Source organism: Gordonia sp. CPCC 205515 (assembly GCF_048537925.1).
GTDB lineage: Bacteria > Actinomycetota > Actinomycetes > Mycobacteriales > Mycobacteriaceae > Gordonia.
Genome location: NZ_JBCLVJ010000017.1, coordinates 1 through 57,671, shown reverse-complemented (window position 1 = coordinate 57,671; position 57,671 = coordinate 1). Strand labels below are relative to the sequence as shown.

54 protein-coding genes, 1 tRNA gene and 1 pseudogene (1 of these 56 running past the window's edge) are annotated in these 57,671 nt (G+C 66.6%); 24 read left to right on the top strand and 32 right to left on the bottom strand.

Annotation, left to right across the window (positions count from 1 at the left end):
- From AAFP30_RS23705 to AAFP30_RS23695, 3 genes and pseudogenes are all read right to left on the bottom strand, one after another.
- Nucleotides 1-324: the beginning of a Tex family protein gene (locus tag AAFP30_RS23705; RefSeq protein ID WP_419232492.1), read on the bottom strand. The gene continues 2,034 nt to the left of window position 1, outside the view; only the first 324 of its 2,358 coding nucleotides appear in the window; it begins with the start codon at nucleotides 322-324; its stop codon lies beyond the left edge, outside the window.
- 81 nt (nucleotides 325-405) lie between these two features.
- Complete coding sequence (locus AAFP30_RS23700) at nucleotides 406-1,230, bottom strand: aldo/keto reductase (RefSeq protein ID WP_419232491.1); 825 nt, start codon at nucleotides 1,228-1,230, stop codon at nucleotides 406-408.
- A 32-nt stretch (nucleotides 1,231-1,262) separates the two neighbouring features.
- Nucleotides 1,263-2,030: pseudogene (locus AAFP30_RS23695) on the bottom strand (LLM class flavin-dependent oxidoreductase); the annotation flags it as partial.
- Here AAFP30_RS23695 and AAFP30_RS23690 point away from each other — a divergent pair.
- The 7 genes from AAFP30_RS23690 (at nucleotide 1,932) to AAFP30_RS23660 (ending at nucleotide 9,990) form a co-directional block, all read left to right on the top strand.
- Nucleotides 1,932-2,189, top strand: coding sequence for a hypothetical protein (locus AAFP30_RS23690; protein ID WP_419232490.1), 258 nt, complete (start codon nucleotides 1,932-1,934; stop codon nucleotides 2,187-2,189). The pseudogene AAFP30_RS23695 and the gene AAFP30_RS23690 sit on opposite strands and share 99 nt — an antisense overlap.
- 70 nt (nucleotides 2,190-2,259) lie before the next feature.
- Complete coding sequence (locus AAFP30_RS23685) at nucleotides 2,260-4,233, top strand: MFS transporter (protein ID WP_419232489.1); 1,974 nt, start codon at nucleotides 2,260-2,262, stop codon at nucleotides 4,231-4,233.
- Between the two features lie 65 nt (nucleotides 4,234-4,298).
- Nucleotides 4,299-5,309: a LysR family transcriptional regulator gene (locus AAFP30_RS23680; RefSeq protein WP_419232488.1), complete on the top strand. Its 1,011-nt coding sequence runs from the start codon at nucleotides 4,299-4,301 to the stop codon at nucleotides 5,307-5,309.
- Nucleotides 5,310-5,440: 131 nt separating this feature from the next.
- Nucleotides 5,441-6,235, top strand: a complete 795-nt coding sequence (locus AAFP30_RS23675) for an enoyl-CoA hydratase/isomerase family protein (RefSeq protein ID WP_419232487.1) — start codon at nucleotides 5,441-5,443, stop codon at nucleotides 6,233-6,235.
- A gap of 36 nt (nucleotides 6,236-6,271) precedes the next feature.
- Entirely contained in the window at nucleotides 6,272-7,594 is a 1,323-nt protein-coding gene (locus AAFP30_RS23670; RefSeq protein ID WP_419232486.1) for an MFS transporter, read from the top strand.
- Nucleotides 7,591-8,796, top strand: a complete 1,206-nt coding sequence (locus AAFP30_RS23665; RefSeq protein WP_419232485.1) for a CaiB/BaiF CoA transferase family protein — start codon at nucleotides 7,591-7,593, stop codon at nucleotides 8,794-8,796. Before AAFP30_RS23670 ends, AAFP30_RS23665 begins: the two co-directional genes overlap by 4 nt.
- Before the next feature lie 39 nt (nucleotides 8,797-8,835).
- The gene (locus AAFP30_RS23660; protein ID WP_419232484.1) at nucleotides 8,836-9,990 is read left to right on the top strand and encodes an acyl-CoA dehydrogenase family protein; all 1,155 of its coding nucleotides are present in this window, start codon (nucleotides 8,836-8,838) and stop codon (nucleotides 9,988-9,990) included.
- Here the strand turns inward: AAFP30_RS23660 and AAFP30_RS23655 are convergent.
- Nucleotides 9,987-10,760, bottom strand: a complete 774-nt coding sequence (locus tag AAFP30_RS23655) for a class I SAM-dependent methyltransferase (protein ID WP_419232483.1) — start codon at nucleotides 10,758-10,760, stop codon at nucleotides 9,987-9,989. The genes AAFP30_RS23660 and AAFP30_RS23655 overlap by 4 nt on opposite strands.
- Before the next feature lie 245 nt (nucleotides 10,761-11,005).
- Here AAFP30_RS23655 and AAFP30_RS23650 point away from each other — a divergent pair, with 245 nt between their 5' ends.
- Nucleotides 11,006-12,388, top strand: a complete 1,383-nt coding sequence (locus AAFP30_RS23650; RefSeq protein ID WP_419232482.1) for a DUF4185 domain-containing protein — start codon at nucleotides 11,006-11,008, stop codon at nucleotides 12,386-12,388.
- A 3-nt stretch (nucleotides 12,389-12,391) separates the two neighbouring features.
- On the opposite strand, the gene AAFP30_RS23645 is transcribed toward AAFP30_RS23650, so the two are convergent.
- A complete protein-coding gene (locus AAFP30_RS23645; protein WP_419232481.1) occupies nucleotides 12,392-13,003 on the bottom strand; it encodes an MspA family porin in 612 nt (203 codons plus the stop codon).
- Between the two features lie 199 nt (nucleotides 13,004-13,202).
- Here AAFP30_RS23645 and AAFP30_RS23640 point away from each other — a divergent pair, with 199 nt between their 5' ends.
- The 5 genes from AAFP30_RS23640 (at nucleotide 13,203) to AAFP30_RS23620 (ending at nucleotide 16,839) form a co-directional block, all read left to right on the top strand.
- Complete coding sequence (locus tag AAFP30_RS23640; protein WP_419232480.1) at nucleotides 13,203-14,618, top strand: M14 family zinc carboxypeptidase; 1,416 nt, start codon at nucleotides 13,203-13,205, stop codon at nucleotides 14,616-14,618.
- 207 nt (nucleotides 14,619-14,825) lie between these two features.
- Nucleotides 14,826-15,401, top strand: a complete 576-nt coding sequence (locus AAFP30_RS23635; RefSeq protein WP_419232511.1) for a recombinase family protein — start codon at nucleotides 14,826-14,828, stop codon at nucleotides 15,399-15,401.
- Nucleotides 15,398-15,700 (top strand): hypothetical protein, encoded by a 303-nt coding sequence (locus AAFP30_RS23630; protein WP_419232479.1) that lies wholly within the window; start codon nucleotides 15,398-15,400, stop codon nucleotides 15,698-15,700. The genes AAFP30_RS23635 and AAFP30_RS23630 overlap by 4 nt, the downstream gene beginning before the upstream one ends.
- Before the next feature lie 44 nt (nucleotides 15,701-15,744).
- Entirely contained in the window at nucleotides 15,745-16,107 is a 363-nt protein-coding gene (locus AAFP30_RS23625; protein WP_419232478.1) for a hypothetical protein, read from the top strand.
- A gap of 114 nt (nucleotides 16,108-16,221) precedes the next feature.
- Nucleotides 16,222-16,839 (top strand): hypothetical protein, encoded by a 618-nt coding sequence (locus tag AAFP30_RS23620; protein ID WP_419232477.1) that lies wholly within the window; start codon nucleotides 16,222-16,224, stop codon nucleotides 16,837-16,839.
- On the opposite strand, the gene AAFP30_RS23615 is transcribed toward AAFP30_RS23620, so the two are convergent.
- The 7 genes from AAFP30_RS23615 to AAFP30_RS23585 form a co-directional block, all read right to left on the bottom strand.
- Nucleotides 16,757-18,418: an ABC-F family ATP-binding cassette domain-containing protein gene (locus AAFP30_RS23615; protein WP_419232476.1), complete on the bottom strand. Its 1,662-nt coding sequence runs from the start codon at nucleotides 18,416-18,418 to the stop codon at nucleotides 16,757-16,759. The two genes, AAFP30_RS23620 and AAFP30_RS23615, sit on opposite strands and share 83 nt — an antisense overlap.
- Before the next feature lie 28 nt (nucleotides 18,419-18,446).
- On the bottom strand, nucleotides 18,447-19,346 hold the full coding sequence (locus tag AAFP30_RS23610; RefSeq protein ID WP_419232475.1) for an exodeoxyribonuclease III: 900 nt from the start codon (nucleotides 19,344-19,346) through the stop codon (nucleotides 18,447-18,449).
- A gap of 146 nt (nucleotides 19,347-19,492) precedes the next feature.
- A complete protein-coding gene (locus AAFP30_RS23605) occupies nucleotides 19,493-20,293 on the bottom strand; it encodes an enoyl-CoA hydratase-related protein (protein WP_419232474.1) in 801 nt (266 codons plus the stop codon).
- An 11-nt stretch (nucleotides 20,294-20,304) separates the two neighbouring features.
- On the bottom strand, nucleotides 20,305-21,480 hold the full coding sequence (locus tag AAFP30_RS23600; protein ID WP_419232473.1) for a thiolase family protein: 1,176 nt from the start codon (nucleotides 21,478-21,480) through the stop codon (nucleotides 20,305-20,307).
- Entirely contained in the window at nucleotides 21,477-22,334 is an 858-nt protein-coding gene (locus tag AAFP30_RS23595; protein WP_419232472.1) for a CoA transferase, read from the bottom strand. The genes AAFP30_RS23600 and AAFP30_RS23595 overlap by 4 nt, the downstream gene beginning before the upstream one ends.
- Before the next feature lie 72 nt (nucleotides 22,335-22,406).
- Nucleotides 22,407-23,171, bottom strand: coding sequence for an SDR family oxidoreductase (locus AAFP30_RS23590; RefSeq protein ID WP_419232471.1), 765 nt, complete (start codon nucleotides 23,169-23,171; stop codon nucleotides 22,407-22,409).
- A 120-nt stretch (nucleotides 23,172-23,291) separates the two neighbouring features.
- Nucleotides 23,292-24,821, bottom strand: a complete 1,530-nt coding sequence (locus AAFP30_RS23585; protein WP_419232470.1) for a class I adenylate-forming enzyme family protein — start codon at nucleotides 24,819-24,821, stop codon at nucleotides 23,292-23,294.
- Nucleotides 24,822-25,238: 417 nt separating this feature from the next.
- Here AAFP30_RS23585 and AAFP30_RS23580 point away from each other — a divergent pair, with 417 nt between their 5' ends.
- The 10 genes from AAFP30_RS23580 (at nucleotide 25,239) to AAFP30_RS23535 (ending at nucleotide 37,034) form a co-directional block, all read left to right on the top strand.
- The gene (locus tag AAFP30_RS23580) at nucleotides 25,239-26,417 is read left to right on the top strand and encodes a TetR/AcrR family transcriptional regulator (protein ID WP_419232469.1); all 1,179 of its coding nucleotides are present in this window, start codon (nucleotides 25,239-25,241) and stop codon (nucleotides 26,415-26,417) included.
- A gap of 164 nt (nucleotides 26,418-26,581) precedes the next feature.
- Nucleotides 26,582-27,487, top strand: coding sequence for an alpha/beta fold hydrolase (locus AAFP30_RS23575; protein ID WP_419232468.1), 906 nt, complete (start codon nucleotides 26,582-26,584; stop codon nucleotides 27,485-27,487).
- Complete coding sequence (locus AAFP30_RS23570) at nucleotides 27,487-30,417, top strand: alpha/beta fold hydrolase (protein ID WP_419232467.1); 2,931 nt, start codon at nucleotides 27,487-27,489, stop codon at nucleotides 30,415-30,417. The genes AAFP30_RS23575 and AAFP30_RS23570 overlap by 1 nt, the downstream gene beginning before the upstream one ends.
- Complete coding sequence (locus tag AAFP30_RS23565) at nucleotides 30,414-31,571, top strand: acyl-CoA dehydrogenase family protein (RefSeq protein WP_419232466.1); 1,158 nt, start codon at nucleotides 30,414-30,416, stop codon at nucleotides 31,569-31,571. Before AAFP30_RS23570 ends, AAFP30_RS23565 begins: the two co-directional genes overlap by 4 nt.
- A gap of 49 nt (nucleotides 31,572-31,620) precedes the next feature.
- Nucleotides 31,621-32,394: an SDR family NAD(P)-dependent oxidoreductase gene (locus AAFP30_RS23560; RefSeq protein WP_419232465.1), complete on the top strand. Its 774-nt coding sequence runs from the start codon at nucleotides 31,621-31,623 to the stop codon at nucleotides 32,392-32,394.
- Nucleotides 32,395-32,419: 25 nt separating this feature from the next.
- Entirely contained in the window at nucleotides 32,420-32,677 is a 258-nt protein-coding gene (locus tag AAFP30_RS23555) for a hypothetical protein (RefSeq protein WP_419232464.1), read from the top strand.
- Between the two features lie 57 nt (nucleotides 32,678-32,734).
- Complete coding sequence (locus tag AAFP30_RS23550) at nucleotides 32,735-33,613, top strand: PucR family transcriptional regulator (RefSeq protein WP_419232463.1); 879 nt, start codon at nucleotides 32,735-32,737, stop codon at nucleotides 33,611-33,613.
- Nucleotides 33,613-34,812, top strand: coding sequence for a PucR family transcriptional regulator (locus AAFP30_RS23545; RefSeq protein WP_419232462.1), 1,200 nt, complete (start codon nucleotides 33,613-33,615; stop codon nucleotides 34,810-34,812). The genes AAFP30_RS23550 and AAFP30_RS23545 overlap by 1 nt, the downstream gene beginning before the upstream one ends.
- 172 nt (nucleotides 34,813-34,984) lie before the next feature.
- Complete coding sequence (locus AAFP30_RS23540) at nucleotides 34,985-35,959, top strand: esterase/lipase family protein (protein WP_419232461.1); 975 nt, start codon at nucleotides 34,985-34,987, stop codon at nucleotides 35,957-35,959.
- 115 nt (nucleotides 35,960-36,074) lie between these two features.
- Nucleotides 36,075-37,034, top strand: a complete 960-nt coding sequence (locus AAFP30_RS23535) for an esterase/lipase family protein (protein WP_419232460.1) — start codon at nucleotides 36,075-36,077, stop codon at nucleotides 37,032-37,034.
- A 242-nt stretch (nucleotides 37,035-37,276) separates the two neighbouring features.
- Here the strand turns inward: AAFP30_RS23535 and AAFP30_RS23530 are convergent, their stop codons facing one another.
- From AAFP30_RS23530 to AAFP30_RS23520, 3 genes are all read right to left on the bottom strand, one after another.
- Nucleotides 37,277-37,423: a hypothetical protein gene (locus AAFP30_RS23530; RefSeq protein ID WP_419232459.1), complete on the bottom strand. Its 147-nt coding sequence runs from the start codon at nucleotides 37,421-37,423 to the stop codon at nucleotides 37,277-37,279.
- A gap of 200 nt (nucleotides 37,424-37,623) precedes the next feature.
- Nucleotides 37,624-37,697, bottom strand: a tRNA-Pro gene (locus AAFP30_RS23525).
- Nucleotides 37,698-37,808: 111 nt separating this feature from the next.
- Nucleotides 37,809-38,072 carry a GlsB/YeaQ/YmgE family stress response membrane protein gene (locus AAFP30_RS23520; RefSeq protein WP_419232458.1) on the bottom strand — a complete coding sequence of 88 codons (264 nt, stop codon included), beginning with the start codon at nucleotides 38,070-38,072 and terminating at the stop codon, nucleotides 37,809-37,811.
- A gap of 163 nt (nucleotides 38,073-38,235) precedes the next feature.
- On the opposite strand from AAFP30_RS23520, the gene AAFP30_RS23515 reads away from it, so the two are divergent.
- A complete protein-coding gene (locus tag AAFP30_RS23515) occupies nucleotides 38,236-38,373 on the top strand; it encodes a hypothetical protein (RefSeq protein ID WP_419232457.1) in 138 nt (45 codons plus the stop codon).
- 162 nt (nucleotides 38,374-38,535) lie between these two features.
- Here AAFP30_RS23515 and der read toward each other — a convergent pair whose 3' ends face one another.
- From der to AAFP30_RS23430, 17 genes are all read right to left on the bottom strand, one after another.
- On the bottom strand, nucleotides 38,536-39,984 hold the full coding sequence (der, locus tag AAFP30_RS23510) for a ribosome biogenesis GTPase Der (RefSeq protein WP_419232456.1): 1,449 nt from the start codon (nucleotides 39,982-39,984) through the stop codon (nucleotides 38,536-38,538).
- The gene (cmk, locus tag AAFP30_RS23505) at nucleotides 39,981-40,715 is read right to left on the bottom strand and encodes a (d)CMP kinase (protein ID WP_419232455.1); all 735 of its coding nucleotides are present in this window, start codon (nucleotides 40,713-40,715) and stop codon (nucleotides 39,981-39,983) included. The genes der and cmk overlap by 4 nt, the downstream gene beginning before the upstream one ends.
- Entirely contained in the window at nucleotides 40,712-41,740 is a 1,029-nt protein-coding gene (locus tag AAFP30_RS23500; protein ID WP_419232454.1) for a pseudouridine synthase, read from the bottom strand. Before AAFP30_RS23500 ends, cmk begins: the two co-directional genes overlap by 4 nt.
- A gap of 9 nt (nucleotides 41,741-41,749) precedes the next feature.
- Nucleotides 41,750-42,475 carry an SMC-Scp complex subunit ScpB gene (gene scpB / locus AAFP30_RS23495; RefSeq protein ID WP_419232453.1) on the bottom strand — a complete coding sequence of 242 codons (726 nt, stop codon included), beginning with the start codon at nucleotides 42,473-42,475 and terminating at the stop codon, nucleotides 41,750-41,752.
- Complete coding sequence (locus tag AAFP30_RS23490; protein ID WP_419232452.1) at nucleotides 42,472-43,296, bottom strand: segregation and condensation protein A; 825 nt, start codon at nucleotides 43,294-43,296, stop codon at nucleotides 42,472-42,474. The genes scpB and AAFP30_RS23490 overlap by 4 nt, the downstream gene beginning before the upstream one ends.
- Complete coding sequence (locus AAFP30_RS23485; RefSeq protein ID WP_419232510.1) at nucleotides 43,293-44,378, bottom strand: ParA family protein; 1,086 nt, start codon at nucleotides 44,376-44,378, stop codon at nucleotides 43,293-43,295. The genes AAFP30_RS23490 and AAFP30_RS23485 overlap by 4 nt, the downstream gene beginning before the upstream one ends.
- A gap of 252 nt (nucleotides 44,379-44,630) precedes the next feature.
- Entirely contained in the window at nucleotides 44,631-45,584 is a 954-nt protein-coding gene (xerD, locus tag AAFP30_RS23480; RefSeq protein ID WP_419232451.1) for a site-specific tyrosine recombinase XerD, read from the bottom strand.
- Entirely contained in the window at nucleotides 45,581-46,249 is a 669-nt protein-coding gene (locus AAFP30_RS23475) for an NUDIX domain-containing protein (RefSeq protein ID WP_419232450.1), read from the bottom strand. The genes xerD and AAFP30_RS23475 overlap by 4 nt, the downstream gene beginning before the upstream one ends.
- Nucleotides 46,246-47,985, bottom strand: a complete 1,740-nt coding sequence (locus AAFP30_RS23470; RefSeq protein ID WP_419232449.1) for a CTP synthase — start codon at nucleotides 47,983-47,985, stop codon at nucleotides 46,246-46,248. Before AAFP30_RS23470 ends, AAFP30_RS23475 begins: the two co-directional genes overlap by 4 nt.
- 136 nt (nucleotides 47,986-48,121) lie before the next feature.
- Nucleotides 48,122-49,063, bottom strand: coding sequence for a copper transporter (locus AAFP30_RS23465; protein WP_419232448.1), 942 nt, complete (start codon nucleotides 49,061-49,063; stop codon nucleotides 48,122-48,124).
- Nucleotides 49,064-49,066: 3 nt separating this feature from the next.
- The gene (gene steA / locus AAFP30_RS23460) at nucleotides 49,067-50,254 is read right to left on the bottom strand and encodes a putative cytokinetic ring protein SteA (protein WP_419232447.1); all 1,188 of its coding nucleotides are present in this window, start codon (nucleotides 50,252-50,254) and stop codon (nucleotides 49,067-49,069) included.
- Between the two features lie 122 nt (nucleotides 50,255-50,376).
- Nucleotides 50,377-51,129, bottom strand: a complete 753-nt coding sequence (locus tag AAFP30_RS23455; RefSeq protein ID WP_419232446.1) for a YsnF/AvaK domain-containing protein — start codon at nucleotides 51,127-51,129, stop codon at nucleotides 50,377-50,379.
- 196 nt (nucleotides 51,130-51,325) lie between these two features.
- Nucleotides 51,326-53,143 (bottom strand): DNA repair protein RecN, encoded by a 1,818-nt coding sequence (gene recN, locus AAFP30_RS23450; RefSeq protein WP_419232445.1) that lies wholly within the window; start codon nucleotides 53,141-53,143, stop codon nucleotides 51,326-51,328.
- 2 nt (nucleotides 53,144-53,145) lie between these two features.
- Nucleotides 53,146-54,159 (bottom strand): NAD kinase, encoded by a 1,014-nt coding sequence (locus AAFP30_RS23445; RefSeq protein WP_419232444.1) that lies wholly within the window; start codon nucleotides 54,157-54,159, stop codon nucleotides 53,146-53,148.
- A gap of 17 nt (nucleotides 54,160-54,176) precedes the next feature.
- A complete protein-coding gene (locus AAFP30_RS23440) occupies nucleotides 54,177-55,067 on the bottom strand; it encodes a TlyA family RNA methyltransferase (protein ID WP_419232443.1) in 891 nt (296 codons plus the stop codon).
- An 11-nt stretch (nucleotides 55,068-55,078) separates the two neighbouring features.
- Complete coding sequence (locus AAFP30_RS23435; RefSeq protein ID WP_419232442.1) at nucleotides 55,079-55,369, bottom strand: hypothetical protein; 291 nt, start codon at nucleotides 55,367-55,369, stop codon at nucleotides 55,079-55,081.
- Nucleotides 55,370-55,382: 13 nt separating this feature from the next.
- On the bottom strand, nucleotides 55,383-57,434 hold the full coding sequence (locus AAFP30_RS23430; protein WP_419232441.1) for an HAD-IIA family hydrolase: 2,052 nt from the start codon (nucleotides 57,432-57,434) through the stop codon (nucleotides 55,383-55,385).
- Between the last annotated feature and the right edge of the window lie 237 nt (nucleotides 57,435-57,671).

Genomic DNA, 57,671 nt, shown 5'->3' with positions numbered 1-57,671 from the left:
CTTCGGCTTGTACGGCAGGTAGATGTCCTCGACGCGGGCCTTGGTGTCGGCAGCGAGCAGCGACGCCCGCAATTCGTCGGTGAGTTTGCCCTGCTCCTCGATGGAGGCCAGCACCGCGTCGCGACGCTCGTCGAGTTCGCGCAGATACCGCAGCCGCTCGTCGAGAGTGCGCAGCTGCGCGTCGTCGAGGCTGCCGGTGACCTCCTTGCGGTACCGGGCGATGAACGGGACGGTCGACCCCTCGTCGAGGAGTTTGACCGCGGCCGCCACCTGCGATTCGCCGACGGCGAGTTCCTCGGCGATGCGGGCGTTCACTGACTTCACAGCAGAGCTCGAATTCACTCGCAGCACCCTACCGAAGCCGTCGGACACCGCGGTCAGGTCGGGCGGTGCGTGTCGCGGACCTCAGAACTCCTCCCACGTCTGCGGGTCCTGCCCCTTGTTGCGGCCGTCGGGCCGACCGAGGGAGGTGATGCGGGCGATCTCGTCGTCGGAGAGGGTGAGGTCGACGGCGGCGAGGTTGTCGGTCTGCCGGTTCGGTGAGGCCGCCTTGGGCAGTGGGATCGCGCCGCGCGCGGCCGCCCACGCCAGCACCGTCTGCCCCGGGGTGTACCCGCGACCCTCCGCGACATCCCTGATCAGCGGGTCGTCGAGCAGGTCGTTGCCCTGGCCGATCGGGCTCCACGCCTCGGTGAGGATGCCGTGCTCGGCGTCATAGGCGAGCAGCTCGGCCTGCGGGAAACGCGGGTGCAGTTCGATCTGGTTGACCACCGGCAGCACCCCGGTTTCGCGGTCGAGACGCTCGAGGTGTTCGGGCTCGAAGTTGCAGACACCGATCGCGCGGACCAGCCCGCGCTCGCGGGCATCGATCAGCGCGCGCCACGCCTCGACGTATTTGTCGACGCGCGGATTGGGCCAATGGATCAAGTAGAGGTCGAGATAATCGAGGCCGGTCCGGTACAGGCTCTCCTCGATGGTGACGACCGCTTCGTCGTAGGCGTGATGACGGCCGGGCAGCTTGGAGGTGACGATCACCTGGTCCCGCGGCACCGAGGATGCCCGGACCGCACGCCCGACGGTCCCTTCGTTCTCGTAGTTGAAGGCGGAGTCGATGAGCCGGTAGCCGGTATCCAGGGCCCGGGAGATCACGTCGACGCCGTCGGCGCCGTTGCATTTGTAGGTGCCGAAACCGATCGCGGGCAGCGTGAAACCGTCGTGGGCGGTGGGCATGGAAGATCTCCTGACGTGATGCGGACAGAGCGTCACCCAGGGTGCCACCCCAGCGCCGGGCCGAGACGTAGGGCCAGGTCGGAGATGATCTGCGCGTAGTCCGGGGCGTCGAACGAGAACGGCAGGGCGAACGCGACCTCGTCGGCGCGCTGGAATCCTGCGTGCGCGTAGAGGCGTGCGGCGAGTTCGTCGGACGGTCCGACGTAGTCCGGCGAGAACAGCATGCCCCGCGGACCCTGCGGGGTGAGCGTGCGCTCGAGGCGGGCATCGGCGTATGCGCGGTACTTGCGGCTCTGGTCGGGGGTCGCGGTGTCGGTGGGGATCACCACGAGTCCCTGCGAGACGCGTGCCGTGTCCGGGTCCGGATGGTGCGCGCGGTAGGCGTCGATGTGCTCGGCCTGAATGGTGGCGAAGTCCCGCGACGACGTGCCCTCGGTGGTGACGACCGACGACGTCAGATAGTTGAGCCGGTTCTGCGCCGCCCAGATCGACGACGACAGTCCCCCGCCGTACCAGACGCGCCCGGCCAGGCCCGGTGAGTGTGGTTGCACGCGACGGGAGAACACCTCGATCCCGATGGTGCCCTTGAAGTCGCTCATCGATTCCCCGCGCAGGCAGTCGAGGAGTCGGGTGACGCGGTTCTTGGAGAAATCCTCGAGATCGTGGGTCGCGGGGTACAGCGCCGCCTTGTAGTTGTCGTTATGCATCGGGGTCCCCACGGACACAACGGGATTCAACCGTCCATCCGACAAGAGGTCGACGGTGGCGAGGTCCTCGGCCAGCCGCAGCGGATTCTCCAGCAGCAGACCTCGTCGACGTCAGCCCTCAAACGCGCGGTGATTTCGGCGGCGAACTCTCGCGACGGCAACAAGAAACGAACCTCGGTGGTGCCGGGCACATCGCGTCGGTATCAATGGAACGGAACCGAGTGCATGTCCATGGTCGAGGCCGCACAATGATCTTCATGGTGCACCGGTTAGCTACGAGAAGGACATGCTCGGCCACACCGTCGTCTGAACCCCGGGTCTCATGACCTCGGCCGCAGCCGGACCCACCCAGATCGACAAGGGCAAGCTCTGGCCGATCTTCGGCGGTCTGATGCTCGCGATGCTGCTGGCCGCGCTGGATCAGACCATCGTGTCGACCGCGTTGCCAACGATCGTCAGCGATCTCGGTGGCGCCGAACACCTCAGCTGGGTCGTCACCGCGTACATGCTGGCCACCACCGCCACCACGCCGCTGTGGGGGAAACTCGGCGACCTCTACGGCCGCAAGTATCTGTTCATCGGATGTGTGGTCATCTTCCTCATCGGCTCGGCACTGTGCGGGACGTCGACGACGATGGTGCAGCTCATCGCCTACCGGGCGATACAAGGCGTGGGCGCCGGCGGCCTGATGGTGTTGTCTCAGGCCATCATCGGCGACGTCGTCCCGCCGCGCGAGCGCGGTCGGTATCAGGGTGTCTTCGGCGCGGTCTTCGGCCTCGCAAGTGTCGCCGGTCCGCTGCTCGGCGGGTTCTTCGTCGACAACCTGAGCTGGCGGTGGGTGTTCTACATCAACCTGCCGATCGGCGTCGTCGCCCTCATCGCGATCGTCATCGTACTGCCGAAGACCAGTACGACCACCAAACCGTACATCGACTATTTCGGCATCATCCTGCTCGCTGCGGCCTCCACCTGCATCGTGCTGGTCACGAGCTTCGGATCCATCTGGGGATGGGGATCGACGCGCATCCTCCTGCTGATCGCGCTCGGTGTCATCGCGGTGATCGCCTTCGTGATGGTCGAACTGCGCGTTCCCGAACCGGTGATGCCGATACGACTGCTCACCAACCGGGTGTTCGCGACTGCCTCGATCATCGGTTTCGTCGTCGGCTTCGCGATGTTCGGCGCCATCACGTTCCTGCCGATGTTCTTGCAGGCGGTCCAGGGCGCCAGTGCGACGTCGTCGGGTCTGCGGATGATCCCGATGATGTTGGGCCTGCTCATCACGTCGATCGCCAGTGGTCAGATCATCAGCCGCACCGGTCGCTACAAGATCTATCCGATCGTCGGCACAGCCATCTTCACGGTGGCGTTGTTCCTGCTCTCCACCATGGACCGCTCGACGTCCAACGGGCTGACGAGCCTGTACCTGTTCATCCTGGGCGTCGGCCTCGGCATGGTGATGCAGGTGTTGGTGCTGGCGGTGCAGAACGCCGTCGAGTACCGCGACCTCGGTACCGGCACCAGTGGCGCCACCTTCTTCCGGTCCATCGGCTCCGCGGTCGGCGTAGCGGTCTTCGGCGCAGTGTTCAACAGCCAACTCGAATCGCATCTGTCCCAGTCACCACCGGCCAGTGCGATCGGTCCGTGCTCGGCCGAGGTCCTCGAGGCGTCGCGGGTGTCGCTGCCGTCGTGCCCACGAGAGGTCCAATTCTGGTTCCTCGACGGCTTCACCGACGCGTTCCACGTCGTCTTTCTGGTGGCGGTGCCGATCGGCTTACTCGCGTTCGCCTTGTCGTGGTTCCTGCCCGAAGTCGAACTGCGCACGGCCACCAGCACTCCCGACCCCGGCGAGTCGTTCGGCATGCCGTCGGAACGGTCGTCGCTCGAGGAGTTGCGGCTGCAGATCTGGCGCACCCTCGACCGCGAGGACCGGCTGCGGATCTGGGAGATCGTGGTGGCCACCGCCGGCAGCGATCTGTCGCGCGGCGAGGCCTGGATGGTGAGCCGGGTCGCCGAGGAACGCACCCGCACCATGGCGCAGATGGCCGAGCATTCCCACACCCCGCTGCCCACTGTCGAGGAGACCGCCCGATCGCTCGCCGACCGCGGCATGGTCACCATCCGCGGCGACCAGGTGAGCGTCACACCGGCGGGCGACGCCGAGGCCGATCAACTGCTCGAGGCCCAGCGCATCCGCTTGCGTGAGTTCGTCTCCGACTACCCGGGCAGCGAACGCGACGACGTCGAGAAGATGCTCGACGAGATCGCGCGGTCCCTGCACGAGGCGCCGGTCTGATCGGTCGGGTGAGCGCTCGCCCTCGCGTCGTCGCCTGACCCGAGAACCAGGTCTACGGTTCGCCTATGGACATGCGCCAGCTCGAGTACTTTCTCGCCGTCGTCGAACACGGTGGGGTCAATCGTGCGGCCGCGGCACTGCGGGTGGCGCAGCCGTCACTGTCGCAGGCCATCCGCAAGCTGGAGAAGGATCTCGGTACCGAACTGTTCCACCGGGTGGGCCGCGGCCTGGTGCTCGCCCCGGCCGGCGAGGCGTTGGTCGGTCCGTCCCGGCTGATCCTGCGGGAGGCCGAGGCCGCGGAGAACACCGTGCGCAGTGTCGGGCAGGGCCGTCGCGGACGGATCGACATCGCGACGATCTCCGACATCTCCACCGATCCACTCTCAGTGTGGGTGGCCAGGTTTCGGTCCGAGGTGCCCGACGTCCGATTTCACATCGAAGAACGCGACGACACCGCCGACGTCGTCGATCTGGTGCGGTCCGGCGCGTGCGAGGTCGGATTCGCCGCGCTGCCGTTCACCGGCACCGAATTGAGCACCGAAGAACTGGTCGAACAGCATTTCGTCCTGGTGTGTCCACCGGGCACCGACGCCTACTGGCCGGATCCCACGCCCATCGAGGCATTGTCCGGTGTTCCGTTCGTGATGGGTGAACGAGGAACCACCACAAGGGATTACATCGAATCCGCGTTGGGCGCACACGGCGTGGAGCCACGGGTGGTGATCGAGGTCCCACAGCGCGGAGCACTACTCCCGATGGTGATGGCCGGCGGTGGCGCCGCAATCGCCTCACTGCGCACCGCGATCGACACCCGCCACCGCGGCGGCGTGATCCGCGAACTCTCGCCCGGCCTGTCCCGACGATTGGGCATGGTGCATCGCCCGGGACGACTCACCGCCACCACCGCCGAGTTCCTGTCGTTCGCCCGAGGATCGATCAACTTGTGGACCGACGGGATCGCGACAAACAAACAACTCGGCCACTCCCTGGTGGCTGCGGCCGAACTCAACGCGCAGGCCGCCGACGAACGACTCTGTGCGCGATATGAGACCGGGACCGACATACGCCCGCAGTAGACCCCGTTACGACAATTGATAGGCAATTACAGTCAAATCGGGCCGAAACTAGTCTTTGACCCAATCTATTGCGACTCGTTGAATAAGTGTGTGCCGGTTCACAGGCACGCCACACCGCGACGAGGAGCAGTATGGACGCGCACATCCACTATCGAGTCGACGACCGCGTAGCGACGGTGACGATTGACAATCGAGGACGACGGAATGCCGTGTCCTTCAGCATCTTCGAACAGCTCAAGGACTCCGTCGCCGAGCTCGAGCAGCGACCCGACGTCGGCGTCGTCATCCTCACCGGGCGCGGCGCGGACTTCAGCGTAGGAGCCGACCTGGCCGCGCCCGCAGACAGTCGCACCTTGCGCGGCACCTCGGTGGCCGCCGATACCGAGCGGTTGACCCGGGTCAGCAGAATGGTCCGGGCCTTCCACCGGTTGCCGCAGGTGACCATTGCGGCCATCGACGGCGCGTGCGCCGGCGCCGGATTGTCGCTCGCCGTCGCCGCCGATTTCCGGATCGCCACCGAGCGGGCGAAGTTCTCCACCGCTTTTGTCCGCGCCGGATTGTCCGGAGATCTCGGCGGCGCCTGGTTCATCACCCGACTCGTCGGCGTCGCGCGGGCCCGGGAACTGCTCCTCGATCCCCGCACGATCTCGGCAACCGAGGCACTCAGACTCGGTCTGGTCACCTCAGTGACCACCTCCGACACCCTGATGGACACCGCAGCGGCGTTCGCCCAGCGCCTCGCCGAATCCGCACCAATGGCCATGCACGCCATGAAGCAGAACGTGCTCGACGCCGAAATCGCCCCGCTCCCTGACTATCTGACGACCGAAGTGCACCGCATGGTGCAGTGCTTCCACTCCGACGACGCCCGCGAGGCGGCGGCCGCGTTTCTGGAGAAGCGTCGGCCGGCATTCGTCGGTCGCTGACCATCCCACTCACCCCCTTCCCTTCGGAGACCTTTCATGACCGAAACCCTGGTCGCGCCAACGACTCACACGAGAGTCGTCACCCCCAAGCGGGCCTGGCTGATCACCTCCCTGTTGTTCGCCTTCCTCCTGCTCAACTTCGCCGACAAAGCGGTGCTGGGCTTCGCCGGCGTACACATCCAGCAGGACCTCGACATCACACCCGCACAGTTCGGCCTGCTGCAGAGCGCCTTCTTCTGGCTGTTCGCGGCCGGTGCCATCGTGCTCGGTGCACTGTCCTCGCGCATCGGCATGCGCTGGCTACTGGCCGCGATGATGCTGGTGTGGATCGTGACCATGGTTCCGCTGCTCGGCCCGGTCAGTTTCGGCGTCTTGCTGGCGTGCCGCATCGCGCTGGGCTTCGCCGAGGGCCCCGCCTACGCCTTGGCGACCCACACCGTCCACTCCTGGTTCCCTGCCGAAAAACGTGCGTTGCCAAGCGGAATCGTCACTGCCGGGGCGTCGGTCGGACCGCTGCTGGCCGCACCGATCCTCACGTGGGTGATCGTGACCTGGTCGTGGCACGCCGCGTTCGGGGTGCTCATCGTTGCCGGCGGCCTCTGGATGGCCGCGTGGCTGGCCTTCGGCAAGAACGCTCCGGAATCCACGGATGTCGCACAGACAGTCGCCACCCCGCAGGTCGCGGATCGGTCGCTGCGCCGAATCCTGTTGACCGGAACCGTCATCGGCATCGGATTACTCACCTTCTTCTCCTACTGGGCAACGACGCTGAAGGTCGCATGGCTCCCGGTCTACCTGACCGACGGCCTGGGCTACGACACCACCACGGCCGGACGACTGATCATTCTGCCCTATGCGGTCGCCGCGGCCACCGCCATCGGCGCCGGATGGTTGTCCAATCATCTGACCGCGCGGGGTGTTTCACGAAAGGCATCGCGGGGCTACCTGGCCGGCGGACTGGTCGTCACGTCCGGGGTATCCATGGTCGCCTTCACCCTGCTCGCAGCCGGATTACCGCAGATGCTGTTCATCACGTTGGCGTTCTCGCTCAACTCGGCAGCCTTCGCGGTGGCGTTCACCGCGATCGGCGATGTCGTCCACCCACGTCGACGTGGCACCGTCATGGGCTGCCTGGTGGCCTTCTACAGCATGGCCGGCATCCTCGCGCCGCTGGTACTGGGCTACTTCGTCGGCTCGGCATCCGACCGGATCACCGGCTACGGACACGGATTCGCGCTCACCGGCATCCTCATGGCGGTCGGCGGCGCGGCCGCGACACTGCTGGTCAACCCCGAACGTGACATGAACCCGACCAGAGAAAGCACAGCTACCATCACCACCACGGAGGTGATCCGATGACCGCCCCACTCACCGGTGTCCGGGTCGTCGATTTCGGACAGTTCATCGCCGCACCGGCCGCCACCCAGATCCTGGTCGACCTCGGCGCGGACGTGATCAAAGTCGAACCGGTACACGGCGAATCCGCCCGGCAGATCGGTCTGTACGGCGAGGCCATCATTCGCAACTACAACCGCAACAAACGAGCCATCGCGATCGACCTGAAAGACCAGCGCGGACGGTCGGTCGCGTGGGACCTCATCGCCGGCGCCGACATCGTCGTACAGAACCTCCGTCCCGGCGTCCTCGACTCGTTCGGCCTCGGCCCCGACACGGTCCGCGCGGCATACCCGGGCATCGTGTACGCCACCGTCACCGGTTTCGGCTCGCACGGACCGTCGAAAAGCCGTGCCGGACTGGATATCGCGGCGCAAGCCGAAAGCGGCATCATGTCGGTGACCGGCGAAGCCGACGGTGAACCGCAGCGGGTCGGTTTCCCGGTGGTCGACGCCGCTGCGGCACATGTCTTCGCCCAGGCCATCCTCGGCGCCTACGTGCGTCGGTTGCGTACCGGAGAGGGCGACACGGTCGAGACCTCGCTGCTCGAGGTGGCCGTGCACCTGCAGGGCCCCAACTGGGGCGAGTACTTCCTCACCGGGAACGAGCCCACCCGCAAGGGCAACGGCCAGCCCACAGTGGCGCCGGCCGCCGATGTCATGCCGACGAGCGACGGCTCCATCGTCGTATCCGCCTATTCGGCAGTGCATTTCACTCGCCTATGCCGTCTGATCGGACGGCCTGAGCTGGCCACGGATCCCCGTTTCACCGACAATGTTCTGCGCGTGCGTCATCGCCCAGAACTCCTGGCCGAGCTCCGTGCGACCTTCGCCACGTTCACCACCGACGACGCGATGGCGCTGCTCACCGGTAACGGTGTCGTCGCCGGCCGGATCAGCTCCTACCGGGAGGTCCGTACGAACCCCGACGTCGAGGCCGCCGGCATCTTCATCGACGCGACCGATGCGCACGGCATCGAATACCCGACGCTCGCGTCGCCGTGGCATCTCGGCAGCATCGACCGTCCGTCGACGACCGGCGCACCGGAACTCGGTGCGCACACCGAAGAACTGCTGGTCGAGCTCGGGTACTCCGAGGCCCAGATCGACGAACTCGTCGACGGAGAAGTCGTCCGGGCACTTCGGTGTCCCGCACTGATTCCCTGAACGCACAACACTTTTCACCACCGACAGGACACTCTGATCATGATTGCCCACGCCACCCGCATATTGGACTTCCCCGACTATCTCGCCACGATTCGCCGATTCACCGACGACGAGCTCATTCCCGCCGAACCCGAGATGGTGCGCACCGGTTGCGTTCCCGAGCGCCTGGTCGCGCGGATGGCCGAACTCGGCCTGTTCGGCATGACACTCGAGCCCGAGCACGGCGGCATGGGCTGGACCGTCGAGCAACAGGTACTTCTGACCCTCGAGTTCACCCGCGCGTCGGTCGTCTACCGGTCACGGTTCTCCACCACCATCGGCCTTGTGTCGCAGGCGATCGCCGCCTTCGGTACCGACGAGCAGCGAGCCCGCTATCTTGCCCCGATGGCCAACGGGGACTGCGTCGCCGCGTTCGCCCTGACCGAGACGGAGGCGGGCACCGACGCCACGTCGGTGCGGACCACCGCTCGGGCCACCGCCGACGGCTATGTGCTCAACGGTGCGAAACGCTTCATCACCAATGGGCATTGGGCCGACGTCCTGCTCGTCTTCGCGCGCACCGACCCCGAATCCCGGGAACTGTCGGCGTTTCTCGTCGATCGGACAGCTCCCGGTGTCAGCACGTCGTTGCCAGAACAGATGAACGGGCACGCGGAGGGTCCGATCGCCGAGATCGTCCTACAGGATGTCCATGTCGGGCACGAGGCGCTGCTCGGCGGTACTGAGGGGAACGGTCTCCGGCAGGCGATGCGCGGAATCAACCATGCGCGCACCCACGTGGCGGCCACCGCGGTCGGACAGGCCACCCGGCTCCTCGAAGAGGCCGGTCGACATGCCGGGATACGTCGGCAATTCGACCAACCGCTCGCCGATTTCGGCGCCGTGGCCGCGATGCTCGGGCGCAGCTACGCCGAGGTGGAGGCCGGTCGCGCGCTGATCCTTGACTGCGCCCGCGAGTTCGATCGATCCGGCCCGCCCCGCGACCGGATCTCGGCGGCCAAGCTGTATTGCACCGAGATGGCCTCCGAGGTCGCCGATCGTGCGGTCCAGATCCTCGGCGGCGAGGGAATCGCCGGCGCGGGTCCGGTTCCGCGGATGTGGCGGGACGTCCGGGCACTCCGCATCTACGAGGGCGCGTCGCAACTCCACGAACGCAATCTCGCCCGCGCCGTCGTCGCGGCGAGCACGCCTTAACAGGTCCCACGGACGGCCCATGCACGGGCGGGGAGGGTGAACGGTCGGTCCGGACCATCGCCGATCAACCGTTGGTGCAGTCGCGATCTCAGGTCCGCGCGCTGGTCGTCGGACAGCGCGCGGGCCATCGCGCCGGCCGGTCCCTGGCCGAAGCCGAACGGCTGCCAGTAGTCGTCGAACGAGTCGAAGGCGGTGCTGATCGACAGGGATTTCTCCTCGACCTCTCGCAGGCCGGCCGTCCGCCACAGGTCGGTCAACTCGCCACTGCGGGAGAGCGGCATATGGCGTTCGTCGCGCGTGCCGGCTTGGGGAGCGATGTCGCGTGCGGCGTCCCAGAATGTCCGCAGCATGCCCATGCCGTCGCCGTAGTCCCAGACCGCACTCGCGACCACACCACCCGGCCGAGTGACCCGGACCATCTCCGCCAGCGCCCGGACGGGGTCATCGACGAAGTTGAGGACCAGCATCGAGATCGTCCGGTCGAAACTGTCCGTGGGGAACGGCAATTCTTCCGCACCGCCGGACACGAAACGCATCGTGTCCGCGCCGTCACCTGCGCGGGCGACCCGGAGGAACTCGTCCGACGGATCGATTCCGGTCACGTGGACGTCCGGGATTCTTGCTGCCGCATGCGCCAACGCCCCGGTGCCGCACCCGACGTCGAGCACTGCCTGACCCACGCCGATCCCGGCGTAGTCGAGAAGCAAGGGCGCCAACAGACGACTCCAGCGCCCCATGAAGCGTTGGTATCCGTCGCTGTCGGAGAACATGATCCACCGTGCCGTCGTTTCCGGTTCCAGGGTAGGACGCTCGCCCGAGTTCGGACAGCCCGCTCAGCCGATAACGCATCGGTGAATACCAAGCCGGATCAGCGCGGATGTGGACGACGAAACAGATCGCTGTGTCCACCGAGTCCAGATCGTGACCCGAGGATGCCACAGATTCGCCCGCGCATTCGTCACAATAACCTCAGTTGTCACTCTGGTAACACGCTGTCGAACGACTGGGAGGTCCCGTGCCGCGCTTGAACCGGTCAATTCGTCTGTCGTTGGCGGCCGTGGTCGCCACGTCCGCGTGCGCCGTTGCTCTCGGTCACGGTGCCGGACCGGCCGACGCGGCGCCGTGCGGCAACTCCGGATTCGGCTCGAGCGGTATCGACTTCGGGTCGCTCGGATCCAGTGGTTCGGCCGGATCGAGTGGATCGTCGGGGTCCAGCGGGTCCAGTGGGTCCAGCGGGTCGTCGGGCAGCTCCGACATCCCGAACCTCGGGCCGCAGGGACCGCTGCCGCTGTACGCCGGTCTGCGGTCGCGCACCGTGGCGTGGGTGACCGGACCACTCAGCATCAACCGAACCTTCAGTCGGTTCGCGATCTCCGGGACCGACGTCGGGGTCAGTTGGGACAACGGCTCCGGCCAAACCCTCATGGCGTTCGGCGACACCTTCGGCAACTGCAACGCGCTGGGCCAGCAGTGGCGACACAACGTGTTGTTGCGTACCAACGACGACCGTCTCGTCGACGGCATCACCGTGCCGAACGGCATTGCCGACGACCCGAATTCGGGCAGCGTTATTTTCCCGGGCCAGCCGAACTTTGCCCAGCAACTCATTGCGTCATTGGGCATCAGCGGCGTCGAGGTCACCACCATCCCGACCGCGGCGATCGCCTTGCCCAGACCCGGTGGCGGTTTCCGGCAGTTCATCAACTACATGTCCGTCCGGTCGTGGGGGTCGGCGGGCAATTGGGTGACCAACTTCTCCGCGATCGCCTTCTCCGACGACAACGGACAGCACTGGGAGACCGACCGGAGCACGATCCGTCTCAATTCGCCGGTCTCGGTGAATCTTCCGGAGGCCCTGCCAACCCTCGAGTACAACAACGGCAAGTTCCAGCAGGGCGCCTACACCCCCGGCCGTCCCAACTCTGAGGAAAGCGCATACGTCTACCAATTCGGCACGCCCAACGGCAGATTCGGTGCCGCCTTCCTCGCCCGATTCAAGCCGGCGGACATCCTGAACTTCGACGGCTACGAGTACTGGGCCGGCAGCGCGCTCGGCTGGGTCCGTGACATCGCACAGGTACCCGACAACGGCTCGGCCATCGTCGTTCCTGCACCCGTCACCGAACTGTCGGTCGCGTGGAGCCCCTACCTCGGCAAGTACGTGATGCTCGACGGCGACAACGGCATCAAGCTGCGCACTGCGGATCATCCGCAAGGCCCCTGGAGCAGTCCCACCTACATCGTGCCGCCGGGCGTCATCGTTCTCTACGCACCGATGATGCTGCCCAATTCACCCGCATTGCAGGGCAACTCCCCTGACCTGTATTTCAACGCGTCGCGGTGGAGTGACTACAACGTCATGCTGCTGCAGACAAATCTGCGGTTTGCCCGTGGCTAGTGGCTAGTGGCTCCAGATCTTTCCGTAAGCGGTCACCGAGTCGCCGTGAGTCGAGGTCACCCGGAAGTAGGGACGCACGCTGGTCCGACCGATCACACCGGTGACCGAGACGTGCCAACCCCATACCTTGAACCGTCCCGACGGGCCCGTGACGTCGACGGTGCCGACCTTGGCATCGGTGATACCCGGGCCCAGGCCGACTCCGAACGTCGCTGTTCCGCTTGGGATGTCGGTACGAGTACCAAGCTCCGGATTGCTGTAGCTGAGGCTGATGGTGCCGGTGCTGAACGGAAATCCGACCTGGTAGCCCATCGTCACCTTGCCGGTGAACTTGTCGGCTCCCGGACCCTTCACCCGGTAGGCCAGCACGCCGTGCTGAAACCATTCACGCGTCGACGGGTTTCCGTCGAGTGGTCGCACGAACGACAGACGGGTGTCGGAGAGCTCGGCCTCGATCATCAGGCCGTCTGGCGTGACGATCCGGGTGATGTTGTCGACGGCCGCGTTCGCGGGACCCGTTGCAGCAACCGTCGATCCGAGCACCGCGAGCGTCGCCGCGAAGACGCTGACCAGCGTCAGAAGTGGAGTTCTGCGGAGCCTGATGCGATTGGCCATGACCCGACACCTGTTCTCGATGTTCCGCTGATGTGGCCGCAGGTGGAAGCTGCACAGCCGGGCCGATGCGGCTACCGACCCGAGGTAAGCCTAGCCTCCATCGGGTGGGCTTTCGGCAAAATGCGATAAGTCCTGCGAAGCGCGACTGAGGTAGCGCACTACGCTGTCGCCCGGCGCAGCGGTGCGCGATGCTGGTCAGATGACCGAGCCCAACGCCCCCGACCCCCGACTGTCCGTGCGTATCACCGCACCCGACCGCGCGACCGCATTCGACATCGTGCGCCGGTATCCGTTCGACTACGGCTGCCGACCGACTGCCCTGCCCACCGACGACGGCGTCGCGGTGCCCGCACTCCTCTCCCCCGCTGAGATCGAGACGTTGCGCAATAACGGAATTGACGTCGACGTGCGATTCGACATCCGCGACCGGGATGAGGGGACCGCGCCGATCGGTGACGGCGACCGATTCGACGGCGGACGACGTCCTCCGCAGGGTGTCGGTACCGCCCCCGATGGCAGCACCGATCCCGGACCGATCCTCAACGTCGACGAAATCGGTTCGGCCATCGACGGTCTCGTCAACGAGTACGGCATCCCCACCTTCACGCTGCCGAACGGCACCGCCGAGGGGCGGCCCAGCACCGGCGGGCAGGTCGGCGACGTCGACCCCAGTCGGTACCACGTCTATTTCACCGCCGGGGTGCATGCCCGCGAACGCGGCGGTCCCGACGCGCTGCTCTATTTCATCGCCGACCTGTTGCACGCCAACAAGTTCGGTACCGGCATCACGTACGGTGCCCGCACCTTCACCAACGCCGACGTACACAAGGCACTCAACACCGGCATCGTGTTCTTCCCGTTGGTCAATCCCGACGGTGTCGCCTGGGACCAGCGCACCGGCAGCCTGTGGCGCAAGAACCGCAACCCGGCCGGCGCGATACCGGGCGATGAGGGCTCGATCGGGGTCGACATCAACCGCAACTACGATTTCCTCTGGGACTACCGCACCCACTTCGACCCGTCGGTCACCGGTAATTCGGCCCTCGCCTCCGACGATCCACGCGCGGAGACCTTCCACGGCGCCGCCCCCCTGTCGGAACCGGAAACCCGAAACGCCACCTGGGTGTTCGACCAGTTCCCGAAACTGAACTGGTACATGGATATTCACTCCGCAGTCGGCGACATCCTGTACAACTGGGGCGATGACGACGACCAGGTCGGCGACGAGGCAATGCGGTTCTTCGATCCGCGCTGGGATGGCGCACGCGGAGTCCTGACAGCCGACGACTATCGGGAGTGGCTGCCCGAGGCGGACCTCGGCCGGATCCGGCTCGTCGCGCGGCGGACGGCAGCGGCGATGGCCGCAGTCGGTGGCCGCACGTTTCGCCCTATCCCCGCCGCCGACCTCTATGCCACCTCCGGTGCGAGCGACGACTACGCCTACAGCCGCACGTGGATCGATCCGCAACTGAGCAAGGTCCACGGTTTCACGATGGAGTTCGGCTATCCCACGAACTTCTACCCGACGTTGACCGAGTACCACCAGAACCTTGCCGATGTGGGTGCCGGGTTGATGGAGTTCTGTCTGTGCGCAGCCGACAACCCGGTCACGTGACAGCCGATCCTGGATCTCGTATTAAAACTACGGCCTTGTCCAGAAATGAGACTCCTCGGATTTCGAGACTCGCAGAGTTTGGCGCACACATAGCGAGTTACATCGACAAGCTGTCGCAATATCTATTGGACACGTCTCGCAGAGTTCGGTGAGTTTTGAGATAGGGTGAGCTGCGTGACCCCACAAGCACCAAGTGCGCACGCCGGCATGCTGCTCGGCTACGCCCGCGCGGGATCCCGAAATCATGCGCTCGAGTCGCAGATCGAAGCCCTCATCGACACGGGGATCAGTCCCGAACGCATCTACACCGACACCGTTGACCGGATTTCGACCCTGCAGCGTCGCCCTGGATTCACCGCACTGTTGGACTACGCCCGACCCGGCGACATCGCCGTCGTCGTGGGGATCGACCGGCTCGGGCGCTCGACCACCGAGGTCATGGCCACCACCCGCGATCTCGGCCACCGACAGATCGGTTTGCGATCCCTGCGCGAGGGAATCGACACCGACGACCCGGCAGGCGCGATGATCGTCGGTGTCCTCGCCTCCCTGGCCGAACTCGCCGAAGGCGACAGCCGGAAACGGCGACACGGGAGCCATCGGTCGTCGACGGAAAGCAGCACCTCCCCCGTCGGCCGCCCGCGAGTCCTCGACGACGACCAGGTGGCTTTCGCGCTGCGCCGACGCGCCGAGGGCCGGCCGGTACCGACCATCGCCGAAGAACTCGGCGTCAGCCGCGCCACCCTTTACCGCACCCTCGCCGAAAGACGTTCAGTCCGTTGACATCCAACAACACCGACTTGCCGGACATCGACATCGTGACGGCCCACGGCGTCGTCACCCGGCTGCCCACGTCGTTCCCGATCATCGATCCCGAACTTGACGCATGCCTCGACCCGGATCTGTTCCAGAAAGGTTTCGCCGACGCGGTCGCCGTCCTCGATGCCCTCCCGAAGCCGTGGGCCCGACACCATGCCGCCTCGACGATGGCCACCGCCCCGGATACCGACGATGACGAACCGAGCTACACCCGCGGTTACCGCGCAGCCCTGTATGGCCACCTGCGGCACGCGAGGGACTGACCCGGCTTTGACTAGTTAGGTAAGGCTAAGGAAAGATCGTCGTCATGATCTCAACAAAGAAGCTGATCGTCACCGCAGTCATCGGAGCCGGCACCGTCGCCGGCGTCGCCGCAGGCGCGGGCAATGCCTCCGCGAAGGTCGCCGAAGGCACCTACAACTTCTGTGTGCAGACCCAGTACGGCAGCTCGGCCGACGAACGCTGCAACGTCTACCGCGTCGTCGGCAACCAGTTGATCGGACCCGCCAACACGCCGCTCACCCTGACCGACACCGCCACCGGCGCATACACCGACATCGAGCCAGTGAGCCGACTGACGCTCATCAAGACCGCCAACGGCTACAAGGCCATCAATTCGGTCCTCGGCATCCCGGTCGCCACCTCAACGTTCATCCCCGTCGCCGGCTGACGCTGTCGTTTCAGCACTGCGCAGACTCGTCGGGTCTCCGCTCGGCGAGCCTGCACTGTGTTGCCAGCGGTTTCGTCGTCCACAGGCTGTGGATAACCGCGTAGCGTGCGGGAGGTGAGCGATCAGCGACACGGCACTGCTCGGCATCCGTCGCCCGCACGGCGGTCGATCCGGCCGCGGCGCCTGACCACCGTCGAAGTCGCGCTTGCGCAGACGGTGTTCGGCGACGACGTCGACTGGCTCGACGCCGTGCGCGTGGTCGGCGTCATCGGGGTCAACGGCCGCGCCTTCACACTGCCCGGCCTCGGCGGCCGCGTGTATCTCGGCCTCGGTCAACATGCATCGGCCCCCGCAGCAGCGAGCACTCGCGGTTACCCATCACCGGGTCAACTCCTGATCCACGAACTCGTCCACGCGTGGCAGGTGCGCGAGATGGGCGCGGTGCGCTATCTCCGCGCAGGGGTGGCCGCGCAGTACCGACACGCGCGGGGCGCCGACGTGTACTCCGTTCACGACGCGAGCATGCCGTGGACGGCGATGACCATCGAACAACAGGCAACCGTCGTCGACCGGTGGTTTGGCGGGCAATCGTCACCGGCCGTTCGGCCGCGCGACCCGCGCAGTCCCTTTCGCCACCACCTCGAGACGTTCAGAGTTCGGTCACCTGTCCGTCCTCGACCTGCCACCGACGATCGATCCGCACGGTGTCGAGCATCCGACGATCATGCGTGACCAACAACAGCGCGCCGTCAAACGAATCCAGTGCTGACTCAAGCTGTTCGATGGCCGGCAGGTCGAGATGGTTGGTGGGCTCGTCGAGCACCAGGACGTTGACGCCACGGGCTTGTAGCAGCGCCAGCGCCGCGCGGGTGCGCTCCCCCGGAGACAGATCCTCGACCGGCCGGTCGACGTGATCGGCGCGGAGGCCGAACTTCGCGAGCAGGGTGCGCACCTCGGCCGTCGAGTAGTCCGGTACCAGTTCTTCGAAGCGGTCCGCGAGCCGTTGCGGTCCTGCGAACTGTCCACGCGTCTGGTCGATTTCGCCGATCGCCACGTTGGTACCCAGCTGCGCGGTGCCGTCGTCGGGTGCGATCGTGCCCAGCAGTAGACGTAGCAGCGTGGACTTGCCTGCCCCGTTCGGTCCGGTAACACCGATCCGCTCACCGGCGTTCACCTGCAGCGAGACCGGACCGAGCACGAAATCACCCTGTCGCACAACCGCATTGTTCAGCGTCGCGACCACCGAACTCGATCGTGGCGCCGACCCGATGGTGAACTCGAGAACCCATTCCTTCCGCGGTTCCTCGACCTCATCGAGTCGCGCGATCCGACTCTCCATCTGACGCACCTTCTGCGCCTGCTTCTCGCTCGATTCGCTGGCCGCCTTGCGTCGGATCTTGTCGTTGTCCGGGGCTTTGCGCATCGCGTTGCGGACACCCTGACTCGACCATTCGCGTTGCGTTCGCGCCCGCGCCACCAGGTCGGCCTTCTTCTCGGCGAACTCCTCGTATTCCTCGCGCTTGTGGCGGCGCGCGACCTCGCGCTCCTCCAGATAGCTCTCATAGCCGCCGCCGAACACGGTATTGGTGTGCTGCGCCAGATCGAGCTCCAGGACCCGAGTCACGCTGCGCGCGAGAAACTCTCGGTCATGGCTTACCAACACCACGCCGGCGCGCATGCTACCCACCACCTCTTCGAGTCGGGCGAGCCCGTCGAGGTCGAGATCGTTGGTGGGCTCGTCGAGCAGGACGACGTCGAATCGAGAACACAGTAGGGCCGCCAGCCCTACGCGCGCCGCCTGCCCACCGGAGAGCGAGGTCATCAGCGCCGTTTCCGCGGCCACGTCGTCGGTGCGCAAACCCAGGTCCGAGAGCACGGCCGGGAGTCGATCGTCGAGGTCGGCGGCACCGGTCGCGAGCCAGTGGTCGAGGGCAGCGGCGTAGACATCGGCCGGATCAGCTGCTCCTGCGGCAGCGCCGTCACCGAGTGCGGCGGCCGCGGCGTCCATCGCCTGGGTGGCTGCGGCACAACCGGTTCGACGCGCGACGTACTGTGCGACCGTCTCCCCTGGCACCCGATCGTGTTCCTGGGGCAACCATCCGACGAAGGCGTCGGCGGGTGCGCGCGTGATGCTTCCCTCCAGCGGTGCGAGGTCGCCGGCCAGGATCCGCAGCAGGGTCGACTTGCCTGCGCCATTCGCACCGACCACACCGACCACGTCCCCGGGCGCGACCGTCAGATCGAGGTGGTCGAAGAGGACACGATGGGCGTACCCACCGGCGATGTCCTTGGCGACGAGGGATGCGGTCATGGGATACATGGTCGCACCCGGCCGCCCGCTATCGAACGTGGCCGTCGACGTGCGGACCGTAGGTCACCACGAGTGGAGCGTGATCGGACAGGCGCTCCTCGGGCACGGGTTCCTTGTCGACGTCGACGTCGGTTGCACGGCGAGCGAGACCGGGTGTGGCGAGTTGGTGATCCACCCGCCAGCCCACATCTTTGGCGAACGACTGCCCCGCCCAACTCCACCAGGTGAGCGGACCAGGCTGTTCGCCGTGCACTTGACGCACGACGTCGACGAGGCGGCGAGTGCCGAGAATCGAGCTGAACCACTCGCGGTCTTCGGGCAGGAAGCCGTCCATCGATCGGGCGGCGCGCCAGTTGGTCACGTCGTGCTGCGTGTGCGCGATGTTGATGTCGCCGACGAGGAGGAACTCGCGTCCCGCGCGCAGCGCCGCACGACGGTTGCGGTCGACCTCACGGGCGAACGCCGCAAGAAACCGCTGCTTGCGCTCGTACTTGGCACCGCCGTCGGGCTGCTCGCGCATGGAGCCGGGGCGCTGGCGGTGTGCCGGCAGTCCACCTTTCGGGAGGTAGAGACATGCCACCGTCACCGGCCGGTCGGCCAGGTCGACCTCGATATAGCGGCCGTGAGTGGCAAACTCGGCGAGTCCGCGGGCTTTCGGTGGATGGCTCACCCACGTTCGTACCGCGGCGGCCGGCTCCCTGGTCAGTACGGCGACACCGTTGCGGCCGGCCACGGAACCGACGTCCACCGCCGCCGAATATCCCGGGAATGTGCCCACCTCGGATGCGGGACAGCGCAGTTCCTGCAGCGCGACCACGTCCGCCGCTCGGGTGCCCAGCCAGTTGTCGAAGCCGCGACGACGAGCCGCCCGGATCCCGTTGACGTTGAACGTCGCTACTGCGAACGAATCAGTGGCAGCGGGACCCATGCCGACCACTGTGCCCCACCGCGCCGACCGGCTCTGCCGTGGGTCAACCGCTGGTGCACAACTCGACTTCTCCGGCACGCACGACGACAGCCGAGTTCTTCTGGCTCAAGGACGTTCCGCCAGCGGTATTCAGCGAGATCCGGCGTCTACTTCCCGGTGAACTCGGGTACGCGCTTGGCCAAGAAGGCGGCTTGCCCCTCGTGACAGTCAGCGGAATGCACCGCCACGGTGAAATTGCGCTTCTCATGCTGAAGTCCCTGTGCCAGCGAAGTTTCGAGGGCGTGCAACGCGGCGTCCTTGGCCAGCGCCACCGCCAGCGGCCCGTTCGCAGCGATCCGCTGGGCCATGGCGATCGCCTCTGCCACGGCGTCCCCGTCGGCGACGACCCGGGCGATCAGCCCGGCACGTTCGGCGTCGGCAGCCGACCACGGATCGCCGGTGAGCAGCAACGCCATGGCTTTGGCCTTGCCGACAGAGCGGATCAGCCGCTGGGTGCCGCCCGCGCCAGGGATGACGCCGAGCTTGACCTCGGGCAACCCGAATCGCGCCGACTCCCCCGCGATGACCGTGTCACATGCCAACGCCAGTTCGCATCCCCCGCCCAGCGCCAGGCCCTCCACGGCGGCGATCAGCGGTTTCGCGAATGCCGCCAACTCACGCCAGACTTCGCGGTCGGCATCGGAGCCGACCAGCGGCGCGGCGCGCAGCCGGTCGAATTCGGAGATGTCGGCGCCGGCGCAGAACGCCTGCCGGTCGCCGGTGATAACGACAGCACGCACCGTCGTGTCTCGGGCCAGGTCGGTCATCGCGGCGCGCAACTCGGCCAGCAGGGTCGCGTTGAGCGCGTTGCGGGCCTTCGGGCGGTTCAGCTGCACGATCGCCACGCGGTCCTCGCGGGTGACGGACAGTACCTCGGACACTGCCGTCGAGATGTCGGTATCAGTCATGATCGCCTCCATCAGATGCGTTCGATGATCGTCGCGTTGGCAGTGCCATTTGCCTCGCAGATCGTCTGCAGCCCAAGCGTTTTACCGGTGCGCTCGAGCTCGCAGAGGAGATCGGTCAGCATGCGGGCGCCGGTCGACCCCAGCGGGTGACCGATCGCGACCGAACCACCATTGACGTTGAGTTTGTCCGCCGGAATACCGAACTCGCGCTCGAACATGATGGGCACCCCGGCGAAGGCTTCGTTGACCTCGAACAGGTCGATCTCGTCGACCGACACATCGGCGGCGTCGAGCGCCTTCCGGGTCGCAGCGAGAATGGCACTGAACTGGATCACGGGGTCGTCGGCGGCCACCGACAGGGCGCGGAATCGGGCGCGGGGCCGCAGACCGTGTGCCTCCGCGAAATCGCGACTTGCGATGAGGAGCGCCGCAGCACCATCACTGAGCTGTGACGAGTTGGCCGCCGTTGTGGTGCCGTCGGCGGCGAACACGGTTGGCAGCGAGGCCATCTTCGCGGGATCGATGTGCTCCCGGATCCCCTCGTCGCGGTCGAGGACGGTAGCCGCGGCGTCGTCCGGATCGACAGTGAGCCGCACCAACTGGTCGCGGAACTTGCCCGCCCGAGTTGCGGCAAGCGCCCGCTCGTGGCTGCGGGTACTGAACGAATCGAGATCGGCGCGGCTGATCGCGAACTTCGAGTTCATCAGCTCCGACGACGCGCCCTGCGCCATCAATCCCCCGTCGTAGCGGGCAAGTTCGCGTGGACTGTAGTGCGGGCCGAGCGGCGCTCCGGGAACCATTGCCGCCGGAAGCGGTACCTGCGACATCGATTCCACGCCCGCCGCGATCACCAGATCACAGCTGCCGGCGGCGATCGCCTGCGCGGCGAAGCTGACGGCCTGCTGACCGGATCCGCACTGACGATCGACCGTGACCGCGGGTACCGATTCGGGGAATCCGGCGGCGAGTACGGCATGGCGGCCGAGATTGCCGCTCTGCTGGGTGTTCTGCATGACACACCCGACGATCACGTCATTCACCAGTGCCGGGTCGATGGCGCACTGTTCGACCAGTTGGCCCAACGTTTCGGCGAGCAGATCCACCGGATGCCATGCGGCGAGTGCGCCGCCGCGCTTACCGACCGGAGTGCGTAGCGCACCGACGATCACCGGGTCCGAACTTCTCATTCTTGTGTTTCTCCTCGTGTGGGGACGGCGACGCGAGCCAGGGGAATGTCCACCCGCTGCGCCAGCTCCTCCCAGAATTTCGTGGGCTGGGTGGCGAAGATCGCCTCGTATTCCTCGCGACTGTCTGTGGTCGCGCCGAGCGCGTCGCGGGTCCGGTCCCGGAAATGCGGCTCGAGCGCGGCCAGCGCGATCCATCCGTCGGCCGTGGCGTAGAGGCCATAGGCCGCGTCGGCGCCACCGAGGGGTGCACCGGGCCCCATCAGACCGTGTCGCACGGCAGCACCGGCGAACACCGCCGCATCCTCAAGTACCACCATATTGTGCTGTCCAACACCAGTTTTCGTGCGCTCATGCAACGCGAGCACAGTGGCGCTCACGGCTCGTTCGGCGCCGATCATGTCGGCGACGGGCACAGTTGGCATCGTCGGCGGACTCACGGTCGCATACGCGGCCTGGTAGGTGAGATCGTGTCCCGGAATCTCGGCTGCTTCGCCTGCGTGTCCCACGATCTCGACATGCGAGAGCCTCGGGTGCCGCTTGCAGACATCGGTCAACCCCAGCCGCCGCAACGCCGACGGCCGGTAGGACGTCAACAACACGTCGGACTCGGCCAGTTCGCCGTCCAGCTTCTCGCGGTCCGCGTGGTCCTTCAGGTCCAGTCGCATCACCGTCTGCCCGACAATTAACTCGGCGTACCACAGCGGCATCTGATGGTCGAGCGGGTCGCCCGCGGGCGGTTCCACCTTCACCACGTCGGCACCGAACTCCGCCAGGCGGGCCGCCGCCAGCGGCCCGGGCAGATTCACCGCCAGCGACACCACGCGCACACCCTGCAATGGGAGTGTTCCTGTCATCGTGTACCTCTCTTGGTTGAGACGACCCATGCGACGGCGACCAGCACCGCACCGCGTGGCCATCGACTCTGCTCAGATCGCCAGGCCGCCGTCGACCGGCAGCACGGCTCCCGTGATGTAGCCGGCCTCGCGGCTCGCGAGAAAAGCTACCGCGGCGGCGATTTCACTTGGCTCGGCGACTCGGCCCAGCGGAATCTGCGCGGTGAGCGCCGCGCGCTTGTCCGCCGGGATGGAGGCAACCATCCGGGTCTCGGCGTTGGGCGAGATGGCATTTACGGTCACTCCGAAGCGCGCGAGCTCCTTGGCCGCGGTCTTCGTGAAGCCGATGATTCCGGCCTTGGCCATCGCGTAGTTGGACTGCCCGACGTTGCCGCGCAATCCGGTGAAGGACGTGACATTGACGACGCGGCCGTATCCCTGAGCACGGAAATGTGGTGTGCACGCGCGGGTGAAACGGAACGTACCGCCGGCGTGGACGGCCATGACGGCCTCGTAGTCGTCGTCGGACAGTTTCCACATCACCCCGTCCCGCAAGATGCCCGCGTTGTTGATCAGCACATCGATCCGACCGGTTTCGGCGACGACGGCGTCCACGACCCGCTGGACCGAGGCGCTGTCGGCGACGTCGGCAACCTCGCCGCGACAGCCGAGTTCGGCGGTCGCGGCCGCGAGCGCGTCGGCGTCGAAATCCACCAGGACGGTGGTTGCGCCGGCGGCGCCGAGGAAGCGGCCGAGTTCCAGTCCGATTCCGCGAGCGGCGCCCGTGATGATCACCGTTCGACCGGTGAAGTCGTAGGACAGATTCGAGTCCAAAACTGCGGCAATGGTTTCGGTCATGTGTTCAACCTTTCGATGGGTCGCCGCGGCACGTGACAACGTCACGAGCCGAGATCGCGACCGATGAGTTCCGTCATGATTTCGTGCGAGCCGGCCCAGATCTCGGGGACGGCGAGGTGTTCACTGCACTGATTCGAGCGCGTACAGGTCGCGCACCTGGCGTCGAAGAAGCTTGCCCACCACACTCTTCGGGAGCGGCTCGCCGGCGATCACGATCCGTTTCGGCTTCTTCACCGAGCCGACCTTCCCGCGCGCGAACGAAATCAGTTCGTCCTCGGTCGCGGTCGCGCCGTCGTGCAGGTACACGGCGGCGAACACCGCTTCGCCCCACTTCTCGTCGGGCACACCGACAACCGCGACTTCCCGTACCGCGGGATGCGCGGCGAGTGCATTCTCGATCTCGAGCGGCCAGATGTTGAATCCGCCGGAGATGATGAGGTCTTCCTTGCGATCGACGATGTGCAGGAAGCCATCCTCATCGAGACTGCCCATGTCTTTCGTGCGTACCGCACCGTCCGCCGTGAATCGAGCGGCGGTCGCCTCGGGGTCACCGTAGATCGCCTTCATCGCGCCCGGGGTGTCGACGCAGATCTCGCCGATCTCCCCGACCGGCAGAATATTGTCGTGTTCGTCGCGGATCGTGATCAGCACGTTCGGATTGGGTCGACCCGCCGACGTCAGGATCTGCCGATCTCGTTCGGTACCACCGAGTCGGTGATTGTCGGCGGTGAGCGTGGCGATCGGCAGCGCCTCGGACTGGGCGTAGCTCTGGTACATGATGTTGCCCCACAGATCGATTCCGGCACGGAGTGCCGATTCCGTGATGGGCGCCGCACCGTAGCTCACGACCCGCAGGCTGGACAGGTCGCGATCCTTGGCGCCGGGCGTGGTGGCGAGCATCTGAACCATCGTCGGAACGATCATGGTGATGGTGCACCGTTGTTCCTCGATGGTCGCGAGGAACCGCTCCGGGTCGAAGCTCGGCATGATCACGTATCGCGTGCCCCGGGCCAGGAACATCCAGATCATCAATCCGGCGGCGTGCGACAGCGGCGACGCGACGAGGTAGACGTCAGAGTTGGTGAAAAGCGGTAGTCCCGAGGCGAATTCGTTGCCCATGGCCAACCAGCCCGCGTTCGAGTGCACGATGCCCTTGGGCGTCCCGGTGGTGCCCGCGGAGAATCGGATGATGTGGTCGGCGTCGGGATCGACGACCAGGTCCGGGAAGGCCGGAGACGATCCGGCCAGCAGGGTTTCGTACTCGACTTCTGCACTGTCGTCGACCGGATCGATGACGATGACGTGCTCGAGGTTGGGCACGGAATCGCGAACCGCGGCCACGTCGGCGGCGTACTTGCCCTGCACGATCAGGGCGCGAGCGCCAATCATGTTGAGCAGCTTGGCGTTTGTCGCGGCCGGATTCATCGTATACATCGTCGCCCGGACGTAGCCGCCGATGGCGATGCCGGCAACCTGCTCGAGCGTCTCGAGTTGGTTGTCGGCGAGCATCGCGACACGGTCGCCCGGGTGCAGACCCAACCCGGACAAGGCGTTGGCCAACCGGGCCGCGCGCTCGCCGAGTTCGGCGTACGTCTGCTCCCGGGTGCGTGCCGGCTCCACGAAGGTGACCGCAACGCTGTTGCCGAACATGGTCGTGCTTCGGCGAAGAATCGATGAGAAGTCCATCGGTTCGACCTCTTTCCAAACTGTGAATTGTGGACTGCCCGAAGGACAGCCGATTTTCTGTACCTGATGAGTCGGCATGTCGCGCCCGCAGGAGCAACGCGGACCGAATTGACTACGTCCGGCCCACGTGGGTGTTTCCGCCATCGCGGCCTCCGGCGCACTGCTCGCACACACCCTCGGAGCTACCTATACACTCTAACCGCTAGTTACTTATTTCGTCAATACCCACTACACTGGTGTTTGTCGATACGATCCAAATCGTCGTTCCGATTACATAGAGGCACGTGAACATGCTGATCCGATCGAGTAGTGCCGCTATAAACTCGGCCGGGACAGGTACAACAAGTGAGGAGACTGACGGTGGAGCCCCAGGAACGCCGAGTGACGCGCCGGCCTCGTGATCGACGTCAGCAGATAATCGCCTCGGCGGCACGACAGTTCCGCGAGTTCGGCTATCACAATGTCGGAATCACCGGTATCGCCGAGGCGGTCGGCATCACCAGCGGCGCGCTGTACCGGCACTTCGGCGGCAAACAAGAGTTGCTGCTCGCGACGGTCGAGAACACACTCGATCAATTGCAGGTCGCGTGGTCGCAGCCGGACGCCACCCTGGACTGTCTGCTCGACGCAACATGCGCGCTCGCATCGACCGGCCCGCAGGTGGGCGCGCTGTGGGCGAGGGAGATCGCGCACCTGCCGGAGGAACGCCAACGCGAGCTGCGCGGGCGGCTACGCACGGCCACCGAACCGCTGCGTGCCGCCCTGGCGGTGCAACGGCCGGAGCTATCCCGTGACGCCGTCGACCTGCTGATCTGGGCGATGATGGGCGTCATCTCCAGTCCGGCGTACTACACGGCGCGGCTCGAGCCGAGCGCTCTTCATCAGTGCCTGCTCGACGCGTGCCGCGCAGTCGTCATGACGCCGCAGATCGAGCCCGGCGAGCAGGCGGCCGATATCGCCGATCTTCCCGATGTGCTGCTGCCGGCCTCGCGCCGGGAAGCCATCCTGATCGCGGCGTCACGCCTGTTCAGCGCCCGAGGATTCCAAGCTGTCGGTGTCGACGACATCGGCGCCGCAGCCGGAATCACCGGCGCGACCGTTTACCACCACTTCCCCAACAAGGCAGCGATACTCAGCGCCGCGGCCAACCGCGTCGTCGCCGCGATGATGCTCGACCTCTCCCGGGCACTGGACAGCTCACAAACCGCCGCCGAAGCATTGGACAAGGTGCTGCGCTTCTACGTGCGGATCAACGTCGAACACGTCCGGGAAATGCGGTCACTGCAGAACGAAGCAATCAACCTTCCCGAGGCCGATCGCCAACTGCTCGGAGAACGCCGCGCCGACTTCATCGCCGAGTGGGTCGCGTTGCTCACCGCCGACCGCACCGACCTGTCCGTCGACGAGGCACAGGCCGTGGTCCTGGCCGCCTCGACGTCGATCAGCGCGCTCATGGGAATCCCGCACATCCGACGTCGTCGCGATATCGGCTCCGAACTCGTCCTCATCGGGGAGGCAATCCTCGGTCTGCGCGGCGCCGGAGACGCCCCCACAGCCTGACCCGGGACCACTGACTGGACTCTCGCTACCGATTGGACAATTACTTATACTGAGAAGGTGCAGTTAATTGCGCATGCGTGCTGGACAGACTTCCAAGTTGTGGGTTACACTCTAACCGTCAATTACTTACCGAGGCATCGCGCCTCTCTCGGACGGATTCCAGCATGACCAACGCCACGGCGGATATCGTCGAACGATTCGTGACGATCGACGATGTCCGCACCCGCACGTTGTCGGTGGCCGGTACAGGACCGACGATCCTGCTCCTGCACGGCTTTACCGACTCGGCCGATACATTTCGCCCCGTTCTCGCCGAACTCGCCGCACTCGGACGAAGCGCCGTGGCGGTCGACCTGCCGGGCGCGGGTTACGCGCCGGCACTCGGCCGGCCCGCCATTGCCGCGCTCGACCGCTTCGTCGACGGATTCGTGAGTCAGCACAGCGAACCCGGGGGCGTCGTGCTCGCCGGCAATTCGCTCGGTGGCTTCATCGCCCTCCGGGCCGCCGGGCGATCCGAACTGCCGATCCACGCCGTTGCCGGACTGGGCCCCGCCGGGCTCGCATACCACGGCCGGCTGGCATCGCTGACCTCGCTGCTGCCCCGGCTCGAGCCGATCCTGAGCCTCGCCGACGCACTGCCCGTGCCCACCGCGGTGGTGCAGTGGATGGCACGAATGATGTTCTGGCAGAGGCTCGCCCGGCGACGCGGAAGCGCCTCGATCGCCCACCGCTACGCCTCGCATTACCGTGGGCTGCCCGACATCGCTCGGATCCGCCGTGACCTGATCGCCTTCGGTCGGGAGGACAACCTCCTCGATCCGGCTGCTCTCGCCGCGATCGACGTTCCGACGCTGTTGATCTGGGGCGATCGCGATCCGCTCGCCGATGTCGGTGGCGCTCCGGTCCTGCTGGACACGGTGCCGGACTCACGGCTCGTCGTACTCGACGACTGCGGGCATTGTCCCCAGCTGGAGTATCCGGCAGAGATCGCCGAGCTCCTGGCCGGCCTTCCTGCGACGGCACTCGCCGGCGACACGCCCACACCCCTATCGAAGTCTCGGGAGAAGTAGTGAACACAACCGAAATGCCAAGCGGCGGTGACCTGCTCGGGCGCGCGATCGCGCTGGCGGTCAACGGATTCGAGGTCGCTCGCTACGGCGGCCTGCGCACCGAGTCCGCACCCGCACCCTACGATGTCGTCACGAGTCGACCGGTGTACCGACTGCGCCACTACCACGCAGACACCGCTTCCGGGCAGCCGGTCCTGTTGGTGCCACCACTGATGCAGGTCGCCGATGTCTGGGACATCTCGCCCGATACCAGCGCGGTGTCCATGTTGCGCGGGCAAGGCCTGGATCCATGGGTGGTCGACTTCGGCGACCCGGCAGTCGAACCCGGCGGACCGAGCCGAACGTTCAGCGACCACGTGCTCGCGGTCGTCGACGCGATCAACTGCGTCAGGGAGGCGACCGGACAGGACGTGCACGTCGGCGGGTATTCGCAGGGCGGAATCTTCTGCTACCTGGCCGCCGCGTACTCGAACTGCGACGGTGTGGCAAGCGTTTTCGGCCTCGGGTCGCCAGTGGTGACACTTCCCATCGATCGCATCCTCCCCGAGTCGCTGTTCTGGGAAGCGGCTCGACTCGAAGGCAAGTTGCTCGCACGCACCGGCCTCCCCCGCTGGGCGGTCGCACCGATGTTCAACTGGTCCAACCCGCCGCGAACCATCAAGAACGACCTGGACTTCCTTCTCGCGCTGCACGATCGCGACGCACTGCTGCCGCGCGAGCCGCAGCGCAAGTTCCTCAAGCACGGTGCCTGGCTCGGCTGGCCAGGTCCCGCGATCGAGGAACTCGTCGCCGCGCTGAGCGAACGTCGACTCGTCGACGGCGGCATCGTGATCGGCGACCGGACGGTCGCGCTCGCCGATCTCACCTGCCCCGTGCTCGCCTTCATCGGCGAGTCGGATACCTTCGCCACGCCGGCGATGGTGCGACGGATCCAACAGGCGGCGCCGCGCGCGACGATCTACGAATGCGTGTTGCCGGTTGGGCATTTCGGACTGCCCGTCAGCTCACACGCGAAGGCGAAGACATGGCCGGGGATCGCCGCGTTCATCCGATGGGCCACCGAGGGTACCGCGCTACCCGACTACATCGTGCCCATGGCCGTCGACAACGCGGCCGAATGTGCGCAGGCACCCCGTGGGCGCGTGGCCGCGTTGAGCTACGGCCTCGGCTCCGCACTGCACGCCGGACTCGCGCTGCCCCAGCTCACCGTTGAGGCCGGCCAGCGTCTTGCGGGCGCGATGCTCGAAAGCTCGGTCGGCGCCCTGTCCCACCTGCCCCGGCTCGTCAAGCTGGAGCGACTCGGCCCGGATACTCGGGTGTCCTTCGCAGGAATGCTCGACGACACCGCCGGCAAACGCGGTGACGACATCGCCTTCCTGTTCGAGGACCGCGCCCACACGCATGCCGCCACGAAAATCCGCATCGACAATGTCGTCAGCGGCCTGCTTTCGGTGGGGATTCGCCGTGGCGAGTACGTCGGTGTGCTGATGGGCACGCGACCCAGTGCACTCACCGCGGTCGCGGCGCTCAACCGTATCGGTGCGGTAGCGGTCATGCTGCGCCCCGGCGAAGACACGCTCCGCGAGGTCGGGCTGGCGCACGTCAGCAGGATCCTCAGCGATCCCGAAAATGCCTCTGCTGCAGTCACACTCGACAAGAGTGTCTTCGTACTCGGTGGTGGGGCCGATCGCGGCGTCGCGGCCGGCGCGATCGATCTCGAGCAGGTCGATCCCGACAGTGTCGAGCATCCCGCGTGGTACCACGCGAATCCGGGTCGGGGGCGCGACATCGCGTTCGTCCTGTTCTCCGGTCACGACGAGCACACGCGCGCCAATCGCGTGACCAACGCCCGCTGGGCCAGTTCCGCACTGGCGGCAGCGTCCGCGGCGGCACTGACGCCGAGGGACACCGTGTATTCGATCAGCCCGTTGCATCATCCGTCCGGCCTGATGCTGGCCACCGCCGCGCCCGCTGCTTCCGGGGCGCGCATGGCCATGGCGACCCGGTTCGCCCCCGATCGGTTCTGGTCCGAGGTACGCCGGTACGGCGTCACCGTTGTGCCATACACGTGGACGATGCTGCACGCTCTCGTTGATGCCCCCGTACACGCCGAGGAACGCGGCCATTCGATTCGGCTGTTCGTCGGCTCGGGTATGCCGGCCGGGCTGTGGCAGCGGGTCCACGACCGTTTCGGTTCGGCGGCCGTGCTCGAGCTGTACGCCTCGACACGCTCGGACGCGATGCTGGGCAACGTCAGCGGCCGCAAGGTCGGCGCGCTCGGCCGACCGCTGCCCGGATCGCCACGGGTCCGTGTGGTGGCCTACGACGCCGACACCGGCGCGCCGAGCATCGGTACCGACGGCTACGCCCGCGCCTGCGACCGAGATGAGACCGGCCTGCTGCTGGTGGAGGCCGATCCGCACCACCACGGCGGCAACGAGATCCCGCTGCACGGAATGTTCGCCGACGGCGACGCCTGGTTGTCCACCGGCGACCTGTTTCGAGTGGATCGTGACGGCGAGCTGTGGTTTGTCGATTCGCTCGCGGCCCTGATCCCGACATCGCACGGCACAGTTTCTCCGCACACCGTCGAAGGCGTCCTTGGCGGGCTCGACGCCGTGGATCTGGCCGCGTGCTTCCCCGTGCCCAGCGAACGCGGCGTGCGCGCCGTCGCGATGGTCACTGTCCGCGAGGCGGCGGTACTGACCACGGAAGTGTTGAACGGCGCGTTTGCCGAACTCGACCCCGACGCCCGGCCCGACGTCGTCGGCACCATCGATGCCATGCCAACGAACTCATGGTTCCGGCCGAGCGTGCAAGAACTGCAGAACACCGAGCCGACGTTGCGTTGGCACCTCGATCGTCGTAGCGGCCGTTACCGGACCACCACGACAACCTCATCCAACCGAAAGGCAGCAACAGCGTCATGAAGCGCACCATCTACAACGAAGACCACGAAGCATTCCGGAAGACAATCCGCGACTTCATCGCGCGCGAAGTCACTCCGCACTTCGCCAAGTGGGAAGAGGTCGGCCACCCCCCGCGGGAGTTGTTCCGCAAGCTCGGCGACCTCGGGGTCATGGGTTTCGGCATCCCGGAGGAATTCGGTGGGCCCGGCGAGGTCAGCTACAAGTACCAGGCCATTCTGAACGAGGAATGCGCCTCAGCCGCAGTACTGTTGGGGCACTACGGGGTCACCACCGGCATCGTTCTGCCGTATCTGCTCAACCTCGCCAACGACGAGCAACGGCAGCGCTGGCTGCCCGGCATCGCGAGCGGCGACATCCTGCTGTGCGTGGCGATGACCGAACCCGGCACCGGATCGGACCTGGCCGGCATCAAGACCACCGCGAAGCTGACCGAGGACGGCCGCCACTACATCATCAACGGCGCCAAGACCTTCATTTCCGGCGCCCGCAATTCTGAATTGTGTGTCGTCGCCGCGCGCACCGCGCCCGCAGGCTCCGACAACCGACGGGGCGGGCTGTCGCTGATCGTCGTACCGACCGACACCCCCGGGTTCGAGATCGGCCGCAAGCTCGACAAGATCGGGCTGCACTCCAGCGACACCAACGAGATCTCCTTCACCGATGTGCGGGTGCCGGTGGAGAATCTGCTCGGCGAGGAGGGCGAGGGGTTCTCCTACCTCGGCCAGAATCTCCCGCGCGAACGCCTCGCGATCGGATTCGAAGCGGCTGCGCGGGCGAAGGCAGCAATCGCGTTCGCGCGCAGCTACACCCAGGACCGCGATATCTACGGCAAGCCGGTGGCCTCGTTCCAGAACACGAAATTCGTGCTGGCCGAATGCGACGCGGAGGTGTCGGCCGCGTTCGCGATGGCCGACCACGGCATCGAGCTCGAGGAGACCGACGACCTCACACCGGCCGACGCCGCGCGGATCAAGCTGTTCTGCACCGAGGTCGCCGGCCGGGTGATCGACAAGTGCCTGCAGTTGCACGGCGGCTACGGCTACATGTTGGAGTACCCGATCGCCCGGATGTACGCCGACACCCGCGTCAACCGGATCTACGGCGGTACCAGCGAAGTGATGAAGACCATCATCGCCAAGGACCTCGGGCTGTGACATGCCCTCGATATCAGACGCGAAGAAGGGAAACAACACCATGACAACAATGGCTGAAGCTGCTGTACAGCAGTCGATCCAATCGCCGTTCCGGCTCGACGACAAGGTCGTCCTGATCACGGGCGCGTCGTCCGGCCTCGGCGTCGCATTCGCGCGGGCCTGCGCCGGAGCGGGCGCGGACATCGTCGTCGCGGCACGCCGCGCCGATCGTCTCGCCGAGACGGTGGAACTGGTCGAGTCCCTGGGCCGTCGCGCACTCGCCGTGCCCGCGGACGTCACCGGCCCCGACGACTGCCGCAAACTCGTCGATGCCGCCGTGGCGCAGTTCGGCCGCATCGACGTCCTGGTCAACAATGCGGGTATCGAGGACCATGCGCCCGCCACGCGACTGCCGATCGACGAGTTCCAGCGCGTGCTCGACGTCAACGTGACGGCCTGCTTCGCCCTCGCCCAGGCCGCGGCGCCGGCGATGCCGAGCGGATCGTCGATCGTCAACATCTCCAGCGTGATGAGCAGAACCACGATGGACTTCCCCTCCACCGGTTACTCCACGTCCAAAGCGGCATTGAACGGGCTCACCCGAACACTGGCTCGGCAATGGTCCGGCCGCAAGCAAATTCGGGTGAACGCGCTGCTGCCGGGATTCTTCCCGTCCGAGATGACGGACAACGTGGCGCTCGACCTCCTGGAGAACCGCGTCGTCATGGGCCGGCTCGGCCGACCCGAGGAACTCTCGGCGGCACTCGTGTTCCTCGCATCCGATGCCAGTAGCTACATCACCGGAACCGAACTCGTCGTGGACGGCGGGCTGCTGCTCAGCTGATCGAGAGTCGAAGGGACTGATCACGATGACTGTTCGCGTCGATGTGATTCCCCGGCCGGTGCGTACGGCGCTGGGGCAGTTCGGCGATTCGCCGGGGAACGTCCCGCACCGAATCACGTCCCAGGTGCGCGCCACCATTCCGGACTGGCAGGGTCGGCCCGATATGGATGGGCACTGGCCCGCGATCCAGCGGGAGCTCGAGGCAGTCGTACGGACGCTCGCAGACGGCCGCGGCGATCGTCGCGCCGCCGCGATCCTCGGGGCCACCGCGGCGCGACGCTGAGTCGCGCTGTCCCCGCTCGTTCGAGCGTATCGAGCCGCAGCCGCGATGCTGTGGGACATGCAGGTCACGGCAGCAGAACGTCTCGGTGCGCAGACGGCCGACCAACTCGCCCGCAACGCGCCGGAATTCTGGCAAGCCACCTGCCGCGACGCCGAGCACTTGATCACGGCCTACCAGGAGGCCACGGACCCTCCCGGACCCGACGCCACCGCATCGGTCCTGCTCGCACGGCTGCTGCGCCACCCGGTCGACCCCACCGCGGTGACGCAGGCGGTCACGACACTGGCATTGCACCGCGAAGGCCAGTACGCGATCGTGCGCTACCGGGACCGGCTACCCGTGTCGACGGCGGAGCTTCGCGATCGCACCGCAGCCACGGTTCTGCCGGTGGCACAACCGGACACGGGAACGACGCTGGTTGCCTCGCTGGGCAGCGCGGACATCGATCCGCTCGTGCGCGCGCTCGACAGCATGTACCCCGATCGATGCGGTGCGGTCGGTCCGGCGGTCGCCGGCCTCGCCCGGCTGCCGCTCGCCTACGAATTGGCAACGTCCGCCCTGCACGCCGCCGGCGACCGACCGGGCCTGACCCGCGCTGATCACCGTATGTGCGCGACGCTCCTGCCCGCCTGCCCCGAACCCGCGCGCGCAGCCGCGGTCGGCATCCTCGAACCGGTCCTCGGGCTCGCACCACACGAACGGGACCGACTGCTCGCCACGCTCGACACCTGGCTGGACAACCGCTGCGACACCGCACTGGTTGCTCGGCAGCTTTTCTGCCACCCCAACACGATTCGCAACCGACTGCGCCGGGTGGAGGTGCTCACCGGGCTGCCGATGAATCGGCCGAACAATCTGGTCGCGCTGACCGTGGCGCTGGAAGCGCACCGCGCGCGCACGAACACCCCTCGCCCGTTCCGGCCGGGGGTGAAGTAATGCCTGCCGCCACCATCACCGGATCCCCGACAACGGCAAGCCCCGCGACCACCTTGCGTCAAGCCGCGGCCGCGCTGCACGAGCGCATCGCACCGCTCACCAACCGCGCCACCACGACTCTCGGCGAGATTGCCGACTACACCGACGCATTCAGCCGCTCGGATCTGCGGGACGCGGTGCGAACCGGGCTCGATATCGGTGTGGGTTCGATGGCGAACCCGAGCCTTTTTGCCGAGTCCGGCGAGCATGCGCGCAGTGTCGGCGAACTCCGCGCGCGCGAGGGCTTCCCGCTGGCCGCGGTCGCGCAGGCCTACCGCGCCGGCGGACAACAGATTTGGCTCGGACTGATCGAAGTCACGGCCGAGCACGCCCCTGCCCGGACCTCGACGCTGACGCAGGCCGCCGGACTGGTCTGGCGCCACGTCGACCGCGATCGCGAGCTCATGACCGACGCCTACCGGCAGGCCTGCGGCAAAGCTTGCGCCGAGGCGCCGCGTGCCGCACTACGGACCCTGCTGTGGCCCGGCGCCGACGCAATCGACATCACCGGCGCCGCCGTGCGCCTCGGACTACCGATGCGAGGTCGCTATGTCGTGGTGCGCTTCCAGCAGGCCCCGATCGACTCTGTGCCGCAACCGGGAACAGCCGATCACCTCGATATTCCTGGCACGATCATCCACAGGCTGGCTCACAGTATCGGCGAGATCATGGTAGTGGAACTGGGGCAGCGCGCCCCAGCCGAACTGGCGAACCGGCTGCGGTGCAAAGGAATCCGCGGCGGGATCAGTTCGGTGCGGACATCGGTCGCAGACCTCGCCTGTGCGCTCGCGGAGGCCGACCTCGCCGCTGCGACCTGCACCCGGGATGGCGATATCGCGCACGCTACCGGTCGCATGGCCGCGATAGTCGTGGCGGCGCGTCCGGAGTTGGCCACCGCTCTCACGGACCCTCTCCTGCGGCGGGTGAGCAGTGCCGAACCCTCCGCAGCGCCACAACTGTGGGAAACGCTCGCAACCTGGTTCGACTGCGAAGGGAACGCGGCCGACACCGCGGAAGCCCTCGGATGCCATCGCAACACGGTGACCAACCGGCTGCGCCGATTGCACGAGATCACCGGACTCGATCCCGCCTATCCCCGTGACCTGGCGAATCTCGCGTTCGCACTGTACACGTACCGGCTGCACGTGCAACCACGCTGACCTCCCGGTGTCGCGTCGCTTGTCAGCCTGCACAGCGGCGTGACCCAGCACTCCCCCGTGGCACAGTCACTGCGGGAATCGGCGCGAATCCGCCGCTCGCCTCACTAGCGTGATCGAGGTTACAGCCCAACCAGACCGGGCCAACCCCAAGGTGCGCAAGGAGGCCACCCGAATGCCACGCTCGTCCGCGAGATCGTCATTCCCCGACGTGCTGCCGACTAGATCGATCAGGCGAGTGCGCCGAGCGACGATCACGGCCATAGCCGTCGCGTCGGCCCTGCTGGCCACGCCGATGACCGCGGGCGCCGAGCCACTGCCGGTCCCCTACGACCTCGGCCACGCCCTCGCGATCGGATTGGTTCAGCCGACCGTGGCACCCCCCGGTGCAAACAACCCCACCTGCCGGCTCACGCCCGAGCACCCACGGCCGGTTGTCCTCGTCAACGGCACGAGCGGCAACATGCGCGCCAATTGGGACACCCTCTCGCCGCTGCTTCGCAACCAGGGCTATTGCGTCTACACCTTCAACACCGGCGGCGCGCCGGGTTCTCCCGTCCAGACGATTGGCCCGATTCAGGACAGCGCGTCCGCTCTCGGCCGGGTAGTCGAGGATGTGGTGTCGGCGACCGGAGCCCAGCAGGTCGACTTGGTCGGGCATTCCCAGGGAGGCACGATCGCGCGCTACTACACCAACAAACTCGGTGGCGCCGCCCGAGTTCACGAGTTGATCGGCGTCGCGCCCGGTTCGCATGGCGTGACGGCGAGCAATCTCATCTCGCTCTACCGTTCCCTGGGTCTCTATCCGCTCTACACCGTGTTCGTGAACGCGATCGGCTGCGCCTCCTGCGAACAACAGGCGCAGGACTCCTCCTTCATCGCCGATCTCAACCGTGGCGGCGATACCGTGCCGGGCCCGCATTACACCGTCATCGTCAGCGAGAGCGACGAATTTTCGACCCCGTACACCGACGCATTCCTCGACGGACCCGCCACCACCAACATCGTCGTCCAGGACGGCTGCCCCGCCAACCACGTCGGGCATCTGCAACTGGTGACCGATCGCCGCACTTCTGTCCTCGTTCTCAACGCTCTCGACCCCGACCATGCCGTGCCCGTCCCGTGTTATCCGGAGGCATGGCTCGGCTGAACTGCTTCGGCAACACCAGCCAACCGACGCCCGGGGGGCGTGGCATCGAAAGCGCCACGCCCCCAACACCACCGTCACCACCGTCACCACCGTAACCACGGAAAGGCTCCATCGAATGTCCCGCTTCCGACGTTCTGCACACCGCCTCGCAGCCGCACTCTTCTGCGCCTGGCTACCGATGGCCGCAGCAGCGACGGTGCACGCAGCGCCCACGGATTCCACGCCACCCTGGGGTCCCCCCGCACCCAATTGGTGGGCCGCGATGGCGGCATCCGCCCAGCATCCCGACTGGTTTCCCTCGGGCATGAACGACTGGTCGTGCAAACCGAGCACCGCTCACCCGAAACCAGTGGTGCTGGTGCACGGGTTCATCGATAACGCCTACGCCGCCTGGTCGGTGTACTCGCCCACGCTCGCAGCCGAAGGCTACTGCGTCTACGGCCTCAACTATGGCGGCGCCGACAATTCGCCCTACCAGGGCGCGGCCAACATGCGCGCGTCGGCGGCGCAGCTCGCAGATTTCGTCGACACGGTTCGGACCCGAACCGGTGCAGCCAAGGTCGACATGGTCGCACTCTCCGAGGGTAGGCTTCTCGGGCCGTACTACATCAACAAGCTGGGTGGCCACAAGGCCGTCGACCGAATGATCGGTATCGAACCGGCGAGCAACGGCATCGCGGCATACGGCCTGATGCCCGCCATCGCACAGAGCCCGTTCCTCACGTTCTGGCTCGGTGTCTACAACCAGGCCGGCGTCGACTTCACCGCCAACTCGCGATTCGTGAACGAACTCCGCCAACCCAACGGCCCCACGCATCCGGACGTCCACTACACCACCATCGCTTCCACGACCGATGGCGCGCTCACTTTGCCCGAGATGCAGTGGCCCGCCGCCCCGAACGTGACCAACGTCGTCATCCAGGACAGCTGCCCCGACGACCACGTCGACCATGTCGGCACCGTCTACGACGACATCACGCTGCGCCTGGTCCGCAATGCGCTCGACCCGGCAACCGCCCAGGCTCCTCGCTGCCACCCGGTTGGTCCCACCAGTAGCTATGCGCCGGGGAACTGACCGCCGGGATTGAATCCCCCCCGGCGTGTCCGGAGACTGATGTAGCCCGGGTTTGACGGAGTTGGTTTGCTCGACTTCTGGTCACGACGTCCGTCGAAGGAGCCGTATCCACCTCTCACTCGCACAGGGTCTGGTGCAGCCGCAGCGACCGCTGCCTTGCCTCGTGTTCCCCGCCGCAGCGCGCAACCAGAACAAGAGAGGACATCGGATCCATGAGCCCCCAACGAGACGCAGAACCCACACTAGAAAACCCCGAAGAACCCGCCGGCGATGACCACGATCCCGAAGACCCAGTCATCGACGGCGACGAACCCGAGACCCTGGAAGACTTCGTCCGTGATTCCGCGGCGGGCCAATCCGGTACGCAATGGGGCCCGGCCGGCGGGCAAGCGATCTCGAAGCAGGAATGGTATGGCCCGCCAGTGGGCCAGGACGCTCGATGCGCTGCTGCTTCGCCATTGCTGCAAGCTATTCCACGGCTCTGACATCTCACCGCGTGTTGGCCCACTATTGACCCACTGAGGTTCGGCACTACTGGCCCACCAACGACGAAACCCCCTCCGAAGCTGGTCAGAGAGGGTTTTCTCGGTCGGGCTGACAGGATTTGAACCTGCGACCACCTGACCCCCAGTCAGGTGCGCTACCAAACTGCGCCACAGCCCGTTGCCCCGCTTTGCGGAGCGTAGAAGAGCCTAGCCGACGACGTGCCGTTCGAACCAATCGGCTGGTCAGGACGGTCCCCGACCCAACCGGACCACGTCGCCTAAGCCTTGATCAGGCCGCCGTCGACCGTCCCTTGAACCACAGCCACCCACCGGTCACCAGGATGGCGCCGACGATCGAGCCGATGATGCCACTGGCCCGAAACGAGATCCCGTCCCCGGACAGCAGGCTGATCAACAGGCCGCCGACGAAGGACCCGATGAGACCGGCTGCGAGAGCGAGTCCCCAGTCGATCCCCTTACCTCCCTTGCCCAGGATGAGCTGGGCTCCGGCGCCGACGAGCATTCCGAACAAGATGATTGCGATGATGAGCACAGAGGGAGTCTATGGCACACACCATTCGGCGCCACAGAACCTGTCGGTGTGCCGCGATAGACTGGCAGATTTTTACCTAAGAATGATCGAAAAGCATTGGCGCACAGTCGATTATTTCTACACGAACTCTTGCCTCAAACAGGTATTCGAGTACCATTGAGCCATGCCCGAGACCACCATCCCTGACACCACTCCCGCAGTCACCGCCCAGATGGCCGTGTGTGCCGCTGAGATGAACCGGCTCGGAGTGGCCAAGCAACGCGACAACGGCAAGACCAAGGCCCGGCTGATCACCTTGTGACGCCCGCTCGTACCTCGCGGGCCCCTCAGGCAGTAAGACCAGCGCACCCGATGACCTCGGGACCGCGCACGGCCTTTGACAACTCAAGAGTGTGAAAATGGCGACGGGGGCTCGGCGGAGCGTCAGCTCCCGGCGACCACCCGACAGGCCAGTCGTCCCCGATCAGCGTTTGCCGCGGCGCAGCTCCCGCTTGTCCCGGACCCGAACGTTGATCCGCACCGGGGAACCGTCGAAGTTGAACTCCTCGCGCAGTCGGCGTTCCAGGAAGCGGCGGTAGCCTGCCTCGAGGAAGCCCGTGGTGAACAGCACGAAGGTCGGCGGACGGACCGACGCCTGCGTCGCGAACATCACGCGCGGCTGACGACCACCGCGCAGCGGTGGCGGCGTCGCGGCGATGACCTCTTTGAGCCAGTTGTTGAGTCGTCCGGTCGAGACGCGCTTGTCCCAGGACTCGAGGGCACCCTCGAGCGCCGGCACGAGCTTGTGTACCGAGCGTCCGGTGTTCGCGGAGATGTTCACCCGGCGCGCCCACGGCACGCGGGCCAACTCGCGGTCGATCTCCTTGTCCAGCTGATACCGCCGGTCTTCGTCGACCAGATCCCACTTGTTGAAGGCGATCACCAACGCTCGACCGCTCTCGATGATCAGCGAGAGGACGCGGAGGTCCTGCTCGGTGATCGGTTCGGACGCGTCGATCAGCAGGATCGCGACCTCGGCCGCGTCGAGGGCGGCGCGGGTGCGCAGCGACGCGTAGTACTCGTGCCCACTGGCCGTGCGCACCTTTCGCCGCAGTCCGGCGGTGTCGACGAACTGCCATGTCTTGCCGTCGAGTTCAACGAGCTCGTCGACGGGGTCGACGGTGGTGCCGGCAACGTTGTCGACGACGGAGCGCTCCTCGCCGGCGAGTTTGTTCAGCAGCGAACTCTTACCGACATTGGGTTTACCGACCAGCGCGACGCGGCGCGGACCGCCGAGAGTGGCGGTGCCCTCGCGGGGCGTCTCGGGCAGTACGTCGAGCACGACGTCGAGCAGGTCACCGGCGCCACGGCCGTGTGCCGCCGAGACTGGTTGCGGCTCACCGAGTCCCAACGACCACAGGGTGGCCGTCTCGGCTTCGGCGCGTTCGCTGTCGACCTTGTTGGCCGCCAGGATGACCGGTGTCTTCGAGCGGCGCAGCACCCGGGCGACGGCCTCGTCGGTCGCGGTCGCGCCGACGGTGGCATCGACCACCAACACGATGGCATCGGCGGTCCGCATGGCCAACTCGGCCTGCGCGGCGACCGCCTGCTGCAGTCCCTTCGCGTCGGGCTCCCAGCCGCCGGTGTCGACGACAGTGAACCGCCGACCCGACCAACTCGCCGCATACGACACGCGGTCGCGCGTCACACCCGGGATGTCTTCGACGACCGCTTCGCGGCGGCCGAGGATGCGGTTGACGAGCGTCGACTTGCCGACGTTCGGGCGACCGACGATCGCCAGCACCGGCATCGGCACCGAGCCGGCGCCATCGCCGTCGACATCGAAGTCGCCCAGTTCCCAATCGGTTTCGTCGGACCAGGTGCCGTCGCCGGGCAAGGCCAGATCGTCGGCGCCGGTGATGTTCTCGCTCACGACTGCACTCCAGTCTTCGAGGTCGGGGCATCCGAGGCAGGAGACACGATGCGTTCCCGGATGAGGTGGTCGAGTGTGTCGACGACCTGAGCCAGGGTCAGGTCGCTGGTATCGACGAGGACCGCATCGTCGGCCGCCCGCAACGGCGACACCTCGCGGGTGGAATCGAGATGATCCCGACGATTGACACTGGCCAGCACCGTCTCGTAGTCACTGTCCCGCCCGGCCGAGAGGTTCTGCCGATGGCGACGCTCGGCACGCGCTTCCGGTGTGGCCGTGAGGAACACCTTCACGTCGGCGTCGGGGAAGACCACGGTGCCGATGTCACGACCTTCCACCACCACGAACTCGCCCTCTGCCTCACTGCGTTGCACGGCAACGAGTTTGGTACGGACGGCGGCGACGGCGGAGACCGCCGACACCGCACTCGTCACATGATCGGACCGGATCTCCTGCGAGACGTCAACTCCGTCCAGGTAGGCGGTGCAGCCGCCGTCACCGAGATCGAGTCGAATGTCGGCGTCGGCCACGGTCGTGCCGATCGCCGCCGAGTCATCGAGCGCTACACCGGCATTCAGCACCGCGAGGGTCGCCGCCCGGTACATCGCACCGGTATCGAGGTAGTGTGCACCGACCCGCTTGGCAATCAGCTTGGAGACCGTCGACTTTCCGGTACCGGCGGGTCCGTCGATGGCGATCACCCGTCCGCGAGCCGAATCAGCCTGTGTCACAGACCCACCGCCTTGTAGAGTTCGCCGATCTCCCGGTTGTTGAGCACCCGGATGCTGCCGGGCCGCTGCTCGCCGAGCGTCACCGCACCGAGGTGGGTGCGGACGAGTTCCTGCACCGGATACCCGACCTCCTCGAACAGACGACGCACGATCCGATTTCGTCCCTCGTGCAGAGTGATTCGCACCATGGACTGTCCCTGGTGCACACCCACGACCGTGAATGAGTCGACAGTGACCGGGCCGTCCTCGAGTTCCACCCCGTCCCGCAGTTGTCGACCGACGGACCGGTCCACCTCACCGCGCACCGTCGCGAGGTAGGTTTTGGGCACCTCGTAGGACGGATGCATCAACCGATGTGCGAGCTCACCGTCGTTGGTCAGCAGCAGCAGTCCCTCGGTGTCGGCGTCGAGTCGGCCGACGTGGAACAGCCGCTGTCCGGCCATCACCCGCTCGGCGATGATGTCGCCGACGCAGGGTCGCCCCTGTTCGTCGGCCATTGTGGACTGCATACCCTTGGGCTTGTTCAGCGCGAGATACTGCTTGTCTTCGTCGATGACGACGCGCGCGCCGTCGACGCGGATGATGGCGGTGTCGGGGTTGATCCGCATGCCCTGCTCGGTGACGATCTCTCCGTCGACCTCGACGCGTCCGGCGGCGATCAGTTCTTCGGCGCCGCGACGCGAGGCCACCCCGGCCGCCGCGAGGACCTTCTGCAAACGCAGACCGTCGGCGACATAGGTCGCACCGGCCCCCGACGACTCGGCGGGCGTCTGATGCCGCGCCGGGCGCGCATTGTTCAACCGCACCTTGCCCGAGGCGACGTCGGGTTTCGACGATCCCTTGCGGTGTTGCTTCTTGCCCCGGGCGGGGTCAGGCGCGCCGTGTCTCGTCCCGCCGGCGCGACCGGTCTTATTGCCGGCCTTGCTGCCGCCGGCCGACTTACCGCCGGTCGTCTTGGTGTTCTTCGCTGCGCGCGCGGGCTTCTTGCCTCGGCCCGGTGTGCCGTCTCGGCTAGCGGATGCCATGTCGATGTCCTAGTCGTCGGTGTCCGTGACGCTCCCCGACGTGTCGTCGGCGTCTGTCGCGGGTGAATTGTTCCCTGTCGAGTCTGACCGGTGAGCGTCGAGTTTGGCGAATCGCGGGTCCGACGACAGTTCCTCTTCGAGGTCGTCGATGACGTCGACGCCGGGCAGCAGTGGGGCCAGGTCCGGCAGCTCCGACAGCGATGCGAGTCCGAGGCGTTCCAGGAACAACTCGGTGGTGCCGTAGGTGGTGGCGGTGGTCTGCGGGTCGGTACCGACCTCGCTGATCAGGCCGCGTGCGACCAGGGTGCGAATGACGCCGTCGACGTTGACACCGCGGATCGCACTGACCCGCGCGCGACTGACCGGCTGCCGGTAGGCGATCACCGCCAGGGTCTCCAACGCGGCCCGCGTCAACTTGGAACGCGCACCATCGAGCAGCAGCCGTTCCACATAGGGCGCGAACTCGGCGCGGGTGTAGAACCGCCAGCCATCGCCGGCAAATCGCAGGTCAAAGCCACTGTTGGCCGCGGTCAGTTCCTCGGCGATCCGGGTGAGCATGCCCTGCACCCGCACCCGGTCGGTGTCGACGGCGGTCGCCAGTTCGTCGGTGCTGACCGGGGTGTCGACGACGAGCAGGACGGCTTCGAGCGCCGATCGCAACCGGTGATCGTCCAGTTCGTCGTCGAGGTCGTCACCGGGGAGATCCACCGTGTCCGGTTCCGGCTGCTCGGTCATCCGTAGTCCTCCGCCTTGTCGATGTTGACGTCGTCGACGTCGCGTTCGCCGGTCCAACTCACCTGGAGATCACCCAGCGCGAGCGGTTGTTCGAAGGCGATCGCCCGCTCGCGGAACAGTTCGAGCAGTCCGAGGAAGCTGCCGACGACTTCGAGACCACTCTCACAGTCGGCGATCAACTGTCGGAAGCTCACCCACTCGCCGGGTGTCGTGGCCAGCAGCGTCGCCATGCGTCGCGCCTGCGCCGGCACCGACACCTGGTGCATGTCATGCAGATGGCCGAGTCCGACACTCGGCACCGGACGTGGGGTCAGCGCGGAGGCCGCCACCACGGCGAAGCCCTGCGCATCCACACCGAGTGTCACTTCGGGCAGCAACTCCTCGAACTGCTTCTCCAGCGACACCGCCCGCGGATACCGTTGCAGCGCAGCCGCTTCCAGCTCACCGAAGAGCGCCGCGACCTGCTTATAGGCGCGGTATTGCAACAGCCGCGCGAACAGCAGATCCCGCGCTTCGAGCAACGCCAGGTCTTCGGGGTCGTCGACCTCGCCGGTCGGTAGCAGGCGCGCCGCCTTCAGGTCGAGCAGGGTGGCGGCAACCACCAGGAACTCGGTGGTCTGTTCCAGCCCGACCTCGGGGCCGAGTTCACGCGTATAGGCGATGAAATCATCGGTGACCTCGTGCAACGCGACCTCGGTCACGTCCAGCCGATGCTGGCTGATCAGGTTGAGCAGCAGGTCGAACGGACCCTCGAAGTTGCGGAGTTTGACCTGGAATCCGACAGGCTTGTCCGTAACCGCTTCGAGGCCGTCGTCGGTCATGTGGGACGGGCGTTGCGCGCGATGACCTCGCGGGCGAGCGCCCGGTAGGACTCGGCGCCACCGGACTTCGGCGCCCACGACGTGATCGGCTCACCCGCGACACTGGTCTCCGGAAACCGCACGGTGCGGCTGATCACCGCGTCGTAGACGACATCGCCGAACACCTCGACGACGCGGGCCATGACCTCCCGCGAATGCAGAGTGCGCGCGTCGAACATGGTGACGAGGATGCCGCCGAGTTCCAGACGCGGGTTGAGCCGGTCGCGCACCTTGTCGACAGTGTCGGTGAGCAGCGCCAGCCCACGCAGGCTGAAGTACTCACATTCCATCGGGATGATCACCGTGTCAGCACACGCCAGCGCGTTGACGGTGAGCAGACCCAGCGACGGCTGGCAGTCGATGAGGACGTAGTCGTAGCGGTCGAGGACGGGGTGCAGGGCCCGGGCCAGTGACTGTTCCCGGCCGACCTCGGTGACGAGTTGGATCTCCGCGGCAGATAGGTCGATGTTGCTCGGCAACAGGTCGAGTCCGTCGACGCGGGTACGCATCAGCACCTCGTCGGTGGCGACATGCGGCGGCACCAACAGGTTGTAGACGGTCTGCTCGAGTTCGTGATGCGGCACACCGAGTCCCGCCGACAGTGCACCCTGCGGATCGAGATCGACGAGCAGCACACGCCGCCCGAATTCGGCCAGCGCCGCGCCCAGGTTGATGGTCGACGTCGTCTTGCCGACGCCGCCCTTCTGGTTGCAGACAGCGATGACGGTGGCCGGACCGTGCCGGTCCAGCGGAGTGGGTTCGGGAATGTCGCGGTAGGGACGACCGGTCGGTCCCAGCACGGGCTCGGCCGGGGCGGCCGGCTCGGCGGCAGCCGTCTCGGCGGATTCGGCTGAGGCGGGCTCGGGAGTGGTGGGTACCGGTGCGGGCGGTTGCGGTGCGACCGGCGCCGGAGCCGCAGGCTCGGGTGTGGACGGTGTCGTCCCCCACGGCGCAGCCTGCCCATAGGACCCACCCGACGTCGGCGGGACAGCGTCCGAGCCGGTCTGCGGGTCCGGTGGTGTCGGAACGGATGGTGTCGGCACGGATGGTGTCGCGTCGGCGCCGTCATGAACCGCGTCGAAGCCGAGTTGAACCGGCCGATGGAACTGATCGCGGGAAGGTCCGGCAGATCGCGGTGCCCCCGGGGTGCTCACGTGTCCGCCGCTCCCTTCTGTCGTGTCGCCGCCGGCGCTGGTCGTCGCGACCATCGCGGCAGTGCTCCCAAGCCTAATGGGTCGAATCGCCGAATCTGCGACGCACCGCCGTGCGCCGTCACCGGACAACCGGTCGGTGCGTCATCGTGCCCGCGGATGGGCGGTCGCGTAGACCTCCCGCATCGTGTTGACCGTCACCAATGTGTAGACCTGCGTCGTCGTCACCGACGCATGACCGAGCAGTTCCTGGACGACGCGGACATCGGCCCCGCCGTCGAGCAGGTGCGTCGCGAAGCTGTGTCGCAGGGTGTGCGGCGACACTGCTTTGTCCAGGCCCGCCCGCTGCGCGGCGTCGGAGAGCACCTGCCAGGCACTCTGCCGCGACAATCGGCCACCGCGGGCATTCAGGAACAGCGCCGGCTTGGCGCGGCTGGCCAACGCCGGCCGTCCCCGCACCAGATAGGCGTCGATGGCGTCGATGGCCGGACCGCCGACCGGCACCACCCGTTCCTTGCCGCCCTTGCCGCGCAACCGCACGGCACGGGTCTCGGTGTCGATGTCGTCGACGTCGAGCGCGATCGCCTCGGAGATCCGCGCGCCACAGCTGTAGAGCAGTTCAAGCAGGGCACGGTCCCGCAGCGCGCGTGGGTGGTCGGCAGCACCGGCCGACTCGAGGATCGCGAGCACCTCGTCGATCGGCAGGGACTTCGGTAGCCGACGCGCCGGTCGCGGCGGTGCCACCGCATGGGCGACATCGTCGACGACGATCCCCTCGGCCGCGGCGAACTTGTGAAAGCCTCTGACCGCCACCAGGGTTCGCGCGATGGAGCTGTCCGCCAGCGGCGCCTGCCCGGCATCACGGTCACCGCGCCGCAGTTCGACGAGGAACTCGCGGACATCGTTCTCGGTCACCTCCGACAGCGCGGTGATGCCGCGGCTGACGAGGTAGTGCTCATAGCGGCCGAGATCACGCCGATAGGAGGTGACGGTGTTGGTCGCCGCGCCGCGTTCGACGGTGAGGTGATCGAGGTAGCGGGTCACCTGTTCGGCGGTGGCCGACGCGGCGACCGGATCGGACACGCCGGTGCCGGTCATCGACCGGCTCGCCGCTCTTGCAACGCCGTCGGCTGATCGGTCCACGGGGCGTCGACGTGGCGCAGCGGGACGCCGCGCGCGGCGGCAGCGGCCACCGCGAGGATGCCGGCCACACAGGTAGCGTTCACGATCTCGCCGGACAGGATGCGGGCGACGGCGTCGTCGAGGGTCACCCACTCGACGGACATGTCGGCCTCTTCGTCGTGGCGGGCGGCGGCGTCGAGTTCATGCAGGCCTTCGGCGAGGAAGACCCGCAGCGCCTCGTCGGTGAATCCCGGCGACAGGTCGACGTCGACCAGCACGTGCCAGTCGTCGGCGGCCAGATCGACCTCTTCGGCGAGTTCGCGTTGTGCGGCGGCCAGAGGCGTCTCGTCGGCACCGCCGTCGAGCAGACCCGCGGGCAACTCGAGCAGCCGGCGACCGATGGGATGCCGGTACTGCCGCACCATGGCGATGCGACCCTGCGCGTCGCGTGCGACCACTGCCACCGCACCGTGATGCTCGACCACCTCACGTTCGGCGACACGGCCGCCGGGCATCTCGACCTCGTCGACCCGCAAGGTCAGGATCGCGCCGTCGTACACACTGCGACTCGCGCGCACCGCGAACTCGTGGATCCCGGCCGATTCACCGACCGCCTGCGCGTCCTCCCCCGGTCCGGTCAAGCGCCACGTTCCTCGAGATCATCCTCGGCGTCGTCGACCATCGGCGGCTCGTAGTCCCCCAAGTCGACCGGAAGACGCTCTGCTGCCTTGTATTTCAATGCAGCATCGATGAACGCGCGGAACAGCGGGTGCGGGCGGGTCGGCCGACTCTTCAGCTCCGGATGCGCCTGGGTGGCCACCAGGAACGGGTGCACCGACGGCGGGTACTCGACGAATTCGACGAGGTGACCGTCGGGTGACGTGCCGGAGAAGACCAGTCCGGACTGCGCGATCTTGTCCCTGTAGGCGTTGTTGACCTCGAAGCGGTGCCGATGACGTTCGGAAACCTGGGTGGTCTCGTAGGCCGTGGCGACCACCGATCTCTTCTCGAGCACCGCGGGGTAGGCACCGAGCCGCATGGTGCCACCGAGGTCGGCTTCCCCGGCTACGACCTCGTGCTGGTCGGCCATGGTGGAGATCACCGGGAACGGGGTGTCGGGGTCGAACTCGGTGGAACTCGCCTCGTCGAGTCCGGCCGCGCGGGCCGCCTCGATGACCACGCACTGCAGACCCAGACACAGTCCGAGCAGCGGGATCCCACGTGTGCGGGCGAAGTTGATCGCACCGACCTTGCCCTCGATCCCGCGGATGCCGAAACCGCCCGGGATCAGCACGGCGTGGACATCGCCGAGCGCGGCCAGCGATCCCTCGACGGTGGCGCAATCGTCCGAGGGCACCCATTTGATCTCGGTGCGCGCGCGATGGGCGAAGCCACCCGCCCGGATCGCCTCGGTGACCGACAGATACGCGTCGGGCAGGTCGACGTACTTGCCCACCAGCGCGACAGTGACGGTCTCCCGCGGGTCGTGCACCCGCTTGAGGAGTTCGCCCCACTCTGTCCAGTCCACGTCCCGGAACGGCAGGTTAAGGCGGCGCACCACGTACGCGTCGAGCTGTTCGCGGTGCAGCACCTTGGGGATGTCGTAGATCGACGGCGCGTCGGGGGTGGAGATGACGCCCTCGAGGTCGACATCGCACATCAGCGCGATCTTCTTTTTCAGACCCTCCGGGACCTCCCGGTCACACCGCAGGATCAGCGCGTCGGGCTGGATACCGACGTTACGCAGCGCCGCGACCGAGTGCTGGGTCGGTTTTGTCTTGAGCTCCCCGGACGGCGCCAGGTACGGCACCAGCGAGACGTGGATGAAGAAGACATTGTCGCGACCGACGTCGTGCCGGATCTGACGAGCGGCCTCGATGAACGGCAACGACTCGATGTCACCGACGGTGCCGCCGATCTCGGTGATCACCACGTCCGGGGTCTCACCGTCGTCGCCGGGCTCGCGCATCGCGAGGACCCGGGCCTTGAGTTCGTCGGTGATGTGCGGGATGACCTGCACGGTCTCACCCAGGTACTCGCCGCGACGTTCCTTGGCGATGACCGACGAATAGACCTGTCCGGTGGTCACATTCGCCGACTGGGAGAGGTTGCGGTCGAGGAACCGTTCATAGTGCCCCACGTCGAGGTCGGTCTCGGCGCCGTCCTCGGTGACGAAGACCTCGCCGTGCTGGAACGGATTCATCGTTCCCGGATCGACGTTGAGGTACGGGTCCAGCTTCTGCATGGTGACCCGGAGGCCACGAGCAGTGAGGAGTTGTCCGAGGCTCGAGGCGGTGAGCCCCTTACCCAAGGATGAGGCGACACCACCCGTCACGAAGATGTGTTTGGTGTCATGCACATGGCGCAGTGGTCGCAAATGCGTCTCCCGTCGGCCGAAATCAGGCCAGAAATACCTGTTTACCTACGGGACTACAGGGTAACACCTCCGCGGGCGAACGCCTGCCACGACACCGAACCCGACATGTTCTCGTGTCGGGTTCAGTGATCGGGAGTCAGGCGGCGGGCCGGGGCGCGGGCTCGGCCCCCACGGTGATCGCGGTGGCTCCGGGGCCGGTACCGAAGGCCGCGGTGCGGCCCTTGGCCTCTTCCCCAAGGACCAGGACGGTGGTGATCCGACCGGTTTGTTGGTCGACGTTGTCGACGGTGGAGACCGCATTGCCGAGTGCCGGGTCACTGCGCACGACGGCGATGGGTGAGCCACCGGTCGCCGATCCGGTCCGCCCGACGAGGGTGCCGCCCTGCCCGCGGGCGGCCATCGCTGCGGCGAACCGCGCGACGAGCTGACCTTGCGCCCCCGAGTCGTCGGGCATCGCGTCGCCGCTGACCACCACCACGAGATCGGCGGGCGCCACCGCACCGTTGGCGTAGTCGATGAAGCCGCCTTCCTTCAGCGCCTGCAGGCCAAGGCGACGGTCATCGGTGGAGGCCGCCTGCGCCCCGTCGGGGTGCAGGATCAACGAACCGAGCAGGTCGCCCACCCGGCCGCCGGAATCGGTGAGCTCGGTACGCAGCGTGGTGCCGGCCGGAATGGTCTGGTCGACGATGGTCCGCAGCTGCTCGGCTTTCTGATCGCGCAGCAGGGTGTCGGTCATCGCGACCTGTCCGGCGAACTTGCCGCCCGCCGCCGACACCGACTCCTTGACCGCGTCGACATCGGAGTCGGCGGCGTTCGGCGCGGTGACGACCAGCACCGACTGTCCCTTGAGACTGCCGGCCAGCAGTCGCGGTGCGATCGCCGCCTCGAAGCTGTTGGCGGCGTTGACCTGATCGTTGAGTTCGTCACGTTGCTTCTCGAGGTCGCCGACGCGATCCCGGGACGTGCCGGTGAGCGCATTCATCCGGTCGCCGACGAAGCCGGACCCCAGGAAGAGTCCGACGGCCAGCGCGAGGAAGACGGCGACCAGTGAGATCGCGTGCTGCCGAGAAGAAATCATGGGCTACCTGTTCCAGACGCCCTGCGCCCACTCGACGGCGTCGTGATACTGGGCGACCGCCCAATCGGTCACCTCGGGACCCCAGCTCGACAGCATGACGGCAGCGATGATGGCGACGAGCGCGGCGAGGATCACGCAGGCGATCGCGGCACCGGAGATCCGGCTGCGATACAGCGTGGCCACGGCCTTGGCGTCGACCAGCTTGGGACCGACCTTGAGTCGGGTCAGGAATGTCGACGGGTTGCTCTCGCGACGCGAGCGGTCGAAGAAGTCGTCGAGGGTGCCGCCGTAGCCGACGGTGACGATGAGGTCGGCGCCGTGATAGTCCGTCAGCAGCAGCGCGAGATCGGCGGCGCTGCCCGCTGCGGGGAAGGTGGTGGCGCCGATACCCAGATCCTGGATGCGGGCGAGTCCGGCGGCATGGCCGTCGGTGTCGGCGGGCAGGACCAGCTGCGCCCCCGATTTGAGGGTGGCGGCCTTGATGTCGTCGGGGTCGCCGACGATCAGCGCAGGCTTGTACCCGGCCTTCATCAGGGTGTCGGCACCGGCGCCGACTCCGACGAGCACCGGTGAGTACTCCTTGATGAACGGCTTGAGCGCGCGCAGGTCGGTGGTCCGGTCCGCGCCGTCGCCGACGATGACCACATGCCGTCCGTGGAAGTCGACGTCCACGTCGGGCACGCCAACCCCGTCGATGAGCAACGGCGACTCGCTGCGGATGAACTCGATTGTGTTGCCGGAGAACGCTTCCAGGTGATCGACGAGGCCCGTTTTGGCCTCGATCATCTTGTCCGCGATGTCGCTCTCCTCGAGCTCGGTGCCCATCGCGAGGCGCCGGTCGCCGACGAAGAGCCGGTCGTTGTCGATGCGGAGTTTGGCGCCGTCCTTGACGCGCTTGAACACCTCGTCGCCGACGTTGTCGAGCAGCACGATGCCCGAGGCCACCAGGACCTCGGGACCGAGATTGGGATAGCGCCCGGAGATGGACGATGATGCGTTGACCACCGCGACGACGTTGGCCTGCACCAGAGCATCGGCGGTGACCCGGTCGAGATCGACCTCGTCGAGGATCACGATGTCGCCGGGGCCGACTCGATCGAGCAGTCGGCGGGTGTTCTTGTCGATCCTGGCTATTCCGGTGACGCCAGGAAGTTCATCGGTCGTACGGGCTAGCAGAGCAGGCATCTTCATGACGCTCATGATTGACGCGTTGCCGCGGCTTGCCGGGGAGGCGCGCCGTAACAACTGCAACTTTTGTCACATGAGTAACATGCCTGTCCTGCCGCCCGTCCGTCGCATTGCGAAAGGAGGGATCACACTCCGTTCATGTGGTAATCGCGCGACGAGGTGTCGGCGACGACCTGCTCGGTGCCGATCGGGCGAGCCATCGAGTAGTTGCTCTCGTCGACGTCGATCTCCTCGTGCCGAACCTGGCCGGTGACCCGTTCGGTGCGCTGGACGCGTTCCTTGCCGAGTTCGACCTGACCGATCACCCGGACCCTCTTGCCCAGATCGACTTCCTCGCTACGGAGTTCGATCTCGTAGGACTCCTCCTCGAAGAGATGATCGAGGTCGGCCTCGCGGTCGGCATCCATCCGGTTGATCTTGATCTTCTCGTGGTAGGTCTCGACGTCGATCGCCTCGTCGTGCACGACGATGCGCTTGGAGATCCGCACCACACCGGTCGCGACTTCGCGTTTGGTCGCGATCAGATCCTCACGATAGAGGTCGATCGTCCGGCGGTCGTCGGTCGTCCAGTTGGCCGCATCCATCGACGCGTTCGTGTCGGCCATGCCCTTGTTCGTGTCAACCAGGCCCTTGAATTGACCGGCGCCGGCACCTCGCCAGCTGCCGCCCATGATCCACTCACTGTCCTGGTCCAACCGGACGAAATCGGGTTCGAATGCGGCGACACCTTGCTCGCCGACCGCCATGCGATCGCCACCCTTGAGATCGATGACGAGATCGTTGCCCTCGGTGGCGGCAACCGTGCCGACTTCCGTGCCGTCGCGGCCCACTACGGGCGTGCCCACCTTGATGTCATAACCAGCGAATGTGACTACCATTGTCGCACCATTCCCATTCTGCATCGTGAACTTGATTTACGGGTCCCCACCTAAATCGGAATCTAGACCCCGTCAAGCCAGAATGTGACCGGTTTCACAATTATTATCAGCGTGGCTACAGATCGTTATCGCACCGATAACCCCGCTGTTGGTGTATAAGTGTTTCGCTTACTTCGGTGCCTACTGCGCCGGAGTGCTATTTGGTCTGTGCCCCAGCCCTTTTCGGCGTAACCTTCGCATCATTCGCTTTTTCGCTGTCGGCGGTCGCCAGAAGTTCTTCCGCGTGGGCCTTACCCGTATCGGAATCCCCGAGTCCGGCCAGCATCCGGGCCAGTTCGGCGATCCGGTCGTCGCGAGACAGCGTGCGTACCGTGCTCGTCTGCGGCTTTCGTCCGCGCGCACCCGAACTCTTGCCGATGACGAGATGATTGTCGGCAAACGCGGCCACCTGCGGCAGATGGGTCACGACGATGACCTGATGAGCGCGGGCCAGATTCGCGAGCCGACGCCCGATCTCGACCGCGGCGCGGCCACCGACACCGGCATCGACCTCGTCGAACACCATGATGGACCCGCTCGTCGGCGCCGCCAGCACCACTTCGAGCGCGAGCATCACCCGGGAGAGCTCACCCCCGGACGCCGATCGGGCGATCGGCAGTGGTGTGGCGCCCTTGTGCGCGACGAGACCGAACTCGACGCGGTCGGCGCCGGCCGATCCGGCATGTGCACGCCGGCCGTCGAGCTCGATCGCCAACCGATCATCGGTGCCGGCGGGATCCGGCGACACCTCGACGGCCAGGCTCGCGTCGCCCATGGCCAGCCCGGCGAGTTCCGCAGACACCTTGGTGGCCATGGATTTGGCGGCGGTGCGTCGTCGCTTGTGCAGGGTCGCGGCGGCGTCGGCAACCTTGTCCGCCGCAGCGGTGGCCGCGGCCTCGAGTTCGGCGATCGAGTGCGCGGGATCGTCGATGACGGCCAGGCGGGCCTCGGCGTCGCGACGCCACTCGATGACGCCATCGATATCCGGTGCGTACTTGCGGACCAGCGCCTTGAGTTCGGCCTGCCGGGTCAGCAGTTTCTCGAGTTCGTCGGCATCGGCCGGCAGGTCGGCGACAAACGAGGTCAGTTCCTCACCGACGTCGGTGACGACAGCGAGCGCTTCGGCGATCCGTGGCAGCAAGGCCACCAAGGCGTCCTCGGTGGTCGATTCGAGGATGCTGCGCACTTGGCCGAGACCGTCGATGACGGATCCGCTGTCACCGGTCACGATCTCGCGGGACTGGGCGGCGGCGGTCCGGATGGTCTCCAGATCGCTGAGCCGACGAATGGTGGCCGCGAGTTCGGTGTCTTCGCCGGGTTGCGGATCGACGGCCGCGATCTCATCGACGCCGAACCGTAGCCGATCGGCCTCTTGCGCCAGGTCACGCGACCTCGACCGCCGCATCTCGAGGTCGTCGAGGATGTTCACCCAGTCGACGCGGGCCGCGCGATAGGTCGCGAGGGCGTTCTCGACGGTCTGGCCGGCGAAGGTGTCGAGTGCGGCGCGCTGGTGCTCGGGTTTGATGAGCCGGAGTTGGTCGTTCTGTCCGTGGATGGTCAGCAGCTGATTGGTGAGCCGGCCGAGCACCCCGACCGGGACGGATCGTCCGCCGACATGCCCACGAGATCGGCCGTCGCTGGTGACCGACCGTAGGGCGATCAGCGAACCGTCCTCGTCGACGTCGGCGCCGGTGGATTCGAGGATCTCGGCGATCACCGGATCGGCGATGGAGTCGGCAACGTCGGCCGCACCTCCCGCATCACTGAGCCGGAATCGGCCTTCGACGGTGGCCTTGGTGTCCCCTGAACGCACCCGTGAGGCGTCGGCGCGCGCGCCCGACAGGAGATGCAGGCTGGTGACGATCATCGTCTTCCCGGCACCGGTTTCGCCGGTGAGCACGGTGAAGCCCGGGTGGAAGGTCGCCGAGGCCTGTTCGATGACGCCGAGCCCCTCGATGCTGAGTTCTTCGAGCATGCTCAGGGCTGCCTTCCGCGCCAACCGGTGACGGGCAGGTCGAACTTGGTCACCAGGCGGTCGGCGAACGGGTCGGAGTCGATCCGCACCCACAGGACAGACCGGTCGCTGCGCACCACTTCGACGCGCGCTCCCGCGGGGACATTGATCCGACGGCGACCGTCGCAGAGCGCGAGCGCGGAGCGCCCGTCCTTGTCGATCTCCACCGCGACGCGTGAGCGCGGGCTGGTGACCATCGGACGGGCGAAGAGCGCGTGGGCGTTGTTGGGCACCACCAGGATTGCTTCCAGATCGGGCCACATCACCGGTCCGCCCGCGGAGAAGGCATACGCCGTGGAACCGGTCGGGGTGGATACGAGGACACCGTCGGCACCGAACGCCGACACCGGCCGGTTGTCGACCTCGGTGACGAGTTCGAGCACGCCGTTGTTCGTACGGTTGAGGATGGCGACCTCATTGAGTGCCCAGGTCTTGATCGGCGGAGTGTCGGGCTGCGACGGGTCGATGACGGTGACGTCGAGGGTCATCCGGGGCACCACGGTGTAGTCGTTCTGGACGAGTTGCTGCATGACCTCGTCGACCCGATTGGCTTCGGCCTCGGCGAGAAATCCGATGTGCCCGAGGTTGATTCCGAGGACGGGAACCTCTGCGGGATAAGCGAGTTCGGCGGCACGCAGGAATGTGCCGTCGCCGCCGAGCACGATCGCGACCTCGCAGCCCTCGGCGGATTCGGGGACCGCGGACGCTATCTCCACGGCAGCGCCGGTGCTACGCAGTCGATCGGGATCGACCGAATGGATATCCGGACGTGCCGGTTCGGGGTAGTACTCGTCGACCGATCGGTTGGCGAGGTCGTGGACCTGGGCGTCGTGGTCGACCACTCGCAGTTTCACTCCGGCCGCCGCACAGTGCCGGGCGATGGAGTCCAAGGTCTGGGTGACGACTTCCCGGCCGGTGTTGGCGACGACCAGGAACTCTCGGTGGCCGGCCCGATCGGCGACATCGGCAGTCGTCACCCTCGTCCCTCCGTCTGTCACTGCGGTCCGTTCGCAACGGCCTGGGTGATCAGGTCGATCACCCAGGCGTCGTCTGCTGAGCCCGCATCCCCGGTCATATCTGTTCGGTCTTCGACCCTATCGGGATGCCCGGATGCGGTGTCGTCCCGGGCGGCATCGTGGTCTTTGCGGAGCCAGAGGAAGTATTCGACGTTTCCCGACGGCCCAGGTAGCGGGCTTGCCACCACTGCGCGGGTGACCAGCCCCAATTGCCGGGCGGTGCGGGAGACGGCCAGCACGGTGTCGGCTCGCTGCTGCGGATCGCGGACGACACCGCCGGCTCCGACCCGATCCTTGCCGACCTCGAACTGGGGTTTCACCATCGGCAGCAGGTCACCGCCGAGCCGGGTACAGGCCGCCAACGCGGGCAACACCAGCGCGAGGGAGATGAACGAGAGGTCGCCGACCACCAAGTCGACCTGTCCCCCGATGCCCTCCGGGTTCAGGTGCCGCACATTGGTACGGTCGTGCACGTCGACGCGCGGATCATTCTGCAGGCGCCAGATGAGTTGCCCGTAGCCGACGTCGGCAGCGACCACCTCGCGAGCACCGCGGCGCAGCAGTACGTCGGTGAATCCGCCGGTCGACGCCCCCGCGTCAAGGCATCGCCGACCGTCCGCCGACACTCCCAGCGGCTCGAATACCTCAAGCGCCCCAAGCAGTTTGTGCGCACCCCGCGACGCCCAGTCGTCGTCGACATGGTCGACGACGAGAATCGGCGTGTCCTTGGCGACGTTCGTCGCAGGCTTGGCGGCGACGACCCCGTTCACCTTGACCAGTCCGTCGGCGATCAGGTGCTGCGCTTGTTCACGGGATCGCGCGAGTCCGCGGCGGACCAGCTCGGCGTCGAGCCGTGCGCGCGCGGCCACTCAGCCGCTCCTCATCGAGGATCGACGTTTTCCAGCGCGGAGGTCAAGGTGTCGTGCGCCTGCTCGAGCAGTTCGGTTTGCCGCGCGAGCGCCGGAAGGTCGAACGTGTCGCCGGTTGCCCGGCGGATCTCGTCGACCTGGCCGACCAGTTCGGCGACGTTCTCGGTCACCGAATCCGGCGATACTTCGCTGCCGACGCCGGGTGCCCCGCCGCTGGTACGCGGCATCATCTGCGGCCCGGGACGCGGCGGACCCGGGACGGGTGCCGGGCCGGGACGCGGTGGCTGATCCGGTTGGCTCATGGTGCCCCCAACGCTAGCGCACTCCGCCGACACCCACCGATTCCAGGAGCGCCCGCACGTCGCCGTCGGGACTGGTCACCGAGAGTTCACTCGGATCGAGTCGATCCTCGTCGATTGCCTGCCACACGACATGCGCCACCGCTGGGATGAGGCTTTCGTCGACGCTCGCTCCGTCCCGCGTGACCGTCGCGACGTCGCCGTCGAGGTCGACCAGCCAGCCCGGCTGGTCCGCGACGCGCACCGAATCGGCGTCGCTGAACAGATGGGTCAGGTCGGCGATCACATACGTCGGACGCTGCTCCGGCGGTGCGACGAGCAGGTCGTTGACCGAACTCACCCCGGTCAGCACCAGGGCGCTGTCCACTCCGACGCTGTGTGCGCCCTCGATATCGGTGTCGAGCCGATCACCGACCACCAGTGGGCGGGTCGCACGACTGCGGGCGATCGCGTCGGCCATCAACGGTGCGGCGGGCTTGCCCGCCACCAGCGGGGTCTGCCCAGTCGCGTTGGCTACCGCGGCGACCATCGATCCGTTGCCGACGAGGTTGCCGCGTTCGGAGGGCAGCGTCGCATCGGTGTTGCAGGCCACCCACAGGGCGCCCGCATTGATGGCCAGCGCGGCCTCCGACAACTGTGCCCACCCGGTGTCGGGTGAATGTCCCTGGATGACGGCAGCCGGCCGATCATCGGCGCTACGGGTCACACCGATCCCCACCTCGCGAACTTCCTGCGCGAGGCCGTCGGTACCGATCACGAGAGCACGGGATCCCGGCTCGAGATGTTCGGCGAGCAGCCGGGCCGCCGACTGCGCGCTCGTCACCACCTGTTCGGTGGTCGCGGTGAAACCGAGTTCGACGAGATGCTCGACGACCGCTGCGGGGCGCCGGCTCGCGTTGTTGGTCACGAAATACCGAGGTGTCTCGATCGACTCCAAGCTCTCGCGCGCACCGGGCAGTGCCCGATGGCCTGCGAACACCGTGCCGTCGAGATCGAGCAGCAACGCGTCGTAGCGTCGGCCGAGTGCTGCACGTGGCTCACTGACGACGGTCTCCGCCGACGCAGTCGGGTCGGACTCCGTCGAGTCGATGTCCGTCGAATGCTGCTCTGTATCACCGACTTTCGCTTCGTCCACCGGAACAGCGACATCCGACGTCGAAGCCTCGACAGGCGCCGGTTCAACGACGGCCGCCGGTTCGACTACAGCGGGTTCGGCCACGGCAGGTTCGGCTACGGCGGGCTCGGCCTCGACCTGTTCTGCAGGCAGCACATCGTCAACACCGTCGCGATCCGCGGGCTCATCCGACGTGAGTTCCACCAACCGCAGCTCGGCGTCGGTCACGTCGTCGACGTCGGCCGAGGCCGTGTTCATGAACCAGGTGATTGCGTCGTCGGTGCGACCGGCGGCATGCAACGCGGACGCATAGGCGTAGAAGAGGCGAGCTGGGCCGGTGCCCGTCTGGCCGGGTGTCAGATCCTCGGCCTGCAGCGTCACGATCGCCTTCTGCGGCTCACCCAGATCGAGGCGGGCTCCGGATTCGACGATGCGCATCTCCGTCGCCTCGTCGCCGGTCAGGGCGCGACCGTCCTCACTGCGCGCGATTTCGATGGCCCGCTCCGGACGCCCAAGGCCACGCTCGGCGTCTGCGATGAGCGGAAGCAGTGCGGTGTTACCGGTGATGCGGCGGGCTGCTCGTAGCTCGGACAGCGCTTCCTGCCACTCGCCGGCGTTATAGGCGGCGACGCCCATCGTTTCGCGCACCAGACCGACCCGGCTGGCGCGACTACGCGCAGCACGTGCGTGCTCGAGGGCCAGCGCCGGGTCTTCTTCCAGAAGTCGAGTGACCATCACCAAGTGGCGGGCCACATTCTCCGCGTTGGTCTTGTCCAGCGTGAGCAGGTCGCGACGGACCTCGGTGTCGAGGTCGGAGGCATATACGTCATCGGGGATCTGTGGTTCATCCGGTCGGCCGGCGGATCCGGTGCCCCGAGGCGACGACGAACGCCTCGGACGGTCGGGCCGTCCGCCGTTACGTCGGGGTTGTCGGTCGCGATCGCGATCATTCATAGGAGCCAATGTATGCCTCGAAGTCAGCGGGAAGAAGGTGGTACCCCGATGTACGTGACACCCGGGATACCGAAAGAAGGGGAAACATGAAGAAAGGCTCTGCATCCGATGGGCTACATCGAATACAGAGCCTTTCTGTAAGTTGTGTTCGGCGGTGTCCTACTCTCCCACACTGGTTAGGGTGCAGTACCATCGGCGCTGGAGGGCTTAGCTTCCGGGTTCGGAATGGAGCCGGGC

Coding starts and splice junctions, on each gene's coding strand:
- AAFP30_RS23515 (WP_419232457.1), top strand. CDS start 38,236: ATGCCCGAGACCACCATCCCTGACACCACTCCCGCAGTCACCGCCCAG.
- AAFP30_RS23490 (WP_419232452.1), bottom strand. CDS start 43,296: ATGACCGACGACGGCCTCGAAGCGGTTACGGACAAGCCTGTCGGATTC.
- AAFP30_RS23585 (WP_419232470.1), bottom strand. CDS start 24,821: ATGTTCGGCAACAGCGTTGCGGTCACCTTCGTGGAGCCGGCACGCACC.
- AAFP30_RS23625 (WP_419232478.1), top strand. CDS start 15,745: ATGATCTCAACAAAGAAGCTGATCGTCACCGCAGTCATCGGAGCCGGC.
- AAFP30_RS23455 (WP_419232446.1), bottom strand. CDS start 51,129: ATGGTAGTCACATTCGCTGGTTATGACATCAAGGTGGGCACGCCCGTA.
- AAFP30_RS23500 (WP_419232454.1), bottom strand. CDS start 41,740: ATGGCATCCGCTAGCCGAGACGGCACACCGGGCCGAGGCAAGAAGCCC.
- AAFP30_RS23575 (WP_419232468.1), top strand. CDS start 26,582: ATGACCAACGCCACGGCGGATATCGTCGAACGATTCGTGACGATCGAC.
- AAFP30_RS23700 (WP_419232491.1), bottom strand. CDS start 1,230: ATGCCCACCGCCCACGACGGTTTCACGCTGCCCGCGATCGGTTTCGGC.
- AAFP30_RS23430 (WP_419232441.1), bottom strand. CDS start 57,434: ATGAATGATCGCGATCGCGACCGACAACCCCGACGTAACGGCGGACGG.
- AAFP30_RS23590 (WP_419232471.1), bottom strand. CDS start 23,171: ATGACCGAAACCATTGCCGCAGTTTTGGACTCGAATCTGTCCTACGAC.
- AAFP30_RS23675 (WP_419232487.1), top strand. CDS start 5,441: ATGGACGCGCACATCCACTATCGAGTCGACGACCGCGTAGCGACGGTG.
- AAFP30_RS23545 (WP_419232462.1), top strand. CDS start 33,613: ATGCCTGCCGCCACCATCACCGGATCCCCGACAACGGCAAGCCCCGCG.
- AAFP30_RS23560 (WP_419232465.1), top strand. CDS start 31,621: ATGGCTGAAGCTGCTGTACAGCAGTCGATCCAATCGCCGTTCCGGCTC.
- AAFP30_RS23555 (WP_419232464.1), top strand. CDS start 32,420: ATGACTGTTCGCGTCGATGTGATTCCCCGGCCGGTGCGTACGGCGCTG.
- AAFP30_RS23605 (WP_419232474.1), bottom strand. CDS start 20,293: ATGACTGATACCGACATCTCGACGGCAGTGTCCGAGGTACTGTCCGTC.
- scpB (WP_419232453.1), bottom strand. CDS start 42,475: ATGACCGAGCAGCCGGAACCGGACACGGTGGATCTCCCCGGTGACGAC.
- AAFP30_RS23670 (WP_419232486.1), top strand. CDS start 6,272: ATGACCGAAACCCTGGTCGCGCCAACGACTCACACGAGAGTCGTCACC.
- AAFP30_RS23550 (WP_419232463.1), top strand. CDS start 32,735: ATGCAGGTCACGGCAGCAGAACGTCTCGGTGCGCAGACGGCCGACCAA.
- AAFP30_RS23680 (WP_419232488.1), top strand. CDS start 4,299: ATGGACATGCGCCAGCTCGAGTACTTTCTCGCCGTCGTCGAACACGGT.
- AAFP30_RS23535 (WP_419232460.1), top strand. CDS start 36,075: ATGTCCCGCTTCCGACGTTCTGCACACCGCCTCGCAGCCGCACTCTTC.
- steA (WP_419232447.1), bottom strand. CDS start 50,254: ATGAAGATGCCTGCTCTGCTAGCCCGTACGACCGATGAACTTCCTGGC.
- recN (WP_419232445.1), bottom strand. CDS start 53,143: ATGCTCGAAGAACTCAGCATCGAGGGGCTCGGCGTCATCGAACAGGCC.
- AAFP30_RS23435 (WP_419232442.1), bottom strand. CDS start 55,369: ATGAGCCAACCGGATCAGCCACCGCGTCCCGGCCCGGCACCCGTCCCG.
- AAFP30_RS23690 (WP_419232490.1), top strand. CDS start 1,932: ATGCATCGGGGTCCCCACGGACACAACGGGATTCAACCGTCCATCCGA.
- AAFP30_RS23645 (WP_419232481.1), bottom strand. CDS start 13,003: ATGGCCAATCGCATCAGGCTCCGCAGAACTCCACTTCTGACGCTGGTC.
- AAFP30_RS23595 (WP_419232472.1), bottom strand. CDS start 22,334: ATGACAGGAACACTCCCATTGCAGGGTGTGCGCGTGGTGTCGCTGGCG.
- AAFP30_RS23610 (WP_419232475.1), bottom strand. CDS start 19,346: ATGGGTCCCGCTGCCACTGATTCGTTCGCAGTAGCGACGTTCAACGTC.
- AAFP30_RS23685 (WP_419232489.1), top strand. CDS start 2,260: ATGACCTCGGCCGCAGCCGGACCCACCCAGATCGACAAGGGCAAGCTC.
- AAFP30_RS23465 (WP_419232448.1), bottom strand. CDS start 49,063: ATGATTTCTTCTCGGCAGCACGCGATCTCACTGGTCGCCGTCTTCCTC.
- AAFP30_RS23635 (WP_419232511.1), top strand. CDS start 14,826: ATGCTGCTCGGCTACGCCCGCGCGGGATCCCGAAATCATGCGCTCGAG.
- AAFP30_RS23655 (WP_419232483.1), bottom strand. CDS start 10,760: ATGTTCTCCGACAGCGACGGATACCAACGCTTCATGGGGCGCTGGAGT.
- AAFP30_RS23600 (WP_419232473.1), bottom strand. CDS start 21,480: ATGAGAAGTTCGGACCCGGTGATCGTCGGTGCGCTACGCACTCCGGTC.
- AAFP30_RS23615 (WP_419232476.1), bottom strand. CDS start 18,418: ATGACCGCATCCCTCGTCGCCAAGGACATCGCCGGTGGGTACGCCCAT.
- AAFP30_RS23640 (WP_419232480.1), top strand. CDS start 13,203: ATGACCGAGCCCAACGCCCCCGACCCCCGACTGTCCGTGCGTATCACC.
- xerD (WP_419232451.1), bottom strand. CDS start 45,584: ATGACCGGCACCGGCGTGTCCGATCCGGTCGCCGCGTCGGCCACCGCC.
- AAFP30_RS23665 (WP_419232485.1), top strand. CDS start 7,591: ATGACCGCCCCACTCACCGGTGTCCGGGTCGTCGATTTCGGACAGTTC.
- AAFP30_RS23565 (WP_419232466.1), top strand. CDS start 30,414: ATGAAGCGCACCATCTACAACGAAGACCACGAAGCATTCCGGAAGACA.
- AAFP30_RS23660 (WP_419232484.1), top strand. CDS start 8,836: ATGATTGCCCACGCCACCCGCATATTGGACTTCCCCGACTATCTCGCC.
- AAFP30_RS23540 (WP_419232461.1), top strand. CDS start 34,985: ATGCCACGCTCGTCCGCGAGATCGTCATTCCCCGACGTGCTGCCGACT.